A 57,671-nucleotide genomic window follows, 5' to 3' on the forward strand; every position below is an offset into this window, starting at 1 on the left:
CAACATATCTAAATGTTCATCCACCGTATTGATCGTATAGGGCCTTGTTGGGTTCGTCGAGGATGGTAATACAAACGATTCACCACAGGCCTTGATAATATCTGGCGCATGACCACCGCCAGCGCCTTCCGTATGGTACGTATGAATTGTGCGCCCCTTCATTGCACCTAAGGTATGTTCTACAAAACCGGACTCATTTAATGTGTCTGTATGAATTGCGACTTGTACATCCATTTTCTCAGCTACTGACAAGCACGTGTCAATTGAAGCCGGTGTCGTCCCCCAATCTTCATGTAATTTAAGGCCAATCGCACCGGCTGTTATTTGTTCCACTAGTGGCTCTTCACTACTGGCATTGCCTTTAGCTAAGTAACCGATATTCATCGGCAATTCTTCTGCTGCTTCCAGCATTCGATGCATATTCCAAATACCCGGTGTACACGTGGTGGCGTTAGTTCCAGTAGCTGGGCCGGTACCACCACCTAACATGGTGGTGATACCTGACATCAAAGCTTCTTCAACCTGTTGAGGACAAATAAAGTGAATATGCGAATCCACACCACCGGCCGTTAATATTTGGCCTTCTCCGGCAATTACCTCGGTACCTGGCCCAACGACTATATCAACACCGGGCTGTACATCAGGGTTACCGGCTTTACCAATACCAACAATACGTCCATGTTTAATACCAACATCCGCTTTAATAATACCCCAGTGATCTAGAATTAATGCATTGGTAATGACCACATCAACGACCTCCGCATCTACACGTTGGCTCTGCCCCATTCCATCACGAATAACTTTACCACCACCAAATTTTACTTCATCACCATAGATGGTTCGGTCATCTTCAACCTTAATCCAAAGCTCGGTATCACCTAATCGAACACGATCCCCTGTCGTGGGCCCGTACATCTCCATATAAGCTTGTCTACTAATACTGGTCATGAGTCCGTCTCCAAAGTACCCATTACTTCGGCATTAAAGCCGTACACTTTTCGATCTCCCGCATAGGCGACCAACTCCACTTCCCGCGTTTGCCCTGGTTCAAAACGCACCGCTGTACCGGCCGCTATATTTAATCTAAACCCATAGGTTTTTTTTCGATCGAATGTTAAAGCAGGGTTGTTTTCAAAAAAGTGATAGTGAGAACCAATTTGAATCGGACGGTCACCCGTATTAGCCACACTAACAAGGACTGTTTCACGCCCAACGTTAAGCTTAATCGAGCCCTCTAGAACCTTTACTTCACCTGGAATCATAAGGCACCTTCCTGTCGTACTTTATTAAACAATTGGATCATGGATAGTTACCAACTTTGTACCATCGGGAAATGTTGCCTCAACTTGTACCTCCTGAATCATTTCGGCAATGCCTGTCATTACATCATCTCGTGTTAATAGTGTGCGACCGAAATTCATTAATTCAGATACACTTTGTCCATCTCGCGCACCCTCTAGTATGGCCGAACTGATATAAGCAATGGCTTCAGGGTGATTTAACTTTACACCTCGCGCTTTGCGCCGCTCAGCTAGTAATCCTGCGGTAAAAATTAATAACTTATCTTTTTCTCTTGGGGTCAAATTCATAATTAATCCTACTAAGTAGCCCAGATGCGTGGTGAACAGGCTTTACGCTTGAGTACCAATGGCCTTAATTCACCCCATAGACGAGTGAATATTTTCCTACATTGCTCCGTAGAATCACCTAAATATCGCACCAATAAACAGTCTTCGACTAAGGTTGCGGCAATCAATACGTTATTATCATCTGTCAATAATGTTCGCACCATCTCTAGCATGCTGTTGTTTGCAGGCGTTGCCAAAAAAATAGCCATCACCGAATTATTACGTAAACCGGTTGGTGACTCCAATTTATTTGCTTCAACGTTCATTTTTTCTATTAATAGCGGTCTCTCATTACGACTAAGCATAAAATCCAACTGCAAGCGACCTTCGGTAAATTTTTGTTGATTAGCTGGTAAACCAAAACAATGCATTTCCCAGCCTATAAATTGTGCTGTTGGCGTAAGGTCGATATGAGTACTCAAATGAACTTTCGCGCCAGGAAAATAAATATTTTCCTGAGGAAACCACTCTAATGCTGCCCCTTCATCTACAGTTAGCCTTTGTTGTTGGTGTGCTGTATCGCCTTGGCTTTTGTAATACTTCGTTGCACCCGGCGTAGTTAATAGCGTATTAGCCTGCTGCCCCACATCCACATTTATATACAAGCGATCACCACCGACCACTCCACCCGGTGGATGTAATATATACAAATGACATACATCACCTTCAGGATAAAATGCACGCTGAACAGCTAAGGGCCCACGTTGTTGGCGTGCAGACAACACCGTTTTATTCACTTGCACTGCAAACTTTAAATCCAGCTGAGCCTCCCAACCAGACACTGTTTCTGTCTCTATTGTTGACGTTAATGCTGAACTCATACGGTTAAATATTCACTGACCAAATCATCCGTTAATTCAGCAATTTCACCCTTAGCTACTGCGCACCCGCGTTCCATAATGATAAATTGGTCAGCAACTTTTTTAGTTATCGGTAACTTTTGCTCAACAAGCAATACGGTTAACCCAGCTTCTTTGTTCAATTTATTAATAATATCGCCAATTTCTTGAACTATATTTGGCTGAATACCCTCTGTAGGCTCATCAAGAATTAACATAACAGGATCAAGCGCTAGGGCACGCCCAATAGCTAATTGTTGTTGCTGGCCACCCGACAAGTCTCCTCCACGGCGTTGTGACATTTCTTTTAATACCGGGAACATTTCATAAATAGACTCAGGAATTGTTCGCACCTTATCTCGGCGTGATGATAATCCAATTTTTAAATTTTCTTCTACCGTTAACAGTGGAAAAACTTGTCGCCCTTGAGGTACATAACCGATCCCTAAACTCGCTCGTTTTTCCGCAGATAATTTAGATAGCTCTTGACCATCAAACATCATGCTTCCAGATTTTGTTGGCAAAATTCCCATCACACTTTGGACTAGAGTGGTTTTTCCAACACCGTTGCGCCCCATCAAACAGGTACATTTCCCTTTAGGTATTTCTATATCTAAATCCCACAATGTATGACTTTGACCATAGTATTGATTTAATTTTTCAATTTTTAACATCGCTAAGCACCTAAATAGACTTCAATAACACGCTCATCATTCTGCACTTCATCCATGGTTCCTTCTGAAAGCACACGCCCTTGATGTAACACGGTCACTTTGCGTGCAATTGAACGAACAAAATCCATATCATGCTCTACAACTACAACAGAATGCTCTCCTGCCAGTGAGGTCAGTAGTTCCCCGGTTTTTTCCATTTCTTGATGTGTCATTCCTGCTACAGGTTCATCCACTAATAACAGCCTAGGCCGTTGCATTAATAACATACCAATCTCTAACCATTGTTTTTGACCATGAGACAATAAACCCGCAGGCAGTATTGCTTTTTCAAGTAAACCAATTCTCTCAAGTACTTGGTCAATAGTATCCCGTTGCTCGCCCGTTAATGTTGCAAATAGCGTCGCCCAAACACCTTTATCACCTTTCATCGATAGCTCAAGGTTTTCAAATACAGTATGGTTTTCAAATATTGTTGGTTTTTGGAACTTACGACCAATACCAGCATTCGATATTTCTGGCTCTGTCATTCTAAGCAGGTTCATCGTTTGGCCAAAATAAACAGTTCCACTATCCGGCTTAGTTCTGCCGGTAATAATATCCATCATCGTTGTTTTACCAGCACCATTTGGACCGATAATACAACGTAACTCTCCATCATTAATATATAAGTTAAGATCATTAATGGCTTTGAAGCCATCAAAGCTCACACTGACATCTTCCATATATAAAATAATGTCTTTACTAACCTCTAGGTTAGGGTTTATATCCGGCTTTAATAAATCAAACACCTCATCTCGGCGCAATACATCACGCACCATATCTAATGTACTCATACCGTAGCCTCTTTGCTTTTTTTGAATAAGCCGGCTACTCCTTGCGGTAGGTACATGGTTGCAAAGATAAATAACCCGCCTAGTGCATATAACCAAACCTCAGGAAATGCACCGGTAAAGTATGTTTTTGAAAAATTCACTAAAATCGCCCCTATTACCGCACCATATAGTGTTGACCGTCCACCAATCGCTACCCAAACGACCATTTCTATAGAGAGTAATGGTGAAAATTCACCTGGATTAATAATCGCAACCTGTGGTACATACAAGGCACCAGCAATGCCTGCAAGAATTGCAGAAAAAGTGAATATCCACAGTTTTACATTTTCAACTCGGTAACCAATAAAGCGAAGCCTATCTTCTGAGTCTCGTACCGCTATTGCAACGCGACCTAATTTAGATTGTACAATCGCTCGACAAGCTAAATAACCAAAAGCTAGCGCCACTGCCGAAGCAAAGAATAAACCCACTCTAGTTGCATCACTTTGCAGTGAAAAACCGAGAATATCTTTAAAATCCGTTAAACCATTATTCCCACCAAAACCAAGCTCGTTTCTAAAAAACGCTAACATTAGTGCATAAGTTAATGCTTGAGTCATGATTGATAAATAAACACCTGTTACACGAGAACGGAAAGCTAACCAGCCAAACAGATAGGCTAATAAACCCGGTACTAACATAACCATAATCGCTGCAAACCAAAACTGATCAAAGCCTTGCCAAAACCACGGTAATTCAGTCCAGTTAAGAAAAACCATAAAATCTGGTAACTCGGGGTTCCCATACACGCCTCTATCACCTATCTGACGCATAAGGTACATACCCATCGCATAACCACCCAGTGCGAAAAAAGCCCCGTGTCCTAAACTCAAAATGCCTAGCACTCCCCAAACCAAATCGACAGCTATCGCCAATAATGCATAAGTAAGATACTTGCCTAATAAAGTGACTGTATAGGTTTTTAAGTGAAAGGCACTTCCTTCTGGTACAACTAAATTTAATAGCGGCACCATAATACTAACGAGCAGTAAAATAGTAAGAAAAACTTGACCACCGACATCATCTTTTAAAATTTTCTTCATATACATTTTATTTATCCCCCACTTTTAAGTTGCTGCCCGACCTTTTTGTGGAAATAGCCCACTAGGTCGTTTCTGAATAAATAAAATGATAAATAGCAAGACGATAATTTTCGCTAACACTGCACCCGCCCAAGGTTCGAGTAATTTATTAGTGATACCTAGGCTTAGTCCAGCAACTAACGTACCCCATAAATTCCCTACCCCACCAAATACAACCACCATAAATGAGTCGATAATGTAGGCTTGCCCTAAGTTAGGGCCTACGTTTGTTAACTGACTAAGTGCTACCCCTGCAACACCTGCAATTCCAGAGCCTAAACCAAACGTCATTGCATCCACCCAGTTTGCTTTAACCCCCATTGCACAGGCCATAGTCCGGTTTTGGGAAACGGCCCTTACCTTTAAACCGAGTGTGGTTTTTTTTAAAATAAACAATAAAATGAAAAACACTAATACTGCAAAAACAATAATATAGAGCCGATTCCACGTTAGTGCTAAAGCATCATTAACCTGCCACACCCCACTCATCCATGTTGGTGATTCTACTGCTCGATTTAAGGGTCCAAAAATTGATCGTACAACTTGTTGTAAAACTAAGCTGACACCAAATGTAGCCAATAATGTTTCAAGCGGTCTGCCATATAAAAACCTAATAATACCTCGTTCAATTAGAATTCCCACCAATCCTGAAACAATAAAAGCCAGTGGAATAGCAATTAATACTGAATATTCAATTAGGTTTGGAAACCAAAGTTGCACAACATATGTTGTGTAAGCACCTAACATAATTAATTCGCCATGAGCCATATTGATAACACCCATCACACCAAAGGTTATAGCTAGGCCAATAGCGGCAAGTACTAACACTGATCCAAGACTTAAACCAAAAAACAGGGTTTCAACTTTGGCATACTGGCTAACTCGTTGATCAATCTTGGCTAATGTTTTCGTCGCAAGATTTTTCGTTTCTTTATCGTTTACATTGTCTATAACTTCTGCCAATACTTGACGCACACTCGGGTTAACACTGTCTTTCACATTTGCAATCAAGTTTCGTGTATCACCCTCATTCTTTTTAAGCTTTAGCGTTGAAATAGCTACATTTAATTTTTCTTTAACGTCATCATCCTGCTCTATCTTATAACGTTTTTCTAATGCCGCTAATTGCTTGACATCTATTTGACTTAACACCTGATCAACAGCTGTTTTCCTTATCGTTGCATTTTCATCATTAAGTTGAATCATCGCCAACGCATCACGTAACGTTGTACGCAAACGATTACTGATGATTATTTTTTTCCACTCTGATGAAATAGCAACACCCAGCGATTCACCTGTTAATACTGCACTTGCGTAGTCTTTACCTGTTTTTTCAGTTAATACAGCCACCAATTTATCTGCTTTTCGGTAATGAAGCTGACTATGTAGTAAGGCATCAATTACTAGTGGCAAGCGTTTGTCATTAATTTTGACGAGTTTTTCTATCGCTTGCGTCCTTTTTTTAAATTTAGATGATGTTAAATCTGCTAACATAATTTCAAAATCGGCTGATATCCCATCATCAGCAAAAGACGAAGAACTAATGGGTATTATTACCATTAGTATTAGTACGACCATCCTAGTTACGTATGTCATGAATCACACTCTTAAGTATTATTGTGTTTCTGAAAAGGTCTGCTGTTATTAAGTACAATTTAATCTCTTAATTTAAATACATGGCCAGACACAACATCAACTTACTTGTGCCTGGCCAAAAATTTTGCGATTACAACTGATTAGAAGTTTTGACCTGAACACTTTGCCGTTTTCACATTGTAATTGCCGCATGAAAGCGGTTTACGCCAATCTGAAATAAGGTCTTTCGATCCTTCTAAGTAATCTGACCATGCATCCCCTGCCACTAAACCAGATGTTTCCCAAACAGTACCAAACTGACCATCATCTTGGATTTCACCAATGACAACTGGCTTAGTAATGTGATGATTTGGCATCATCGACGAATAACCACCTGTAAGATTTGGAACTGAAATGCCAATAATGGCCTCTTGTACAGCCGCTGAATCAGTTGTGCCTGCTTTTTCTACGGCTTTAACCCACATATTGAAGCCGATATACGTCGCTTCCATTGGGTCATTCGTTACCCGTTTTTCATCTTTAGTAAAATCATGCCAGGCTGAAATAAACTTATCATTAGTCTCAGCTTCAATACTCATAAAGTAATTCCATGCCGCCAAATGGCCAACTAATGGTTTAGTATCCATACCTGATAGTTCTTCCTCACCAACTGAGAAGGCTACAACAGGAATATCTTCAGCTGAAATACCTTGGTTTCCAAGCTCTTTATAGAAAGGAACATTAGCATCACCGTTAATGGTAGAAACCACTGCTGTTTTCTTCCCTGCTGAACCAAATTTCTTTACATCAGAGACTATTGACTGCCAATCTGAATGACCAAAGGGAGTGTAATTGATCATAATGTCTTCTGCTGCAACACCCTTTGATTTCAGATACGCCTCAAGAATTTTGTTTGTTGTTCGTGGGTAGACATAATCAGTTCCGGCTAATACCCAACGCTCAACACCAATGTCATTCATCAGGTAATCTACCGCTGGAATAGCTTGTTGATTAGGTGCTGCCCCAGTATAGAAAACATTTTTAGATGACTCTTCGCCTTCGTACTGTACTGGATAAAAAAGTATACTGTCTGACTCTTCAAACACAGGCAATACTGATTTACGTGATACTGAAGTCCAACAACCAAATACCGCTGATACCTTATCTTTATCAATTAACTCCTTCGCTTTCTCAGCAAATAATGGCCAATTTGAAGCAGGATCAACCACAACGGGTTCTAGTTGCTTCCCTAGCAAACCACCTTTTTTATTTTGCTCTTCAATTAACATTAAAACCGTATCTTTTAATGTCGTTTCACTGATTGCCATGGTGCCTGATAATGAATGCAATACCCCTACCTTAATTGTATCTTCTGCCGCATAGACATTACTTGCTATTAAGGCACCTGCTGAAACTAATGATGTAACTAATTTTCGTTTTATATTCATTTTGATTTCCCTATTTAATAGTGTTGAGCTAATTATTAATACTGGAATTGATAACCGATAACAAAAGCATCCATATCATTTGTTCCGTTGTCTGTGCTTGAGTAAGCCACAGAAATTCGAGAGTTAAACCCATCGATAACATAATTAAAACCAGCATCAATTGTTTCAGAATCGCTGCCGTTATCTGGGTTTACTTCTGAGTAAGAAAAGTAAGGTTGAACCTTGCCTATACCTAACTTGTTTGGAAACAAGTAAAGTGTTGTTGCTTTCCATGAATCACCTTCAAATAAACCAAATGCATTTGTTTTTCCGTCTAAATCAAAGTCTTTATAGGCTGCTTCAATGGTAAGAACACCTTCGTTTTCCAACACGTTTTCATATAAAACATCTGTATATAAGGCTGTGAAATCACCTAAATCACCAACAATACCGGTAGCATCTTCCTCAAATTGAGCAGCCACTGAGACAGTAAAAATATCGCCCGCTGCACCGTATGATGTACTACCAGTGTAATAACCAGGTGCTTTTTCAACATTTAAGAAGTTATAACTGAACCTCGCTGCATATAAAAAGTTATCATCTGGGTCCGCATCACCCATCCCTGCACTTTCATAACCTTCAAAAACACCGACAGCATAGGTAAAACGCTCCTCAGCTCCTAAACGACCCCATACCGTTACACCTTCATCACGGCCATATAGACCTGCATTACCTTTTCCATGATCTTCTCCTTGATCAGCAGGGCCAAATGGGGTTTTAAAAGCATTCCATATATTGGCGTAGTATGGACCACTCATTTCTTCACGATCAGCAGGCACTAGCATGCGGCCAGCCCATATATTTAGTGCTGGGTTAATTTTAAACTTTGCAATAGCATCTAAAATTCCAAACTCCTCATCAAATGGTGCATTAGAACTACTCCAAAATGTCTCGGTATTTAATTCAAACCCGATATTTTCAGAAATTTGACCATTAATATAGATTCGCGCGCTATCCAAGTTAAAATCATTTGACCAATCATCCCCACTAGGCGACGCATCCTCTACTGCAGTGAAACTTGTTCTCACGCCCACACCGAAACTTATCCATTTACCATCTGAACCTTCAAATTTTGCACCAGCCAATACAGAACCAGTCATGACTTGAGCAGCAATTAATGCCGCAATCCCTGTCACTTTTCCTGAATATTTCATCATTCATTACCTTTTATCTTGTCAATGGAAGGTACTAAAATGCGAATATCATGCCAGAATATAACCCTTTGTTTTTAATGGATAATGACTATATATTTAGAATTATTGCACAAAAAAAGCTCATAAAAATGAGCCTAAAAAAAATTAATGAGTTAATTTGGTGCGATTTCCAGATATAAACTAATCGCTAAAATAAAAGAACCCTCTCTTAAACAAACCTAGATCTGATTTACTTTGTGATCTTGCATCATTCGATGAATAAATACAGGCTTATATTGGTAAAGCTAACCATTGCTTTTATTTCTTATAAGGAATCAAACTATCCAAACCTCTGCTAACAGATGTTTCGACAATTAATACATACCTTAAATATACCTATCTTGTAATTATTTAATTTGTTTCTCACACGGCTTCAATAATTTTTTTAAATCCAGGATAAATTAAACTCCTGAAAGCTTATTTAAGAAGCTTTTTCACATAAAGCAACCCATTTGTATGCGTTTTTTATTTTTAAGCTCTACAGCAAGGGATAAGGCCTTTAGTGAAATTCATTTCCGATTTTTCAAAAAAAAGCGGAAATTTAATTTCCGCCTTTGATACTTTTAAACGACTCATAACCCTTCTGGTTTATGTGTGTTACTTTTTCATAAAAAACTACACATCTAAGTTTGCTACTTCTAATGCGTTTTTTTCTATAAAGTTTCGCCTAGGTTCTACTTCATCTCCCATTAATGTTGTAAACACTCCATCAGCTGCAATGGCATCCTCTATTCTTACCTGCAATAAACGTCTTGAGTCTGCATCTAATGTTGTCTCCCATAGTTGATCTGGGTTCATTTCTCCTAGGCCTTTATAACGCTGGATTTGTTGACCTTTTCTTGCTTCTTTCATTAATAATTCAAAAACTTCTTTAAAACTAGTCACAGTATGTTTCTTATCAGCAATATTAAGGTGCGTGTCTTCCTCAAACATACCCACTAATGTTTTACCAAAACTGACTAAGCGTTTATATTCACCTGATTTAAAGAACAGACGTGGCATTTCAAAAGATTTCTCTACTCCATGAGACATGGTTATACAGTGAACCGACCAATTATCTTGTTGGTACTTTAATGACAAACTATATTGGGTTGGGCAACTTTCTATTCCGTTTAGGTTTTTTTCTAAGTCTTGCAACCAATCATTTAACTCATCTTCACTAACAGATTCTGTTATTTCAGTAGAAACCAATAGCTCGTTTAAAATCAACTCATCATAACGCCCCGCCAGTCTCGCAATCATTCCTTCAATTTGAATATGTTCTTTTGCAAGTTCTTCTAGCGCAAGCCCTGTAATAGCTGGTGTTGTCTCATTAATAACTAAACTTGCTTTTTGTAAAGCCAATTGTAGAAGGTAACTATTCAGCTCATTATCATCCTTAACATAATATTCTTGTTTACCTTTTTTAACCTTATATAAAGGCGGTTGTGCAATATAGACATTACCATTCTCAATCAACTCAGGCATTTGGCGATAGAAAAAAGTTAATAACAATGTTCGTATATGTGAGCCATCCACATCGGCATCTGTCATGATAATGATCTTATGATAACGAAGATTTTCTGGCTTATACTCTTCCTTACCAATACCACAACCCAATGCTGTTATTAAGGTTCCCACTTCATCCGACGATAACATTTTATCGAACCGAGCTTTTTCTACATTGAGTATTTTTCCTTTCAACGGCAATATCGCTTGAGTTCTTCGATCTCTGCCTTGCTTTGCTGAGCCTCCAGCCGAGTCCCCTTCCACTAGAAATATTTCTGATAATGCAGGGTCTTTTTCTTGGCAATCAGCTAATTTCCCAGGTAAACCAGCAATATCTAAAGCAGACTTACGTCGTGTCATCTCCCTTGCTTTTCTAGCCGCATCTCTCGCCCTGGCTGCTTCTAGCATTTTGCCAGCTATTTCTTTTGCTTCTGTTGGGTTTTCTAACAAAAACTCTTGTAGCGCTTCAGCTAAGGATGATTCAACAATGGATTTCACTTCCGAAGACACCAATTTGTCTTTCGTTTGTGATGAAAACTTAGGATCTGGTACTTTAACTGATAAGACTGCCGTCAGCCCTTCACGCGCATCATCACCCGATGTTGTCACCTTCTGTTTTTTTGCTAGACCGCTACCTTCTATATATTGATTTAATGTTCGAGTGAGACCTGCTCTAAAACCTGCTAAATGTGTGCCCCCGTCTCTCTGAGGAATGTTATTTGTATAACAAAAAATATTCTCTTGATAAGAATCATTCCATTGCAAAGCCACCTCCACATTCACATCATTCTTATCTACGTTGATATAAATAATATTTTCATGGATTTGAGATTTATTTTTATTTAGGTGATTAACAAACGCTTTAATCCCACCTTCATATTCAAAGATCTCTTCTTTTGCTGTGCGCTCATCCGATAACCTAATTCTTACACCAGAATTCAAAAACGATAATTCTCGTAGCCTTTTTGCCAATAAGTCAAAATGAAATTCAATATTACTGAAGGTACCGATACTTGGTTTAAACCTCAGACTTGTTCCTGTTTTTTCAGTTGGTCCTACAACTTTTAACGGCTCTACAGGTTCACCTTTTTTATAAAGCTGATAATGCTGACTACCTTCCCTGTTTATAGTTAACTCTAATTCGTCAGATAGCGCGTTAACAACAGACACACCCACACCATGCAATCCACCGGACACTTTGTAAGCGTTATCATTAAACTTACCGCCTGCGTGGAGCACCGTCATAATGACTTCAGCAGCTGATCTCCCCTCATCGGGATGGATATCAACAGGAATACCACGACCGTCATCTGTGATAGTAACCGAATTATCTTCATGAATAATTACACCAACCTCTGTGCAGTAGCCTGCTAAAGCCTCATCAATAGAATTATCAACCGCCTCAAACACCATATGATGTAAGCCTGAACCATCATCGGTATCACCTATATACATTCCTGGGCGCTTTCTAACCGCATCTAAGCCCTTTAGAACTTGTATATTTGATGAATCATAAGTCTCATTGTTTTTTTCTTCGCTCACTTAACTATCCTCTATCTGCATAACTCCACGTTTCACGTGAAACACCTTAGTTTCTTTCGCATCAATAAACTCTAAAAACAAATCTATATTTGTTGTCGTCACGAAAGTCTGTATATTTAGTTTCTGTAAAAAAAACATTACTTTTCTTACATTCTCCCTATCAAGCTCAGCACCTAAATCATCCAATAACACACAAACCGACTTAGATACTCGATCACGCATTAACTTAATTTGCGCTAAATACATCGCAATGACCAGCAGCTTCATCTGCCCTCTGGATAAATAATCCTGTGCTAACCTTCCATTAACCAGAACCTTAATATCTGCTTTATGCGCGCCTGCTGTGGTGAAGCCATACAAGATATCTCGGTCCTTTGCTTTATTAAGCGCATCCTCAAACGATAAGCTTTTATCCCAGCCTTTTAAGTAATTTAAAGTAACCTCTGCATCACCAATAAACTGACAGGCAATACCTTTAAGTTCTTTATTTAACAACTCAAGATACTTCTCTCTTTCATGACTGACTATTGTACCGTATTCAATCAGTTTATTATTCCAAACAGTTAATGTATCTAATTGTTTGGTTTTCAATAACTTATTCCTCTGTTTCAATAAGTGGTTATATTGCTTCGATATATTTAAAAATGAGTGTTTCACGTGGAACACACCGGTATCAATAAAAGCCCTTCTACCAACCCCACCATTTTCTAATAATGTTTGGGATTCGGGCCTGATAAGGTGTGCATGAAACAGACGGGATAATCCAGAAGATTTTTTTTCTGATCGAGCATTTATCCTGATAATGGTTTTATGTTTGTTTTTTTTGATCGCTATCTTATGAGAAACGTTCACATAAGCTAATTGGGCAAAAACAATAAGGCTATCTTTATTATGTGAGAGAACCTTAGTAATATTTTGCGTTCTAAAAGAGCGCGCCCTACTTAGTATGTAAAGCGACTCTAGAATTGATGTTTTTCCACTCCCGTTAGGCCCAACAATAATATTAAGCTTAGGAGATGGTTGGAATATTATATTTTCAATATTCCTAACATCTTTAATTTGAACATCGACTAAAGACAAGAAAAATAATTACAGTAAAAATGTTTATATACGCATTGGCATAATAATAAATTGACTGCTCTTATCTTCTGGATTTTCAAGTAAGCAACTACTGTTTGTATCAGTAAACGAAACTAACACATTATCCGATTCAATTACATTTAGGGCATCCATTAAATAACTTGAATTAAAGCCCATACTCATCTCATCACCATTGTAATCAACCACTACTTCTTCTTCGGCTTCATCCTGTTCAGGGTTATTGGCATTAATAGTCATTAATTGGTTTGATAAGTCTAAACGTATTCCTTTATATTTTTCATTGGATAAAATGGAAACACGAGATAAAGCAGATTTAAAAGATAACTTATTGATATTAAAGCTATGTTTACTTTGTTCAGGGACTACGTTATTAAAATCAGGGAAGCGTCCATCAATCAACTTTGCATTAAGTTCAACATCACCCAACGAGAATTTAATACTGTTTTTAGCGATCTTTATCTCAACGGCACCTTCAAATTTATCCATTAGTCTGAGTAGTTCTTGGGCTGCTTTTCTTGGAATGATAACCTGGTTAATGGATTGATTTTCATTATCAATTTTATTTTTAGATAGGGCTAGCCGATGACCGTCGGAGGCGACAGTTTGTAATTCACCATCAACAATTTCCATCATTAAACCATTTAGATAATAACGAACATCTTGTTGTGCCATACAAAAAATAGTTTTACTAAAGGCTTTTAATAAAACCTCTTGGTTAATGTTTATTTGATTTAGGTAACTTGATTCATCGAAAAGAGGGTATTCATCTGATGGCAGTGTCCTAAGTGTAAATCTGCTTTTGCCTGATTTAATAATAAGAACACCATCATTGAAAGATAAATTTAATTCACAGTGATCAGGTAAAGATCGACAGATGTCTAATAACTTTCTTGCAGGAATCGTTATATTAAAGCTTTCTTCCCCTATCAATATAGATTTAGCACTGACCTGTACTTCTAAATCGGTGCCTGTAAATTTGATCGTACCATTGTTAATCGATAAATAAACATTTGATAAAATAGGTAAGGTCTGTCTTCTTTCAATAACACCAAAAACTTTCTGTAATGGCTCTAATAGATCTTCTTTATTAATATTTAATTTCATATCTCTTAATACTTATTATGATTATAAGGAATTAAAAATCGGTTAGTATTTTTAATTATTCATTTTAAATCAATAACCTATGTTATTTTGAAAGGTGTTGTTAAATATAAAAACTATTGTGGATAACTTGTTTGTAAAAACATCTCAAATTTTATCCACAGCTTACACCTAATTAATGCGATAGGGTTCTTAACAGGTTAATATAATCTTCATCAATCAATTGATCAGAGTCTCTTAGCTCTTTTACTTTTCGTGTTGCGTGAAGAACGGTCGTATGGTCCCGGCCACCAAATTGATTCCCTATTTCTGGCAAGCTGTATTGAGTAAGTTCTTTTGCCAGAGCCATTGCTATTTGTCTTGGGCGAGCGATTGATCTTGTTCGTTTAGCAGACAATAAGTCAGATGTCCTTATTTTGTAGTACTCAGCAACCGTTTTTTGAATGTTATCAATGCTAATACGTTTGTTTTGTAGAGCAATCAAATCTCTGAGTGCTTCTTTAGTAAAATCTAAGGTAATAGGTTTACCGGTAAAGTTCGCATTTGCTAAAACTCTGCGTAAGGCCCCTTCTAGTTCTCTAACATTGGATTTAATTCTATTGCCCATAAAAAAAGCAACTTCATCAGCTAGGTCAACGCCACTTAACGCGGCTTTACTTTTTAAAATAGCCACGCGTGTTTCTAGGTCTGGCGGTTCGATGGGAATTGGTAAGCCCCAACCAAAACGAGATTTAAGCCGTTCTTCTAAACCATTGATCTCTTTTGGATAGCAATCACAGGTTAGGACGATTTGCTTATTGTTTTCAATGAGAGTGTTAAAGGTATGAAAGAATTCTTCTTGAGACCTTTCTTTCTTTGCAAAAAACTGGATATCGTCAATAAGTAATAGGTCTAATGAACGATAGTAGTTTTTAAAATCATTTATGGTGTTTTTCTGTAAAGATTGGACCATACCGGATACAAAGCGCTCGGATGATAAAAAAGACACACGTTTGTTTTTGTTCTTTTGAAGAATGGCATTGCCTATGGAGTGCATTAAATGCGTTTTACCGAGCCCTACTCCCCCATAGATAAAAAGCGGGTTGTATGAAACACCCGGGTTCTCCGATACCTGTATAGCCGCGGCTTTGGCTAACTCATTAGATTTACCCATAACGAAAGAGTCAAAAGTAAAGGCACTATTAAGATTATGGGAAACACTGGGTGTGTTATTAGCTTTAGTCGTCGTTTTTTTACTGACAGTAGCGGGCGAAGGTTGTACTTTTGAACTGCCTATTTTTAGATGAAGCTTAATTTTATTTTCAGTTAACTTATTGATTATATTAGTTATATTTTCAATATAGTTATCTGAAACCCAATCTAAAACAAATTTGTTTGGCGCAAATAAAAGCAATTCATCATTATTAGTTTGAGCTTGAAGAGGGCGAACCCAGGTATTTATTTGTTGAGGGGGAATTTCTTCCTCTAATCGTTGTAAACATTGCTCCCAGAGAGATGACACATTAATCCTTGATAAAATTGAAACGAATGGCTTATAAGAATACCCCTTAAAGGGAAAGTTATCCACAGTAAAAAAGATTCATTAGAGAGCGACACTACGGCGGGAATCTTTATTTAAACATTGACTTTTTAGAGAAATAAAACTAACCTTCCCAGTCTTTTTCTCGAAAGAAAATCAAGCTCCAAAAAGCTATCTTTCGTCATATTATTAATTAGTCATTCATAGGACATTTCAACATGAAAAGAACGTTTCAACCAAGCAACTTAAAAAGAGCGAGAACACACGGTTTTAGAGCAAGAATGGCAACTAAATCAGGCCGTAAAATTATCAATGCTAGACGTGCGAAAGGTCGAGCTCGTTTATCAGCGTAATAAAAGAAAAAAAGCACGCGTTTACAAAAACACACAAGCTGAACAGCCCGTCGGAATACGCTAACGTTTTTAAGGGAGCTGAAAGAAGCACGGATGACTTGCTGACTGTCTTAGCGCGAAAAAAAAACTTATCTGGAGCAAGGCTTGGCCTCGCAATCGCTAAGAAAAATGTTAAAAGAGCTGTAAAAAGAAACGCTATTAAACGAGTAGTTAGAGAGTCGTTTAGACAGCAAAAAGAACACTTATCTGGCTACGACTTTGTTATTTTATGTCGCCACAAGGCTGCTTCGGCAAGTAAAAAAGAATTGGCAACATCCATTAATAGACATTGGATTAGGTTTATGAAAAGTGAATAAACTCTTTATTTATTTGATTAAATTTTATCGATATTTTGTTAGCCCAGTGCTAGGTAGTCGTTGCCGTTTCTACCCTACATGCTCACAGTACGCGCTTGAAGCTTTTCAACAATACAGAACAATAAAAGCAATAAGCCTTACACTAAAAAGGCTTTTACGTTGCCAGCCTTTTTGTAAGGGTGGTGTAGACCCGTTACCAACGTCAGATAAAACTCATGGATAATCAAAGAACATTACTTTTTGCAGCGCTAGCATTTATAGCGGTGCTTATTTGGCAAGCTTGGCAAAAAGACTATGTCTTACCACAACAAATACAACAGCAAGTGCAAAGTGAGGGCGTTAATTCATCAGCGGATGTACCTAATGTTGCTAAAAGTGAGCCGTTACCAACCGGTGTTAATCAAGAGACAGAACCAAAGGATTTGGCGCTTAACGGCGGTGTTATAGAGGTTATTACAGACGTATATGAGCTGAAAATTGATAAAGTTGGTGGCAATATAGTTAACCTTTATTTAACTCAGTATCCGGATACGAAAGGTTTAGAAGAAACAGTTCAACTGTTAAATAACACACCGTCCAAAACATTCGTTGTTGAGTCTGGCTTAATTGTCCAAAATGGTGAAAGCCCTAATCATCACGCGCTTTGGAGTGCATCTGACAGTCAATATGTAATGACAGGTGATGAGTTGCGGGTGCCATTAACTTGGAAAAATGAAAGCGGTATAGAAGTTACTAAAACCTATGTGTTTAGCAAAGGTAGCTATAAAGTTGATGTTGAAACAAGTATAGAAAATAACGGCTCTAATAGCTGGTCTGCTAGAGAGTATTTGCAAATAAAGCGTAATGATTATGCTGATAAGAAAGCAAACTCAATGATCTATACGTATACTGGTGGTGTTTTGTATACAGATGAGGACAAGTATCAAAAAATTGATTTTGATGATATGGAGGATGAAAACCTTAGCCAAGAAGCCACAGGTGGCTGGGCAGGGATGATTCAACATTACTTCGGCGTTGCTTGGGTGCCGGAAAAAGAGAATAACTACACATACTATACAAAAGCATTAAGTGCTGGAAAGTATGTAATTGGCGCTTATTCACCGATGACTGTTGTCGAGCCAGGACAGAGAAAAACAATTAATTCGGTATTATTTGCAGGGCCAAAATTACAAGAGCAGCTTAAGGAAATTGCACCGGGCCTAGAGTTAATGGTTGATTACGGTAAGCTTACGATTATTGCAGAACCGATTTTTTGGCTGTTAAGTTTCTTCTATGATTTTGTAGGAAACTGGGGTGTTGCTATCATTATGGTAACGTTTACCATCAAAGCACTGTTCTTTAAGCTATCTGAAAAAAGCTATAAATCAATGGCGCATATGAAATTGGTGCAGCCAAGAATCGTTGCATTAAAAGAACGGTATGGGGACGATAAACAGCAGCTGAATAAAGCGATGATGGAGCTGTATAAAACAGAAAAAATAAACCCATTGAGTGGTTGTTTACCGATTCTGATTCAAATTCCTGTTTTTATCGCTTTGTATTGGACCTTACTAGAAAGTGTTGAGCTAAGACAGGCTCCTTTTGCACTGTGGATTGATAACTTATCTGCTGCCGACCCGTACTTTATTTTACCGGTTATTTATGGGATCACTATGTTCTTCCAGCAGCGTTTAAACCCTGCTCCGGTCGATCCTATGCAAAAGAAAGTGATGCAAATGCTACCGATTATGTTTACTGGTTTTTTTGCCTTTTTCCCAGCAGGCTTAGTGCTGTACTGGATTGTAAATAATCTACTAACGATTGCTCAACAGACAGTAATTATGAAACGTATAGAGTCAGGAAAAGAAAAGTAATTTATTGATGGCTAATAACGACACTATTGCTGCTGTTGCCACAGCCAGTGGTCGTGGTGGAATTGGCATTATTAGGATTAGCGGTACAAACACAAAACAAATTAGCCAGCAGCTACTGGGCAGTGAAATACCCGCCAGACAAGCTTGCTTCAAGTTATTTAAAGCAAACGATAATAGCACTATTGATAGTGGGCTTGCGTTGTACTTTAAGTCTCCAGCCTCTTATACAGGTGAAGATACTTTAGAGCTTCAAGGGCATGGTGGCCCAGTTGTTTTAGATATGCTTTTAAAAAGAGTGTTAGCCCTAGGTGCACGCCTTGCTGAACCGGGTGAATTCACCCAAAGGGCATTTTTAAATAATAAATTAGACCTAGCTCAAGCTGAGGCAGTTGCTGATATTATTGATGCAGGGACAGCGGCAGCAGCCTCATCAGCGCAACGATCGTTGCAAGGGGCTTTTTCAGAGCGAATTAATGATCTACAAAGGCAATTAACACACTTGCGTTTATATGTAGAGTCGGCGATTGACTTTAGTGATGAAGATATTGATTTTTTAGCTGGTGAAGAGCTACAAAAAATAATCTCAAACCTACAACAAGCCTTTAAAACGATTACAGAAACGGCAAAGCAAGGAAGTTTATTGCGTGATGGGATGACCGTGGTATTGGCTGGTAAACCGAATGCTGGTAAATCAAGTTTATTAAATGCACTTTCACAACGTGATACGGCGATTGTGACAGCAGTCGCTGGAACGACTCGTGACGTGCTCAAAGAGCAAATTCAATTAGATGGTATGCCAGTACATATTATTGATACGGCAGGTCTACGTGAAACCAGCGATATTATTGAACAAGAAGGCGTTAAAAGAGCAAAACATGCCATTTCACAAGCAGATCAAGTGTTGTTAGTGGTGGATGATCAAGAATCAAGCGCTGATGATTATTTGTCTTTATTAAATGATATACCCGCCTCAGTTCCAGTAACGATAGTTTTTAATAAAGTGGATATTACCGGTACGCAGGTAGGAGAAACAACGTCGAAAGATGGGCGAACGATAATAAGGCTTTCAGCAAAACATAAAGATGGGTTAAATCTTTTAACTCAACACCTGAAAGAAAGAATGGGGTTTAATTCAGAAGAAAAAAATGTATTTTTAGCTCGTCGTAGGCATTTAGATGCATTGACTCGATCTCATGCTTTTTTAAATGATGGTATTGTCCAGTTACTTCATTATCAAGCTGGGGAGATGTTTGCAGAAGACTTGCGATTGGCACAAAATGCGTTATCTGAAATTACTGGAAAAATGACACCGGATGATCTTTTAGGGGAGATTTTCTCTTCATTCTGTATAGGAAAATAAAGAAATCTGGGTGAGTTAACTATCGACGTAGTTAGTCTACTTTATACGTTTTATTTAGGGGTAAATATAGACTCTTTAGAGCATACGCATAAAGCTAATACCAAAGTCATAACAACGGTGGTCAACACCATACCCAGTGCCGCCCCACATAGTACCCACTAAGACGTCGACTTTCCAGGTGTCGTATTGAAATCCCATCCCTACGTTAGCGATTTGTATATCACCTAGGGTAATGGTTGCAGGGTTCTCAAACTCAGAAGGAACACCTGAAGACTCATTGGTATAACCAGCTCGTAAAGTTATCTTGTTATTTAGAAGGTACTCGGTACCAACACTATAACCATGGGCACGATTCCAGCCAGGGTCACCATCAACATTTTGTAAGAATTTTCCGGGTTCATCAAAGGTAGCATTAGAGCCAGGCCAGTTGAAATCACTCCAGTCATTTTCTCGATAATCATAAGTAAAGGTAAGTTTTTTTGTAGGTTTATATGCAACACCTACACCCCATGAAGCACCGTATTCAAAATCAGTATGCCCATCACTTTTTTCATTGGTTTTAAATGGGTCAATGTTGCTGCCGCCTTTAAGCCTAATCTTTGTATCACCTTCTAGTTTTATGTCACTGCCAGTGCGATATATTGCGCCTACACTCCACTGCTCATTAAACTTATAAAGCACACCAATGTTTCCTTGAAAACCATAACCCCATTTACGTATTTTTGCATCGTAGTTATAGTTCCAGTCGGAGCCAGAGGCAGAGATATAATCTTTCTTAACATCGCCACGCCAAACATTAATAAGCATATCAACGCCAAAACCGACACTTAACTTCTGCGTTACTTGATAACCGATAGAGCCGTTGATACTCATCAAGCCAAGAACGGCAAAAACATCGGCTTCGATTTCTGCATCATTAGCAGGATCAAATATTTTATCGTTGTAACTTGAATATGCCCCGCCTACACCAAAGGCACCACCGGCCAGTGTATAGCGACCAAAATTTTTAAATATAAGAAACGATGGCATGGTAGCAGCACCTAACCAAAGCTCTTCATCATCATCAAAGTTAGTCGGTTCGGATGGGTAAAAGCCAGGAAATAAATCGCCCTTATTGGGGTCGTAATCACCACCAGGGAGTGAGTTATTTGAAACACCGTTTTTAGCATCAACGTCAGCTGTCATTGAGTACACGCCAAAAGTATAACCAGCACCTTTTAATTGACTTAAACCAGCAGGGTTCCAAAAGACAGCAGAAGCATCATCTGCCAAACCAATAAATGCGCTACCCATGCTCATGGCACGAATGCCTAGGCCTTCCATATTTACGCCACTAGCGTAAGTTTTTGTTGCTGGAACTGAGGACAGTGAGATTAATGCGAGGCTGAGAAAAATACTGCTAAACCAGGTTTTTTTTGAAAGAGGCTCTTCCGTTGAGAGAGTGAATTCATTATAGTAACCGTTTCCCTTAATTTTATTTTTTATAATCAACGCATTATATCAGAGAATATTAGTATTAGATGATATCGGTGAAACAAATGATATAACGCGAAGGCGTGAATGAAGGGCGTTTAAACAGGACTCTGTTTTAGATAAAACCAAATCAAAGGCACTTTGTTCATTCATACTTTGGTATATTGATGGTTTGCCCTAAAAGGGAAAAGAAATTTATTCTAATAATGGTATAAGTAAAAAGATGACCCACCCAATAATTGAAAGCCTGTTGTGGAGGCATACCACTAAAAAGTACGATGCTTCAAAAAAAATACCCGAAGAGGAATTAAAGGTGCTTTTTGAAGCAATGCGCTTATCACCCTCCTCTATTAATTCACAGCCTTGGCGGTTTGTTGTTATTGAGAGCGATGAAGCAAGACAACGTATGAGTCGGACATTTGCTCATAAATATCAGTTTAACCAAGCGCATGTTTTCGATAGCTCTCAAATTATTCTGTTTGCTCACAAACCACGTTACACTCGTGATGATTTTGCAAAAGTGGTTGATAGAGGGATTGCAGATAAGCGTATAAAGCAAGAAGACCGCGACAAAGCCTTTGCTATTTTTGGATTTGCTGAAAGCAATACGGATGAAACAGGGGATACTAGCAACTGGACAAAAGCACAGACCTACCTTGCTTTAGGGAATACTTTACATACATTGGCCCGGCTTAAGATTGACTCTACGGCTTTGGAAGGTATTGATGCGGATTTGGTAAACGAAGAATTTAAAAAAGAGTTGGGCGACTACCGTTGTGAAGTGGCGCTAGCGATTGGTTACCATCACCCTGATGAAGACTATAATGCAAAACTTCCAAAATCACGACACAGCTTAAACAGTGTTTTAGTGCGCATATAAGACGATAAGTACAGGTTTAAAACAACATTAAATAGGCGAATTTTTAGTTTCTATTTTAAATAGTGTGTTGATCGATCTTTGCTTTTGGGGCATAACGAAATAATCAGTACGGTGATGAAAAGGCTGAGCAAGTTAAAAGTGAAAGTGTTTTACCTGTTGAATAAAAGAATGTTCGGCTTCTTTTCCATAACGAGTGTTTAGATACAGTGTTTTTAATGTCGTTAGGTCACCTGCCCTTTGTGGGTATTGTTTAATGGCCCGGTTAAAGTAGTCAGTTGTGGTTTCGTGTGGTTGGCGCTGCCCTATTCTTTTTGCTAATGACTTACACAGTACTAAATATGCGGTTTGAACGGCATCATGAGATTTTTTTTGCAGTAATAGCACAGCACCAATTGAGCCAATGAGCACTAGCCCGCTTAGCACCGCTAACCACTTCACCATGCCTCTCCAGTCAAAAATACCAAGATTAGAGAGAAAATTGAGTTGTTTTTCTGGACCATAGGCGAGAACAGCGTTTTGCCAATAATAATCTAAACTATTGAGAGCCCATTTAAGCTGTTGAGCCCATTGCTGGAAGCCCTCTGGGGGCGTTATAAGAAAATTAATATCGCTATTAGCTTGTTGTGATGAAGGATCAATGCTGTGTTCAATACGGTTAGGTGCGATGGCGGCAGTAGGGTCAATTCGAACCCAGCCCGCTTCTTCTAACCAAACCTCAACCCAGACATGGGCATCTGCTTGGCGGATGTTATAAAAGTCTCCAACTTTGTTATAAACGCCACCTTGATAACCGGCAACAAGCCGAGAAGGAATACCTGCTGCGCGCATTAAGGTGGCAAAACTGGTGGCAAAGTGGCCACAAAAACCGCGTTTAGTATCAAATAAAAACTCTGAAACAGGGTCTTGGCCTAATGAAGGCGGTTTAAGTGTGTAATAAAACTCTTTATTATAAAATTCAAGCGCTTGCTTAATAACGCCTTGATTATCAGCATTGGCTTTAAGCCATTTATTTGCCAAGTCGAAGACCCTCGGGTCTGTGTTATCGGGTATGTGGAGTGCTCGATTCAGGTCGTTGTCAGACGGCTTTGCCTGGATTTTTTGCGAGGTTGAACGAATATTGAACGAAATATTTCGACTGAGTTTTTTATTTAATATTAATTGGTGGTCATGCGTTAAGCGGGCGTTTTTTGGTGCTGCTGCAGGGATATCAAGTGCAAAAAGCCAATATTGATGATGAGGTTCCATCATCAAGGTGTATTGAATATCTAAACCTTCATTATTGATAGCTTTTGCACGTTTAAATGAGTCTGATTTAGGTGGCGTTAGTGTCCAAGAACGTCCATCGGTTTCCCAAAAAACAGGGCCACGCCAATATAAGTCTTTTTGTTTGGGTGCTGTACCATCAAAACGTACCCTAAAAGCTGTTTTATCAGAGAGGGCTAAGTTTGAAACATTGCCAGGGTTAATCGTGTCGCTTAAACCACTAATTGCAGACTGTTGATTTGGCATGGCCCAAAGAGGCCCAATCATACGAGGGAAAAAAATGAAAAATATAAGCATTAACGGAACGGATAAAAAAAGGATGGTAGCCGAGATGCGTAATAACCCTGGGTTTTTTAAACGATGACATTGAGTATTGTTGATGGTCAGTGAAAATAAAAGCAAGAAAAACACACAGAAGGCATATGTAGCAATTTCAATGTATTGTTCGAATAAAAAAGGAGTAATGAGTATAAAAAAATTCAAATAAATCACTGCTTGCGTGTCCCTGCTAGAGCGGCTTTCGAGAAGTTTTAATCCCATCAGTATAATTAATAAAGAACTACTGGCATCGCGACCTAGAGACATGCCGTATGTTTTTAATACAAAAAAAGCTAGGCCGATTGAAAGCGGTAATAACAACCATTTACTCGGTAAAGTATTAGGAAACCAGAGAGTTAGTGCTCGCCACCCTAGCAGACTAAAACCGATCACTATAAAGGGGAGAGGAAGTTCACCAATATGTGGAATGATTAGCAGTACACCAATGCTGATGAGTAGTTTGATAATGGTGGGCTGAAGGGGCATGGTTATTTATGAATGTCCGTATAAGGCTAGCGCTTTTAAACATGTATGCAGGTGTGCATGGCCATGGTTTGGCGGCTGCTCAACACCGGGTAGGCGTAAACCATACTCAAGGCCTTGGGCTTCGCAGTCTAATAGCCAGAAGCACAGCTGAGATAGTTTTGCTTCGGTGTCTAATGGCTGGCAAAAATGCCAATCTAGCCAGACAGAAATGGACTCTTCAGCACTAAATTGATTACTGTAAAAACCCTTTTCAGCGGCAAAGGCTTTCCAGTTTACTTGTCGATAACTTTGCCCTTGTTGATAGGGTTTTAAGCCAATAAATTCATCGGTACCAACTTGGTTGCTGGCAGCTTTGTTTTGTTCGTCGCTGGGTTGGTTAATTTCTAGCGATAAGCCACTATCAATTGGTTGGGGGTAAACTAAGATGGCTTGGTTAAAAAGTAGTGGTGACCAAGCTCGAAAAAACCCAAAAGGGAAAGTAGTAGACAGTGTAATGGTATCGAGTGTGTGCCATCCGCGTTGCTTAAACTTGATCGGTAAGGTAATTAATAAAGTTTGATTTTTTTGAACATCAAAAAAAGTTTGTTGGTGCAAATAAGAAGCTTTAATGGCCCAACGTTCAACCCCTTTTGTTTCCTTAATAAGCACTTTCATTTGGCCGCTAGAGCCAGCATAATAAGGGGGAGTTTTGCTCGGTGAAATAATCAACCCATATAGATTTTTAACGCTATAAAACGTAGACATTTGTGCACTAGCAGCCAATAGAAAGCTAAAGACAAATCCCATACTATTATTGTAATTAATCGAGGCGATCAGCATTAATAAAATAACGACGAGCAGTGATAAGCCGCCTTTATTCGGTAGGATGAAGATACGCCGGTAATTTAATTGAATAGAAGAGTGCTGAGGGGCTTCGCCTTTGGTGAAGCGTCTTAAAGACATGCGTTTTGAAAGAGTAAGGGCCATACGAAGTACGATGCTTAAGTCACTTAACTGTAACACGTGTTTGTGCTGTATAAAGATGAAAAAAGCCGCTATTGCGGCTTTTTATTGTTAGCTTAAAACGTGTCTTAAAGTGTAGGAGCGGATTCTTTTACGCTTGATTTTTCTTCCATGCGAGTCATCCATGCGCTTACTCCTGAGTAATCTGCTAATAAAGAGCCCTCAGGTATCATGCCAAAAAAAGCTAAAATAGGATAAAGAAAATAATCGGCTAAAGAAGCTTGAGAGCCGGCGAGGTAATTGTTGGTGGAAAGCGTTTTATCCAATAGAGCTAGATGTGCCTTCGCCTTAGGGATTGCAGCATCAAGAACGGACTGGTCTAAAGGAATAATTTCAAATCTAAATAAGGCAATTTCATGAATTAGTTCCTGAAAAACATAAGCGTTAATGTAACTAGTCCATTGGTTCATGATTGCGCGCTCTTTAGCATCAGCAGGTTGAAGTGCTGGGCCATCAAAGGCCTGATCAATGTATTTGGTGATCGCTAATGTTTCATATAAAACAAAGTCCTCGTGTTTAAAAGCAGGCACTTTGCCTGTCGGGTTAACAGCGATCATTTCTTCAGTATTGGGTTCAAAAGGTAATAGTTCATAAGCAACACCTTTCTCAGCTAAGGCAATGCGGGCTGTTCTTACGTATGTACTGATTGGAAAGCCATATAAAGTAATGTCGCTCATTTCATTTGTCCTATTATTTTGATTAAATGGAAAGTCAATAGTAAGTAATTGTCGTTAGACTGTAAATATATAGGGGAGAAAAATGAGCCAACGCTTCGAAAATAAAGTTGTTGTGGTAACCGGTGCGGCCCAAGGTATAGGTAAAGCCTGTGCTTTACGGTTTGCACGTGAAGGTGGTCAGGTAATGATTGCCGACCGTGTGGAAGATCAAGCTTTGTTAGTGCAGCAACAAATACAACAGGAAGGGGGTATTGCTGAAATATGTATGGCAGACCTAGAGACCAGTGAAGGTGCCAAGCACGTTATGCAAACAACCATAGAAAAGTTTGGTCGTATTGATGTGTCTGTTCACAATGTTGGTGGCACTATTTGGGCAAAGCCATTTTGGGAGTACCCAGATGATCAAATTGAAAAAGAAATTAATCGATCACTATGGCCTACTCTATGGTGTTGCCGTGCGGTTATTCCTTTTATGATGGAGCAGCAGTCAGGCGCTATTGTTAATATTGGTTCTGTAGCAACGCGTGGGATTAACCGAGTACCCTACTCCGCAGCAAAAGGCGGTGTTCAAGCAGCGACCATTTGTATGGCAATGGAGTTGGCAGAGCACAATATTCGCGTTAATTGTGTAAACCCGGGTGGAATTGATCAAGGAGAGCGAGCTATTCCAAGAAATACCGATGCGCTAACCGAGTTAGATAAAGCCGGTATGCAAGGCGTTTATGATCAAACGATTAGAGACACCCCAATGAAGCGTTTTGGAACGCCCGAAGAAGAAGCAGCAGCGATTTGCTTTTTAGCGGCTGATGAGGCGTCGTATATAACAGGGGAAGTGATGAATGTAGCGGGTGGTGGAATTGGTTAGCAATTGACCCCAAAAGTAAATGTAAAAAAACCTTTTTCAAGGTAATTTTGATTTAAATCAAATTTTAATTGCCATTGTATTGCTGTATCATTGTGATCTGATGAGTCAAAGACCATTTTGAATAAGGCGTTTTAATGGGGTTAGTTAGAGAAATAAAAGGTGTGTAGCACCCTTTAGCTGGCCTTCAAATAACGATAAAAATGTGTGTAAGTTAGTGAGGAGATATAGGTATGAGCAATAGAAGACTTGAGAGTGATTACAGCCGCTATATGGATTTAAAGGAAGGCTGGGTTGATCGTCGTATTTTTTGGGAGCAAGAGATTTATGAGCAAGAGTTAGAGCAAATATTTGCTAAGGCTTGGCAGTTTATTGCGCATGACTCGATGATGCCGAATCCTAATGATTTTTATACCACCTATATGGGTGAAGATGGTGTTATTGCTGCCCGTCAAAAGGATGGCAGTGTGAAAGTGTTTCTTAACTCCTGTACACATAGAGGTAATAAAATTTGTTATGCCGATGATGGAAACACTCGAAACTTCACGTGTAACTACCATGGTTGGGCGTTTGGAACCGATGGTGAATTAAAAGGCCTATCAAATGAGCACGTGTACGATGAAGGTGACATCGATAAAAGTAAATGGGGCTTAAAACAAGCTCGGGTAGATAGCTACAAAGGTCTAATCTTTGCTACATTTGATGAAGAAGCTCCTTCACTTGAAGAGTTCTTAGGTGACTTTAGATGGTATTTGGACATCATGCTTGACCAAGATGATGGCGGCACAGAGTTTATCGGTGGTGGTATCAAAAACTACATTAATGCTAACTGGAAATTCGGTGTTGAGAATTTCGTAGGGGATGCCTATCACGCCCTATGGACGCATGACTCAGGCTTTAAGGCGATGAATAACAATGAAGGCTTTCCACCAGCTGATCCAACAGGTAGCTACCACGCCAGTATGAATGGTCATGGTTGGGAATTTGGCACCGAAGGGCTGGCCGATATTGCGATTTTAGGTCAACCTAAAGTGCTTGAATATTATGAAAAAATGCGCCCAAAAATGGCAGAGCGCTTGGGTGAGATGAGATCAAAAATATTCGGTTCCTTGGCATCGGTATCGCTATTTCCTAACTGTTCATTTTTACCAGGTATTCAAACATTCCGTGTGTGGTTACCAAGAGGCCCACATAAGTTTGAAATGCGGATGTGGACTATCGTTAATAAAAATATGCCGGATGAAATTAAACAAGCCATTAATATTGGTTGTATGCAAACGTTTAACCCAGCTGGTGTGCTGGAAATGGACGACGGTGAAAACTGGGAAGGTAATACATCCGTTAATAAAGGTGTGGTAACACGAAGAGGAAAGCTGCATTACGGTTGCGGAATAAACCGTAGAATTGAACATGAAGAACTGCCAGGTATTGTTTATGCTAGTCAATTTAATGATGCTAACCAACGTCAATTTTATGAGCGTTGGGCTGACTTGATGAACGCGAAAAGTTGGGATCAAGTGCCTACCCGCTACACGCCGCGCTATGCAGGCAAGAAAACAGTCTAGGGGAGCTGAAGATGACAAACGAAACAACAAGTAATAACAAGGTCGCTTCTTTAGAGTTGATTAATGAAGTACAGCAGTTTTTGTACCGTGAAGCACGACATCATGATAATGAAGAGTTCAGAGAGTGGTTAACAATGTTAACTGAAGATATTCATTATTGGATGCCATATCGTTATCAACGTTATCGTAAAAATGAGAAAGAGCCGACGATTTACGACACGGCTTATTACAACGATGATATGGAATGTTTGGTAAAACGCATCATACGTACCGAAACAGGTACGTGTTGGTCCGAAGACCCAGCAACTCGAAGTGCCCATGTGGTGACGAATATCGAAGTTGAGTTAACGGATAATCCAGATGAATTTAGGGTTTATTCGTTGGTAACTGTGCACAGAAATATTAATGAAGATGAAGAGCACACGATGTTAGGCCACCGAACAGATTTAATTAGACGCGTAGACGGTGTGTTGAAGTTAGCTAAACGTAAAATTATTCTCGATCAAAATATCTTCAAAAATAAAAGTCTGAACGTTTACCTTTAAAAATAAATAGATTAATAAAGCACCGTTAGTGCTCTATTAATACCGTATATTAGACCCTGCGAGAGCAGGGTTTTTTAATGGAGTTAAATCAGTGAAAAATGAAACACTTAAAGCCGTGGTGCTGTTAAATATTGCGGGATTGCTATGGGGCGGGAATATGATTTTGGGTCGGTATTTGGCCGATTTTTTAGGCCCCTGGTCGATTGTTAGTACACGCTTGGTGATTGGGGGCTTTATTTTTATATTATTGCTGATGCAAACAGGGGAGCTTAAAAAAATTAAGCATATTACAAACTGGTGGACGTTTATCGCGTTAGCAATTTTCGGCGTTATATTTTTTCAGTCCCTGCTCTACTATGGCTTAAGGCTGACAACTTCAACCAATGCCGGCTTGATTAACTCCTTAACACCACTGCTGACTGCATTTATGGCGGCGGCTTTCTTAAAAGAAAAATTAAATTATCATCATTGGGTTGCAGCGGCCGTCACTATTTTTGGCTTGTTGTTTATACTGGGCGAAGGGGATTTAACCAATTTATTGCTGCTTAATTTTAATGTTGGTGATTTATTAGTATTAGGTGCTGTCATCAGTTGGGTGATTTATAGTCTTATTGCTAAAAACGCGATGATAGGCATGTCTCCCCTACTCCTGACGGCTTTAGGTGTGCTGCTCTCTCTTGTTGTGGTGATCCCATTAGGAATATATGAGGCAAAGGTCATACAAACACCTCATTTAACAGTTAATGCATTCTGGGCCTTAATGTTTATTAGTGTAGGGCCAACGGTGTTGTCATTGTTATTTTGGAATAAGGGTATGAAGGTTATCGGCCCATCGCGGGCTTCATTGTTTTTAAATACGGTGCCTGTTTATATTATTATTATCAATGCCGTGTTTTTGGAAGAAATGCCTTATCAATACCAAATAATTGGGATGGTTTTAATTTTTATGGGCAGTTTTTATGCGGGTTTAAAAGCGCATAAACCAAAGCTAAGGGATTAACACAGGGCTGCCAATTCTATTGCGTTGAACTAGATAGTCGTGAGCCTTGGCCACATCAGACAAGGCAAAGCTCTCCCCTACTTGAATATTGATGTGGCCTTTTTCAAGCATTGCTAAATAGCGGGCCGCACTGTCAAGTATCTCTTGTCGGTTTCTAGTGTAATGATATAAAGTTGGGCGAGTTAAATAAAGCGAGCCTTTTTTTGAAAGCTCTAGGACATCAAATGGGTCGGGCTTACCTGATGCATTTCCAAAACTAACCATCAGTCCTCGCACACGCAAACAATCAAGTGATTGGGTAAAGGTGTCTTTACCGACGCCATCATAAACAACATCTACTTTTTGACCGTTGGTAATTTCATCCACAGCCTTAACGAAATCCTGCTCAGTATAATTAATAACAAAATCACAACCATTACGTTTCGCTATACGAGCTTTTTCCGTAGAACTAACAGTGCCAATAACGGTTGCTCCAATAGCTCGGGCCCATTGACAAGCAATTTGGCCAACACCGCCCGCGGCGGCATGAATGAGGATGACATCGCTCGGTTTTAAATCATGTAGTCTGCAAAATAAGTATTCAACCGTCATACCACGTAGCAAGCTGGTGGCGACCGATTTATCATCAATATTATCGGGGATAGGAACCAGTTCATTAATATCAATGACCCTATATTGTGTGTAGGCACCCTTAGCGGCAGAATAAGCCACACGTTGACCAACTGAAAACTCGGTAACGCCCTCGCCCACTTGTTCAATGACCCCAACGGCTTCATCGCCTAAGGTGGCGGGTAAATCAATTGGGTAGAGACCAGAGCGGAAATAGGTGTCTATATAATTAACGCCAATTGCAGTTTGTTTAAGCAGTACTTGCTGTGCTTTAGGCTCTTCGATAAGGCTCGTGTCGAGTTTGAAAACACTGGAATCACCAGTTTGATAAATATTGGCAGACAAGTTTGTATGCATATAAGTTCCAAGAGGTTAATGGTTTGCAGAAATTAGCAAAGTATAGTTTGCAAGTAAAATCGAAATTTAAAAACTTTGTTTAATGAAAAAAGTTGATGCAAACATGAGTAAAGCAACTATATACTGTATAGAAATAAGCGAAATATGGCTAATGTAAAAATTGGCGCGGCTTTTATTAGCCTAATTCTAGTTAAAAATCATTGACAAATATATCTGGATTATTATAGTTTTGAACGCTTGTTTGATTGGTAGTGAAGTTAAATAATTAATAGATTCAGCTGATGAGGGGAAATAGTGAAATCGATAAATCTTAAAAGAATAAAAGGCGCACGCCTTTTGTGTGTGCTTGCCTTGGCATTTCTGGTGACAGGAATTGCAACGGCAGAAAACGGAACGTCAAGTGAACAAGGTGAGTTTCAACGATTTTGGCCGGATAACCTTTATGCGGTTGAGTTTGTAAACGAGAATATTGGTTTTATAGCGGGATATTCGGGTTCTGTCTTTAAAACAGAAGACGGTGGTGAAACATGGTCTGCTATTTATATCGGTGTCAATGAGTTAATTCGTCACTTATCTTTTGTAGATGCTAACAATGGATGGGCGGTAGGCCATCGAGGCTCCATTCTACACACAGCAGATGGTGGCTTTACATGGGTTGTTCAGAAACAAGACGAAGGAAATTATTTAAGAGATATTTCATTTGCAGACGTAAATAATGGCTGGGCTGTTGGACATGGCGCGGCTATTTGGCATACCTCAGATGGCGGTAAAAACTGGGAAAAGCAAACTTTAACAGGCTTTGATGGTAGAGACTTACCAAGGTTACATGGTGTTGTGGCTAAAGATGCAGATAGTGCCATTTTAGTTGGTGAGTTTGGCATGATTGCCCATACTGAAAATAAAGGTGATCTATGGTTGGTTAGCTATAACCCAAGTAGAGCTACATTGCTTTCAGTAGCATCACATGGTGATGGGGCAATTGCAGTAGGTCTAGATGGGGGTGTGGTTAGTATTGCTTTGGCAACAGATGAACAATGGGCTGAAGTAGAAGCGATTGAGCAAGCGCTGCAAGCAAAAAAAGAAGAAAAAGCAAGAAAGAAAGCAGCCCGTAAAAAAAGAGAGTATGTACCTGAGCATGTAGAGCCATTACCAAAAGTGGATACCAACTACTACATAACAAAAATAGACAGTGGTCTTACCAATCATTTATATGATGTATCAGCAACAGCGAGCAATGAAGTTGTTGTGGTAGGTGCTTCGGTTATGTTTAAAGTCTCAGAAGCTGAAAAGGAAGTCGCAGCTGCAATAGAAAGCGATGATGCTACGGTAGAAGTCGTTACAGAGCCTACATATACAGTAACAAACTTGATGCCTGAGGAAGGCTTCCCACTGCCTTATACTTGGATTGGCGGTGTGGATGTGACTGAGTCGGGCACAATCTGGGCTGCGGGTTTACGTGGAATGATCGTAAAAGGTAATTTGAATGATATGTCCTTTGGACAAAAACTAAATATAGCTGAGTCAGAGAACGTAAAGCTGATATCTAGTCGTTGGGGAGAAAAATAATGATTAATAAGTTGTCTAGCTTTATCGCAAGAAGGCCGGTGCTAGTTGCATCAATATTGACGGTGCTAACTATTATTCCTGGCTATTATGCGTATAAGGGTTTGTCACTTAATGTGATCCTTGAAGAAATGCTACCCGCAAACTCTAATAATGTAGAATTATTTTTACGGTTTGGTGAACAGTTTGGTGGTGCAAATACAACCTTAATTGAAGTAAAAAATAAAAAAGGGAATATTTATAACCTGGATTATTTAACTAAGTACAAACAAATAGCCGAAGACGTTTATTACAATAAACATACTTACCGTCACTTAAGTCAGTCTTTAGTATTAAGGAAAACCAAAGCCATTTCTGGTGGTGGGGGTCGTGTGGGCGTGGATGCGCTTCTATGGCCAGACTTACCTAAAACTGAACAAGAAATGACGAGGATGCGTCAGTTTGTTAATAAGCAATATCGTGGCCTTCAAGTATCTAACGATGAGACTTCGGCGATAGTTATTGCAGACTTTAGAGACGAAGCTGATAAGTTAGAGATTTTGAACTTTTTCCTAGATTTGCGCGAGCAGTATGAAGGGGAAGACTTAGAAATCAACTTTGTTGGTCGTCCAATTCTTCTTGGGTATATTTATCAGTCACTTGACTCAGTTTTCAATATTTTGGCAGCATCACTATTGATTATTGCAGTAATTTTGTTCATGTATTTTAGAACGTGGGTTGGGGTGTTTATTCCAATGTTTACTGCAACAGTTGCTACCATCTGGGGGTTAGGTGCAATGGGTGCGGTTTCTTATAATTTAGATCCGTTGCTTATCCTACTTCCTGCATTTATTTTCGCTATTGTATTGTCGCATGGGGTACAGTTTACAACGCGTATTTTAGACAATATTGCTGCTTGTGAAGAGCGTCCTTCACATTGTCGCGAGGTTACTAGAGACGGCTTGGCATTGTTATTGGTACCAAGTACCGCTGCCATTATTACAGATGCAGCAGGTTTTGGTGTGTTGGCCCTTGTTGCTATTCCAAGTATTGAGTCGCTAGCCGTTATATGTAGTCTTTGGTTGCTGTCAGTTGTGCCTGCGCTTATCTTCGCAGCCTCAGTGATGTGTTTAATTAAACCGCCAAAGTCACATAAAACAGGCTCTGTTATTCTGAATAAAATTTGGAGTACAGTCATCAATATGGAAGACCATGCCTGGACGATGGTTGGTGCTACTGCTTTATTGTTAGTAATGGGTGGTTGGTACTCACAAAATCTAACTGTAGGTGATACAAAAGGTAGTGCAATTCTGTGGCCTGAAGCTCGTTTTAATAAAGATGTAGAGTCAATTAATACAAGGTTTTCCTTCTTAGGTACCGATATTATGCAGGTGTATGTAGAGGGTGAAAAAGACACCATGCTTGACCCATCTGTTTATCATCAAACAGAAGCGTTAGATCGTTATGTGTATGAGCATATGTCAGAAGTACGTCCTGCTATTAGCTTGGTACCAATCATTAAATTGATTAACTCTGTTCTTTTTGAAGGGGATCCTTCATACGCGATCATACCGGACACGGCAGAAGAAGTTGGTTTTGATATTTATATGTTCCGTTCAAGAGGTGAGCCTGGAGACTTTGCGGCTTATACAAATAAAGAGTGGGAAATAGGTAACATCTCCTTTTTCTTAGAAGACCATAGTCGTCCAACAATCCAAAAGTTAAGAGATAATCTGGATGCTTTCTTTGCTAATGAGAAAGAAGTTGTTAGTGATGCAAAGTTCCTTTATATGGGTGGACAAGTTGGTATTGTTGAGGCACTCAATGAAGAAATTGTTAATTCAAATGTGAAGACGATGGTTGCAATTGCATTTGTAATTTTCTTTTGTATTGTCTTGTACTATCGTTCTGTAACAACGGGTTTAATTCTATTGTTTAGTTTGGCTACTGCTAACTCATTGACATACGCTTTTATGGCTTGGAAAGAAGTGGGCTTAAACGTTAGTACTTTACCACTTGCTGCACTTGGTGTAGGTTTAGGTGTGGACTACGGTATTTATATGATTGATAGAATTAAAGAAGAATATAAAAACCTAGGGATAAAAGATGTCCATGAAGCAATACATCAGGCTTTCTTAACATCGGGTAACGCGATATTTATTACAGCGGTTACCATGATTGCGCCATTAATTCCTTGGGCTGTTGCATCACCATTAAGGTTCCAGGCAGAAATGGGTATGTTGCTAGCACTTGTATTATTTATGAACATGTTAGGTTCGTTACTATTCGTACCCGCAGCCATTGCCGCTTTTCATCCTAAGGCATTGTTTAAAATAAAAGAAAATGCTGCGTAGCAATAAAACAACGTTGTTGTAAAAATGACAAAAAACGTTGTTTATCTGTGTGAAATGACGTATAAAATAAGTGTTAGAAATGTATTACTGTAAATAATAAAGGGGAAAAGATGAAGAAAATAACAAAAATAAGTCTAGCGGCTATACTGGGTGTCTCCATGGTGGCACCTGCTATGGCGATAGATACAGGCATTAAAGGCCTAACTCAAAGTGGTCGAATTAAGTTGGGAGCGTCTGTACTATACGATCTACCAGATCAAGGCAATAAAGCAGGGCCAGCAAACTGGATTATAGAATCTAAAACAACGTACCGCCCGAATAGACAGTGGAGTTTCATTGGGAATTTCTGGCTACGTGGTGATTTGTCTTCACAGTTCACCAGCTATGACTCACCAAATGGTGGTTTACCCGATCAAGTCAATGGTGCAATCGTGCCAGGTACTGGCGCTTTTACGCAAAATGCTAACTTCAATCTAAACTCAAGTAATTGCTCAGGCAACGCATATTGTGCTGAGATGGACGATGAATTAGAAGTATTAAAAGATTGGGAAGATATTGTTCGTGAATTATCCGTTAAGTACCGAGACAGAAAAGGCCGTTTTTCAGTAAAAGCAGGTCGTTTCCAACGTGGCTGGGGTCAATCAGATGGTTTACGATTAATGGATGTATTGCATGCTCAAGACTTGCGTCAACGTTTTGCATTTACAGACTCTGATGAGCTTCGCTTACCAGCTTTAATGGTGTCAGCTGATTTTAACTTCAGAAAGCTTGGTATAGACGGGCCGTTTAAAGCCATTGGTATGAAAAACCCATCTTTGGAAATTAACTTTGTACCAGAAGTTCAAACATCTAACTTTATCATTAACAACCCAACACCAGGCGATGAGACATCGGGCGGTATTTTTGGTTTAGATTGGGCTGATGTGAATGACACAACAGAAAATGGACCAGGCTTAGTTGGACTAGGTTTTAATTTATATGACAATAAACCAAATCGTCTCAGCTTAACGGATGCAGAATGGTCTATGCGCTTAAAGTTCGGAGCACTAGGTGGCTCAGCAACCATTAATGCGTTTTACGGACAACAAGACTTACCTGTTTCAAAACTGTTAGGGTCTACACTACTTATAGGTGACGGCACAAATAATCCAAACGGAGCAATTGCTACTGCGTCATTTGATGCGGCAACAACCGAAGCAATTGTGCATGGACAAGGTGGTTATCTTGATTGGTTAAGATCAGCAGACAATTTTGCTAAAACCGGTGCAGCTCCGTTAGGCAGCCCTTTAACATTGCTTGCCGGATGTGATGATCCATTAACACCTGGAGTGGAGGGTCCTGCTTGTTCTATCAATGGTGAAGTTGAGCTGGACTATGATTATCGCCAATTGATGGTTGGATTTACCTTTGCTCGTGATTTAAGTGACTTTATCAGAATTGGACGCAAAAGCTCTGCACCAACTGTACGTTTAGAAATGTCACATGAGTTTGATCGTCCATTTAATCGTTCTAGAGTTAATCCAGGCGCAACATTCGGACCATTTGATGGTAGTTTTGCGGGTGAAGTAACTGGTTCAGGTGTACTAGCTGTAGAAGCTAGCCGTAATATTGTGAAAGAAGATATTACTTCAACCATGATCGGCTTCGATTTCCCATTATGGGTACCGGGTTGGGAATCACAAGCTAAATCTATCTTCACTAGCTTACAATTATTTGATATCTACACTAATAATTCAGATCAAGGCCTATTGCAACAATCGCCCTATGCCTTTACTGAAATACAAGATCATCAAAACTTTGTAACATTTGCTTGGAATGCACCATTAGATAACCAACGTTTAGTACTAGATGGTTTATATATACGTGATTTTCAAGGCTCAGGTGATTACTACCGTCAACGTATTGATTTTAACTACTTTGGCGATTCATGGCGTCCACGTGTAGAAATCGCTCATTTCTCTGGCAACAAAGAAAGCGCACCAATTGGTACTTTTAATAATTCAGATTATGTTGAAGTATCTTTAACGTACCAGTTCTAAGTAATTAGAATAACTACCTATCACTTATTGAAAAGTGGTAGGTAGTTATTAATAATGTAAGTGAATTAAATTAAGAAATAAGGGTAATGGAGATATAAATGAAAAATAAAAGATTACAAATAAAACTGGCAGCTGCCGGCATAGCGCTTGGGCTTGGCATGTCAACTGCACCTGCAATGGCAGAAACCAATCGTGCATTAGAAGCTTGGAAAGCTTTTGCATCAGAACAAAATAATGCTGATTATAATAAATGGGTTGAATTAATCTCAGACCCTAAAGCAATTAAACTAGCAAAAGAATGGAAAGACTTACGTGGTTATGATGCATATGACCTAATGGATAAAGAAACATTTCCAGAAGATTTAAAGCCAGGACTAGTAATTACAGGCGAAAATAAGGCTGATTACCCTTGGCTAGCTAAATACTTAACTAAAGAGCTTTATGATGCTATTGGCGGATCATGGGGCGGCATTAAGAAAATGAAAATCGTGCCAACAAATACCTATTATATGCATAATGGATATTTACAAAATACTAAAGCACTTAAAGAACAAAACATAAACATTAAATTTGATGAAGATGGTCAAATGGTTTATGACGATGGGTCTTATGCTTTATTGTCTGGCCCAGGTGCTTCAGCAATCCCATTTATTAATCCTAAAAATGGTTTAGAACTAAACTGGAATTTAGTTGCAAATTCTGTGGGTATTGAAACACTGGAGTTTAGTCCTGTTTATTTATATTCATGTACGGCTGAAGGTGAGCCTGATAGAGAATATAAGGCAGATCTTTGGTGGTGGCATTTTCATAACAGAACAGAAATCGAGCCTTTAGGAGACATTCCAGGTAAAGAAGAAATGGTTGAAGGTGGTGCAATATTTTTCTTTGAACCAAATGATGTACGTGGTTTAGCAGGTGTACGCCAACGTTATGCTTCAGGCAGTAAAGAAGATGACTTTAAAGTATTCATTCCTACCTTACGTAGAACTCGTTTGTTAACAGGTTCAGATTCAGAAGATCCTTTAGCATCAGGTCTAGAATTATCTTGGGATGATTGGCGTTCTTATTGGGTAAAAACTGATATTAAGAAATTTGATTATAACCTTATCGGTGAAGAGTTTGTACTAACCCCAGTTTCGACTGTACATGCATACAACTCAATGGTTCTAACAGAAGATAAATGTGCTATTGAATACATGGAAGTTGAACTTCGTCCTACATGGAAACTTGAAATTATTGATAAATCAGGTAAATATCAATACTCTAAACGCCATGCATGGGTTGATAAAGAGTTTTACAACACACGTCGACACATCACATGGGATCCACGTGGCAATATATTCAAAAGTTATGATGAAAAACGTGACTGGAAACCTTCTACAGGAGAAGGCAACTGGGGCGGTATTATAATTAGAAATAATGTTACTCATCGTGTAACGACTATGAATATGACTGCAACATGGGAAGACCTAGATGTGGTTGTAGATGAGTCAATGTTTGATGTAGACCAATTAAGAGATTATCAGTAATAGAATCACTTAATATTAAGCATTAATAATCAAAGCAGTGGAACGAAAGTTTCACTGCTTTTTTTATGCCTTATGTCATTAAGACATGAAATATAACTAGGCGATAAGATGCGAATTAAATAGTATATTTAAAAAAAAGGGGGAGAGGAATGAATACAATAATTAAAAATTTACTGTTCTGTTTTATGTTATTGATTTTAAGTGCTTGTGATGAACAAAATAAAACGACCAATAAAGAAGAAGAATTAGTTCCAAAAAGCGCTATTGAACAAATAAACAGACAAATAAGTGAAGTACCAGAAGATGTCGGTGTTCACTATTATGGTCTTGAACAAAATTTACAGCGTTATTCACCTCTAACACAAATTAATGATGGCAATGTGCATCAATTGAAACCATCTTGGGTGTTATCCCTTGGTGATAATAGAGGACAGCAAACACAACCGTTAGTTATTAATGGGGTTATGTATATTACAAGCCACAACGCGACATATGCAGTCGATGCAAGATCTGGTCGTCAAATATGGAAAAGTACCATTCAATACCCTGCAGAAACGCTAACTTGCTGTGGTGTTACGAACAGAGGAGCAACGTGGTACAACGATGTGCTGTATCGCGCCACGCCGGATAATAGGTTGCTAGCCCTTAATCCAAAAAATGGAAAAACCATTTGGGAAAAACGAACAGCAGAGATTGAGTTTGGTTATTCAATGACCAGTGCCCCGCTTGTTGCTAATAATGTAGTGATTACTGGTGTAGCAGGTGGAGAATTTGGCGCTAGGGGGTTCTTAGATGGCTGGGATCCAAAAACAGGTGAACATTTATGGCGCTTCCATACTATACCCAAGCCGGGAGAAAAGGGGAGTGAGAGTTGGCAAGGTGATGAGTGGGAGCATGGTGGAGGGCCGACATGGTTGATAGGCTCGTATGATAAAGAACTAGACCTTGTGTATTGGGGGGTTGGTAATAAGTCGCCTTGGAATATGAGAGAAGGAGCAAAAGATAATTTATATACGCAAAGTATGTTGGCTATTAGACCTAAAACGGGTGAGTTGATCTGGCATTATCAATTTACCCCAAATGATGGCTTTGATTATGACGCTGTTAATGACCCAATACTTACTGAGATTGAGGTTGATGGAAAACAACGGAAGGTCTTGATACAAGCCAATAGGAATGGGTTTTTTTATGTACTTGACCGTAGCACTGGTAAGTTATTAAGGGCCAATAAATTTGTCGATAAAGTGACATGGGCTGATGGAATTGATATGGAGACAGGGCGACCAATCATATCTGAGCGCGTTAAAAACATGATTAAGACAGGAGAAACAACCGAGATATGGCCCTCGGCTTTTGGTGGTAAAAACTTAGCGCCGATGTCTTATAGCCCAACAACAGGGTTAGCATATGCTAATACCTTTAATATCGGCTGGAAATATACCCCCGTTGAGCAGCCCTATAAAAAAGGTGTTTTTTATATTGGAGCACGGTTTGAATGGGCTTTTCCAGAAGGGCCCAAGGGGTATTTAAGGGCGATTGATCCATTAACGGGTAAAGCAAAATGGCAATTCCCAACAGCTATTCCTATGAATGGTGGGACCTTAGTCACGGAAGGTAACCTTGTTTTTTCGGGTGCACAAACTGGAGAATTATATGCATTAAATGCACAGACTGGAGAAAAACTGTGGGAGTTCCGTACAGGGTCTGGGATTATCGCACCGCCAATTACTTATCAATTAGAAGGTAAGCAATATATTGCTATTGCCAGTGGTATTGGTGGCGTTTACAACAGCTTATCAAATGATATAAACCTAAAAAACATTAACCCAGGTGGATCTGTTTGGGTCTTTGAATTAGGAAATGGTGGGGATACGAGTACAGTCCATGCTGAAACGATTCAGCCACCCAAAGCCCCTGATGCACAGGCAGTAAGTAAAAAGCTAAAGTCATGGTCAAGCACGGTTAAAAAAGGCGCTGAGCTATACGAGCAAGCCTGTTCTCATTGTCATGGTGTGGAAATGAAAACGTCGGGAACGACATTTGACCTTCGTACATTTCCGAAGAATGATAAGGCAAGGTTTATTAATTCAGTGATTAATGGCAAGGGTTCTATGCCAGCCTGGGGCAATAAGCTATCAAAGGAAGAAATTGAGGCAATACACGAATATGTTATTAATTAATGTGAATATTGCATGAACTCAGTAGGATCTAAGAGTTAGGCCGCACAGTAAAAAACAATTGTTGGTTAAGATCTTAGGTGTATGTGTTGATATATTGCTAGTAAGATAGAAGTAGTCGGTCGACTATAAATAAGTATCGTTAAGGTTGGAGTGGGTTTAACCTCACAATTTGATTCCTTCTCGATTTTGTAGATAAAAGCATTTTACTGTTAGGTATAAAGTTATTTAGGTAAAATTAAAAAAGGCGATCGAGAGCTTGAGTGCTTAATGACGAACGGTAGTCGTGTTGTACTCGATGATAATATGAATTTCTTTAATTTTAATAAAAAGGTATAAGCAATGGGATGGTTAGATAATAAAGTAGTATTGATTACAGGGGGAGCCTCAGGCATAGGTTTGGCAATAGTTGAACGATTTGTTGAAGAAGGTGCAAAATTATGTGTGATGGATCGATCACAGGAAGGTATTGATGCACTAGAAAAAACATACGCTGGTTCTGTTGTGGGTATAGTCGGAGATGTCCGGTCATTAGCGTCAAACAAAGTAGCGGTTGAAAAAGCAGTTTCTACTTTCGGAAAGCTGGATGTATTTGTTGGTAATGCAGGCATTTGGGATTATATGGTGCCCCTAGAAGCACAACCTGAAGATAAGGTTGAAGAAATTGCCGATGAAATTTTTTCGGTTAACGTTAAGGGATATTTATTAGGTGCAAAAGCGGCGTTACCTGAGCTTAGAAAAACAAAAGGTAATATGATCTTTACAGCATCCACATCAAGCTATTATACCGGTGGTGGCGGACCAATCTATGTTGCCTCTAAACATGCTGTTATTGGCTTGATAAAGCAACTTGCCTATGAAGTGGCACCAGATATTAGAGTTAATGGTGTTGCGCCAGGTGGTACGGTAACAAACTTAGGTGGTAGTAATGCAGCAGGTCAGGCAGAGAATAAGCTAAACGAAGTACCGGGCATTGATAAAATCATTGCTGATATGACGCCGATGGGTTTCATAGCTGAACCCGAGGATCATGTAGGGGCTTATTTATTATTAGCATCAGAGCAATCTAAATATATTACCGCAACGGTCATTAATTCTGATGGCGGTGTTGGTGTTGGGAAACGACCAGAGTAAAAAGCAGAAAAAAAAGCCTCAATATTTAAAATATTGAGGCTTTTTTTGTGCTCGTTATATTTTAGATAGGGTAAGGAACATAACGAGGTAATACGTTAGTATCAACAACGGCTTTACGTTGAATAAAGCTGGCGCCATTTTCAACTAATACGATATCTTCATATCGGCCAACACATAAAAGTTCACTTTTCTCAACAAGATTCTGGGTGTAGAAAATAGAAAAATTATAGTTAGCTTGGTAACGATTATTGCCTAAATCTTTAATAGAAGTCAGCTGAGTCATGTGTCTCATTTGATAATGTTCAGTTGAATCATTTTGAATGACCGTGACCTGTGTGACTCTGTCTTGCAGACGTTCATATTTATCATCGAGCATAAAGGCAATAGGAAAACCCTTAGATTCATTTTCATTTGAAATCAAAGTATAGCTGCCTTGTTTATTAAAACAGGCTAACCATTTTTCCATATCTAAATTGTCGAGCGCACAAATATAGTCTCTATTTAAGTTCTCAATACTAAAAATTACGTTAGGTTCAATCTCGCTCATGCTTCTGCCCTCTTAAAGCCCATTAATTTTCTATAGTGTTCCCAACGTGGTAGGTTTCCAGATTCATCATTTTGCCCAACCTGAAGTTCAAGTTGGTATTCGTCTTTAACACCTTTCTGGAATATTGCCATGCCAGGTGTTTTATTACCCTTATCAATGCGGGAAAAAACAGAGGCATCTTCCATGCTGATTAAACCACTAGGGCCAAGCAAGTTACTAGATTGGCGAATTCTATGCGCAATCATTTCATCGTCATCATCTTCATGAGTGAAATATGCGTAATGGACTTCAATGCCTTTAGGGCCTTTAGGAAAAGCATAACGAATATTTAGCATATCCATATGTTTGGAATAAACAGTAAGAGGGAATTGCATTTGTACAATGGAGCCTGTACTGGTTTCGGTGCCTTTAAAATCTAATATAGAGGCGTCTTTTAGGGCTGTAATGTCATCAGGGATTTTAAGTTCAGATTCAAAGGATAAATGACCATTTTCAGATACATTTTGAACACCTTTGCCACCCTGCCAGTTAAGCATTTTAAAAGCTAGGTGAAGGAGTGGAGCGTGATAACCATCGTTATCGCAGTATGCTTTCCAGTTACAGTCATAATGAACTTTTTGATAGCCAATGAACTTTAAACGCCCGTCACCACCAAGGATTCGACTAAGAGGTTCGTAGAAGTTTTCACCGAGATATTCCTTAAGAGGAGCAACTGTCTCGCTCATAGTAATAAAATATAAGCCACAGAATTCTTCTGTTCGGAAGGTGGGTAAACTAAAGTTTTTCTTGTCAAAATCGGGTGTAAATTCACGGCTATTTGGGCAACCGACTAACTCACCTTCAGGGCTGAATAGCCAACGATGGTAAGGGCATTCAAATTCTGTTTTGTTGCCTAAACTTTCGGTAACAAGGGTTGTGCCTCGATGAGTACAGGCGTTTTGAAAGATACGAATCTTATTGTCTTCACCGCGCACAGCGAAAACAGGGATTTCACCCAAATCAGCAGCCTTATAATCGCCGATATTTGGGATTTCACTTTGATGAACGATTGGGTGCCATTCGGCACCATAAAAGATATTTTCAAGTTCTTTTGGCCATAAATCAGCCCGTTCGAAAACCTCTTTAGGTACTTCATTATATTTAGCCGGCCATTCTAGTGTGGCACTGTTATTAGGTATTTGCGACATGTTCTCTCCTATTGGTTAATCGTAAAAAGAATATATATAGTTTTTTAAAAGTGACCTATTGTTTTTGTCTTTGAATTTGATATATGTCACTAAGGCCTCTTAGCGGGCAGATGAGTTTGCAAGTTGCTCCAATTTTTTAAGTTCTAAAATTTGAATTTTACGTCCATCCTTATTAATGCAGCCGGTATCAATGAGTTTGGAAAAAGACCGGCTGACTGTCTCAACAGCCAGTCCAAGGTGGCTGGCAATATCTTGGCGAGTCATCGGTAGTTGAAATGAGGATGACTGTAAATTAGAGGATGAAATACGACTATGATATAAAATCAAAAAGGCTGCTAATCGAGACGAGGCGGACTGTAGGGATATGATGTTTTGCACGCGACTCATGGAAGCTAAGGCGGTGCTATACAGCTTCACTGAGAAGTCAGACAAGGTTGGAAACTCCTTACGCAACATGCGCAGCGAGGGGTAGTCTATTTTACAAGCTAAACTGGCTTCAAGGGCATCAGCACTGTTTAGTGTCATTCCAAGCCCTACACTGTCCAGACCGATGACTTCACCGGGCAGAAAAAAGTTGTGTACATGTTCGGTGCCATGAGGTGAAATCATTTTTGTTTTAAATGAACCTGTCTTAACAACATATAAAAAGCTTGTTTCAGTGTGCTGTTGAAATAATGCCTCGCCCATTTTGTATGGGATATTAGTTTGGACTATATTTTCAAAGCGAAATAGCTTGTTGGCCGGCATTCCAGAAGGGACGCATTGTTTTGCGAGCACACATTCGACACAGTTGGAAGCGGCTTTGTTTTTTTGCATAGCAGGCAACGCCGTTTTTATTATAAGCCCTACTGTAAACTATAATTAGATAGATTCAAAACTTTTTAAAGCGATGAAAAAAAGCCCCTAATGCAAGGCACTAGAGGCTTTTGTTTTACTGCGAGAGTAGGGTTTAGAAGTCCATTATTTCTCGGTAACCTTTCCATAAGCCCCGGATCAAACCTTCAGTAACAAGGTGGTCGTCTCCCTTCGCTTCATCACCAGCCATACGGATAACGTTTGTAAACTCACCATCCCTGATAATGGCATTTTGGCACAATTCTGTTGACTCGCCATCTTCCATTGAGATAAGTCCAGCAGGTCCAATAAGGTTAAATTGCTTTAAACGAATATTTCTAAGTTCTTCGGTGTCGTCTTTATAACCAAAGTAAGTCCAAACTAACTCAAATTCATCCTTACCTTTCGGTAAGATCTGCCGAAAAGCGAGGGTATTTTGAATTTGCTGTACAACTAATGAAGGAAAAAGTGACAAGATAACTAACGTCACGCCATCTTCGAATTCTTGTTTGCCAGCTAATATAGAGGCATCTTTAAGTTCGTATTCGCCAGTTTGAAGCGTTCTAAGCTTATCTTTCTTCATGTCATCAAGAGCGGTCTCATCTTCAGTGCCACCACTTGCCCATAGGACCGAGTGATAGTCGTTGTTGGCGATGGACTCACCTTTTTGTGAAGATCTATATAGCCCAAAGGTTGCATGGAAGAGATGTAACAAGCTTGCATGGTAAGGGTCTTTGGTGTTTTCTGAGTAGAACTTCCAGTTCCCTTTAATATACTGTCTAGTTGTGCCTAGTATTTCTATCGGCTTATTTAAAAGTCGACGCATATGGTAGCTAACATCATCGCCCATATATTCTTCAATATCCGGCGTATCATCACTAAAGGTACCAAAAATCGCACCATGGTAATTAACCACACGGACCTTACGTAGACCGTGCTTTTTCTTATCAAAGTCTTTTGGCATGCCACCTTTGCCAGCGAGTCCACGCTGGAAGGGGACCCCATGAAGGTCACCCTTCGCATCATAAGCCCATTGGTGATATACACATGTGTAAGCACCATCTTCAGACTTACCGTGACGCTCTCGACAAATCTCAGCGCCACGGTGAGCACAACGGTTAACCCAAGCATAGATTTCATCATCTTGACCACGGGTAACGACAACAGGGGTATCACCAATATAGGTTGATTTGAAGCTACCTTTTTCTGGCAGTTCTGCATCAGCGGCTAAAAAATTCCACGTTGGGCCATTGTAGATTCTGGCTTGCTCCAGATCGTAGACTTCCTGATCATTAAAAACGGAATACGGTACTGAAGTGTGGCTTTCGTCAGCAGACCATTTTAAATGTGGAGGTGTTATTGCATTCATTTTTTTTCTCCTTAAACAGGGATCACCAATAGGGTAGTGATTCGATGAGTGTCGTAAATAGCGCTTCGTTTTTTAAATTTAAGAACGCCTTTATCGCGGACAATCTCATCAACATAACGACCCACGTTATAAACTGTACTTTCTCCGTCATTACAGGTTTTAAATACAGCATAATTTGATTGTACGTGAAATGTTTCACCGTCATCAGTTGTAATAACAGGGTTGCTAATAATATGACGATACCATTGAACTTGGTAGACATTAGCATGACGTAACGCGGTAATGCGGTCCTCTAGCATGCCGCGGCTATCACACCACATCACAGCAGTTGGTAAGCCTATTTCATGGTTTTCTCTTGGAATGATTTGATATAAGCACTGGTCAGTAAAAAAATTTGGCCAGTTTTCTAAATCATCATCATCGATGCATTGAACATAGCTGTTAAGTAGGTCTTCTATTTCGCTTTTTAGTTCAAGGGTTATAGCATTGTTTGGCATATGGCCTCCTCTTTTTGTTTTTTTTTGGATAAATTTAACCGTTGAGTATACGGGGGTCTTTTTATAAGAAAATGACTATGATCAAAAAAAGCCTCTTTATCAGCTAAAGAGGCTTTTTGGCATGATAATAGTTAATGAGTTTTTAAGAGTTATCTATTAAATTCATTTTAGCAATAAGTTTTTGGATATCGACGTTAACATCATTATCAATTAACGCAGCCACGCGATTAATGGTACAGACAACTGACCCTCGCATGCTATGTACATAATAAGAATCTAATGGGTAAACAACGGAAGGGTCGTGTGATGCGCGTAGGTGACTAAGTTGGCTGATGCCCATAATAGCAAGGCCAGCTGCTTCAGCGTGAGCCATAAGTCGTTCAGCGCGATCTTCGGTAATGTTGCCGATATACTCTGTTAAAAAAGGAGGAGTGATGGCGCCTTTCCCTGCAACAGTTTCACGCCAGCGCACAGCGCCAACAATGCCTTCAATATCTAATAGGGACTCAAAAGGAACGGGTGTAGACATAAAATTCTCCTAAGGTTTTTCTATATTGATTATCTGTTTTTTATAGTAATGTTGCTATAGAGGTTAGCGCAGGAGTTAGGAGAATGGCAACTTATTATTCTGTTTTTATTACATAATTTATAATGGGGTTGAAATGGAATTGATGTAGATCAATCACAACATATGTTTTTTAAAAAATAATGTTATGCTAATATTTACTAAATTTTTTATAAAAATAATTATTAGCGTTAATGTTTTAACTAGGAGAGCCTAAATAATGAACAAAAAGCCAATTGTAGCAACAATGATAGGCGATCCAGCGGGTATAGGACCAGAGGTCGTTGCTAAGGCATGGGCCAGCGGTGAAATTCATCAATACTGTGAACCTGTTTTAGTGGGTAGTGCAGGCGTGATGCAAGATGTTGTTGATGAGAATCAATTGTCATTAACGATTAATATGATTCAATCGGTTGATGAGAAGACAAATGATCCTGCTGTTATAGATATTTTGGATTCAGGGAAATTTGACATGGGAAGTTACACCAAGGGGCAAGATAACGTGTCTTGTGGTCAAATTAGCGCTGATTGGCTTGAAGAAATGGATCAGCTAGCGTTGTCTGGAGCAGTAGATGCAACGGTTATGGCGCCAATTAGCTCAGTATCAATGAAAATGGCCAATGTGCTTGATAAGATTATTGAAATTGAGCCAGGACATAGTTATTTATTTCTAATTAGCGGCCCCTTAAGAGTGATGCATTTAACGGACCATATTCCTTTGCGTGATGTATGTGAACTGATTAGTAAAGACCTTGTGGCGGGTGCTATTGAAAAACTCAATGACTCGCTAATAGAGTGGGGTATTAGTGATCCGCGAATAGTTGTGGCAGGACTTAATCCGCATGCGAGTGGTGCAGAAGAAGACAATGAAATTAGACCAGGTGTTGAGCAAGCAAAAGCATTGGGTATCAACGTCGAAGGGCCGATGCCACCAGACTCCGTTTTCAGACAATGTATAGAAGATAAATATGATGTTGTGTTGGCAATGTTTCATGACCAAGGGCACATTGCAATTAAAACATGGGGGTTTTCAGGTAATTGCGCCTTGATCATGGGGCCTCCATACCTTCATATGTCTGTGGCACATGGTACGGCTTATGACCTCGTTGGAACAGGTAAGGCAGACCATACAATGATGCTAGAAGCGATTAAGTTGACGGGTAATTTAGCTGCAGGTAACGGCTTTTTTAGCGAATAAAGTTGTAGGGTTGCTGGAACAGTATGCTCTGTCTATTGTCTTATGTAGACATGCTCGATAGATAGGTATTTTAAAGCAACTAATCTTAAGGCTACTCCTAAATTGAAGGGTATATTCAATGGGAGGGCTTCTTGAATTAATAATAGGAGAACAGTTATATGAATGCGCAAGAAATAATCAATAAAATCGATGTTAATGGTAATCATTCCCCTTTCGCAACTTATTTAGATGAAGATGTCTTTAAGTTGGAACAAGAAAATTTATACCGTGGAAAGGTTTGGTCATATATAGGTCTAGATGTTGAGGTGCCTCAACCAGGCGATTACAAAACAACTTTTGTGGGCGATACACCCATCGTGTTGACGAGAGGCGAAGACGGTAGTCTTAATGCGTGGGTTAATCGTTGTGCGCATAAAGGTGCGGTTATTTGTCGTGAACGCCATGGGCATTCTGATGATGGTGCTTTTACCTGTGTTTATCATCAGTGGGCATATGATGCCAAAGGTGATTTAAAAGGAGTACCTTTTAGGCGGGGTATGAAAGGGCAAGGCGGTTATGCAAAAGACTTTGATATGAAAAATCATGGTCTAGAAACATTACGTGTTCAGACGGTAGCACAAATGATTTTTGCAACCTTTGACCCAGAAACACCTGATTTAGAAGAGTTTCTTGGCGAAAAAATGTGTGAAAACATTAGGCGTATTATGCATAAGCCGCTTAAGTTAATTGGGCATACTCGCCAGTTTATGAAAGGCAATTGGAAGGCCTATGCTGAAAACAGTCGAGACAGCTACCATGGTGCCTTATTGCATTTATTTTACCCAACATTTGGTATTTATCGTCAGGGGCAAATTAGTGAAGGGATAACCGATAAAGTGGGTTGTCATAACTATTTTAATGTTTCAGCGCCGCCTAAAGAGGATCTTGATTATAAAGATTATGCGGACGAGGCGAATAGAGAAATGCAAGGCCCACATCAGTTACAGGACACACGGGTTTTAAACTTTATTCCTGAGCGGGATGATAATGTTGCCTTAAGTATTCAGTCGCTTTTTCCAAGTGTCGTCCTGCAGCAAATTCAAAATACATTAGCAGCTCGTCAAGTGCTGCCTAAAAGTACAAATGAAACAGAACTAGTTTGGACATTTTTTGGTTATGAGGATGATGATGCGGCTATGGATGAGCATCGGTTGCGTAATATCAATCTAGTTGGGCCTGCTGGTTTAATATCAATGGAAGATGGCGAGGCTGTCGAATTGGTTCAAAACGGCGTCCACCGTGATGGAGAATTGCGTTCATTTATTGAAATGGGTGGTAATGATGTTGAAGATTACACCAGCCCAATGGGCATGGATGAAAATGCTGTGCGAGGGTTTTGGAAAGGTTATCGAGCAGTAATGGCTAGAGACTAAATTTAAGTAAGGGGGTATGAAATGGTAGATATTAATAAACTGGTTGATACGAAGGCATCGACACAGTCAAAAGAAGTTTTTTGGGATCAAGAGGTTTATGATCGGGAAATAAAAAATATTTTTGGGCGGAGTTGGTTGTTCCTAACGCATGAATGTATGCTGGAAAAGAAGGGTGACTTTATTACCACCAAAATGGCTGAAGATTCAGTGATCGTTACTCGCCATACTGATGGTTCATTAAAGGCATTTGTTAACTCATGTACGCATAGAGGTAATAGCATTTGTTCGGCAGACAGTGGTAATACCAAGTCATTTGTATGTAACTATCATGGCTGGGTGTTTTCGACCGATGGAAAGTTGGTGGATGTGCCATTAAGAGAAAAATGCTACCACGATGAGTTGGATAGAGATTCGTTAAGCTTAAAAACCATCAGAGTTGAGAGCTATCGAGGTTTTGTTTTTGGCTGTTTTGATGAAACAGCACCTAGCTTAGAAGACTTTTTAGGCGACTGGGGTTGGTACTTAGATACATGGATGGTAGGTGCTGGCGAAGGGGCTGAATTGGTTGGTCCGCCGATGAAATCTATTCTCAAATGTAACTGGAAAGTACCAACTGAAAACTTTGTGGGTGATGGCTACCATGTTGGGTGGACACATGCATCTGCTCTACATGTATTGGGTGGAGAGTTGGGTGGACTAGCTGGAAACCAAGCTGAGATGCCATTTGATGAGTTAGGGATTCAAGTCACAACGCGCCATGGGCATGGTTTTGGTGTTATTGATAATGCAGCCATCGCTATTCATGCGAAAAGAGATGAGTATGCTAAATATATGGAAGAGACCATACCCAAGGTGGCAGAGAACCTTGGAGAGCCAAGAGCAAAGTTATTTAATGGCCATTGGAACTGCTCAACCTTCCCAAATTGTTCTTTTTTATATGGAACCAATATCTTTAAGGTATGGCACCCACGTGGGCCACATGAAATTGAAGTATGGTCTTGGGTCATTGTGCACAAAGATATGAGTGACGAAGGCAAAAGAGAAGTTGTTAAACAAGCAGTTAGAAGTTTCGGTACGGCGGGTACATTGGAAAGTGATGACGGTGATAATATGGTGCAATCAACGCACGTTAATAGAGGCAATTATACGCGTGAGGGTACGATGAACTCAACGATGGGGCAAGGGTATGAAGGTGAGCACCCAGATTACCCGGGTATTGTGGGTTCAAGTTTTATTGGAGAAACATCGTATCGAGGGTTTTATCGCTTTTATCAAGAAATGATGTCGGCTGATAGCTGGGATGATATACGTGCAAACGATGAGCATTGGGCTGATTGTTTCCCAAATAAAAATTATTGGAAAGACCGAATAGCGGCTAAGGCGGCAGAGGCAGAGGGCGAATAAGATGCATAATACTGAAGCGAAAGAACGTGTATCTTCAGAGCTACATTACGAGTTATCTCAACATTATTATCAAGAAGCGACGTTGCTTCAAAATGGAGAGTTTAATACATGGATTGAGACCTTTGTTGCCAAAGATTTGCATTACTGGATGCCAGTGACAGAGCGCCGTTACTCTAAAGATAAGCGCCCTGAACCTACGCCATATGACATGGCAATATATAATGACGATTATGATGAAGTAAAGGATCGAGTGGCGCGGTTGCTGACAGGGGCGGTGTGGATGGAAGATCCACGCTCAACGGTTCGTTATCTTATTACCAATATTGAGGCGTTTCATACTGATAAAGACGATGAGTTTGTTGTGCGCAGTAATTTTGTCGTGTATCGTCATAGAGGACAGTTAGAACACTCCGAGCATGTAGGCTGCCGTCAAGATTTAATACGAAAAGTGGGTAATGGCTTTCAGTTAGCACGGCGTAAGGTGTCTCTAGATGCTAGAGTAACGGAAGATAAAAATTTATATATATTCTTCTGATCGATAAGCGGTAAGTTTTAAAACTAAAATAAGAGGATTTAACAAATGGTAAAAGTAATAGAGTTAGGCTATATGGGGTTTAACGTCACAGATATGGACGCATGGCGTGAGTACGCAACGAAATGTGTTGGTTTGGAAATTGAAGAAGGTGATCGCGATGATCGCTTTTACCTAAGAATGGATGGTCAGCATCACCGCTTTACAGTTCATCAATCAGATGAAGACGATTTGGCATATGCAGGTTGGAGAGTAAAAGGCTTTGAAGAATTCAAAGCGATGCAGCAACACTTAACAGCTAATGGCGTTGATTTTCGTGTAGCGTCTGAAGAAGAATGTGAAGAGCGTTTCGTTTTAGGCCTGCTTAAATTAGAGGACCCATCAGGCAACCCGACAGAAATTTTTTACAGCCCTCAAATGGATGTAATGAAGCCTTTTCACCCGGGTCGACCAATGTATGGCAAGTTTCTAACTGGTAACCAAGGTATTGGGCATTTCATTATTCGTTCACTAGATGATGATGCCACATATGCGTTTTATTCAATGTTAGGCCTTGAAGGATCTGTTGAATATAAAATTAAGTTGCCTAATGGCATGATTGCAAAACCTGTTTTTATGCACTGTAACGATCGTCAGCACTCATTGGCATTTGGACTTGGCCCGATGGAAAAAAGAATCAATCATTTAATGTTAGAGTACACAGAGCTGGATGATTTGGGCATAGCCCACGATACAGCGCGTAGAGAAGGTATTGATGTGGCGATGCAGCTTGGAAAGCATTCGAATGACCAAGCCTATACGTTCTACTTTGCTACACCATCTGGATGGTTGTTAGAATTAGGCCATGGCGCACGTGAAGCAGTGAGAGAGCAAGAGCATTACACTGGTGATATTTTTGGTCACAAGCCAGAAGCTACCGGTTATGGAATGAATGTTGATATTTAAGTAATATTTAGTATCAAAAAAAGGGCGCCTTTGGCGCCCTTTTTATTGTGCAGATAGCAATCAATGACATGATTAGCTAGAGCAAGATGATTGAGTGTTAATGATGATTCATTAGGGTATCGCAGATGCGCTGAAAAGCAGGTGTTAACATGTCACGATATTTTTTATCAATATCAACATCTTTCATGGCTTGTTGCATGCAGTGCATCCAAGCATTGGATGCTTGCTGATCAATCTTAAAGGGCTTATGTTGTTTAGTAATGCAGGGGCTGCCATGTTTCGCAACATATAGCGGTGGGCCACCTAACCAACCAGAAAGGTACTCAAATAGACCATCTCGAATATTGGTTAAGTCATCTTTATGCATGGCTCGAATAGTTTTTGCCTCTTCGTCCGAGTCCATAATGTCGTAAAACCGATTAACTAGCTTACGGACGCCTTCTTCGCCGCCAATCCAGTCATACATTGTTGTTTGTTGTTCGCTTGTTTGGTTTGCTTCGCTCATGGTCTATCCTGCATTAATTTTAGCGTAAATGTTTACTGTCGCATGATGCAGAAATATCAACCATGATCCAAATCAAATTACAGTAATTTTTCAAGTCCGCTGAGCGTATTGTCAAGTAAGGTGATTAATACTAAAGTAGCTTAGATATCAACCTTAATAAAAGGAACAGCGCTTGAAGCATAATACAATTCCCATGCCGGACGAGAAGGGTTACTTTGGTGAGTACGGTGGACAGGTTATACCGCCTGATCTTGTTGCCATCATGAATGACATTAACAGAGCTTACCAAGAAATTTCAAAGACACCGTCTTTTAAAGATGAGTTAAATGATTTGTACACCCATTATGTGGGACGTCCAAGTCCTATTTTTTATGCGAAACGATTAACGGAAAAGTTAGGTGGTGCTAAAATTTTTCTAAAAAGAGAGGATCTAAACCATACGGGTGCGCATAAGATAAATCATTGCCTTGGCGAGGCATTATTAGCACGACACATGGGTAAAACTAAGGTGATCGCTGAAACAGGAGCGGGTCAGCATGGGGTGGCGTTAGCAACGGCTTGTGCCTTAGTGGGTATCGATTGCGAAATTCACATGGGTGAGGTGGATATTGAAAAAGAACGCCCTAATGTGACGAAGATGAAAATATTGGGTTGTACTTTAGTACCGGTCAGTCGTGGGACGAGAACATTGAAGGACGCTGTAGATAGTGCGTTTGAAGAATACTTAAAAGACCCAGTTAATTTTATTTATGCGATTGGCTCGGTTGTTGGGCCGCACCCTTTCCCCATGATGGTAAGAGACTTCCAAAGCATTATAGGTAAAGAAGCGCGCGCGCAGTTTCTTGAGGAGCAGGGGCGTTTGCCTGATGTTATTACTGCATGTGTTGGTGGTGGTTCAAATGCAATAGGACTATTTACAGCTTTTTTGGACGACGAATTGGTTGATATTGTTGGGGTGGAGCCAGCAGGGAGAGGCTTAGAAACAGGTGAGCATGCGGCAACCATGAGTAAAGGGGTTAAAGGAGCTTTGCATGGATTTGAGTGCTACAACTTACAAGATCAATCAGGTGAGCCGCTACCTGTCTATTCGATTGCATCAGGGTTGGATTATCCAGGGGTTGGACCTCAGCACTGTTTGTTAAAAGATTTGGGTCGAGCGAAATATGTTGCTATAGATGATGAAGAGTGTATTGATGCCTTTATGACCTTATCAAGGGTAGAGGGCATTATCCCAGCACTAGAAAGCGCACATGCTGTGGCGTACGCGATGAAAATAGCAAAAAAAATGAGCTCAAATGAGACGATTTTAGTCAATCTATCTGGTCGTGGTGATAAGGATGCTTACTTTATAGCAGATAAGTTAGGGTTGTAGGCGGCCCGTTGTCTGGAGAAAAGCAGCGCAATTGTTAAGGCCTCGACGAGCTTAAACTAGTTAATCAACTTAGAGTCTTTGATGGGTTATTGAAAAGAAGATAATTGGCACGACCTTAGCAACAAAAAAGACTGGGCAGGTTAAATTTAGTAGGGCAGTTCCAGCGCATTGCACAGGTAGTCCATCAAATCGCTGGCGACTTTAAAGCGGTGATGGATTGTTTTAGTTACATTAGGGCTTAAAATTTCTTCATGAGTTAAAGGGTGGATAGCAATAAAGTCCTTACGTTTTAAATCATTAATCATAGGGTGATCTTTTGCGTAACCTCGCGGGTAGGTTTTTAATGAGTCACCTGACAATGTATAATATCGTTTGAAAGTATTGTGGCGTGTAATGTTTTTCCAAGCATTAGGGCTGTCACTAATCATCTCTCTAATATTGCTTAACGCTTTACTGTTGGGCCGCCAAATACCGGCACCAACAAAGCAAGTGTCAGGTGAGATATGTAGATAGAACCCAGGGGCGTGGACATCCTTGCCAGCAGTATGTCTAAACTGGATGCCTATATTTGTTTTATACGGTGTTTTATCGTTACTGAAACGCGCATCTCGATAAATGCGCATTAATGAGCCACCTGTTTTTTTGGCCACTGCAGTAAAATTAGGAGAGAGTGATTTTATACTAGGCTCCATGGCCTCAATAAAAGCTAAAGACGGTTCACGGACACTTTGTTCATAAAGCGATTTTCTTTCATTAAACCAAGGGCGATTATTGTTATTTGATAATTGTTGAAGGAAAGAAAGTGTTTGATGGTTGAAAAAGGAAGTATTCATTGGATTAGTCGATCTAAAGTTGATTTAAAACACGGCTTGTTTGTTTAGTGTGAATATAATATTCTTTATAGGTTAACAATGTTTGAATTAAGAGGAGAGGCATGACAAGTTATAACGTAAAAATCAGCGGACAGGAACTGGAGTTTGCTTGTGAGGAAGGAGATACTATTTTGCGTGCAGCACTACGCGCAGGTGTAGGCATGCCTTACGAATGTAATTCAGGTGGTTGTGGTGCCTGTAAAGTTGAAGTGTTAAACGGTGAAGTGGAGAATATTTGGGAAGATGCGCCGGGCCTGTCACCTCGTGATATTAAAAAAGGTCGCAAATTGAGCTGTCAATGTATTCCAACTGAAGACCTTGAGATTAAGGTTCGCTTAAACCCCGAAGCGATGCCGTTACATAAGCCAATTAAGGGTAAGGCCGTTTTATTTGAAATAAATAAACTAACAGAAGATATGGCAGAGTTTTGCTTTAAAACGGAGCATCCTGCTCATTTTAAAGCAGGGCAATTTGCCTTATTAGATTTCCCGGGCATTACAGGCTCACGTGGTTATTCAATGTGTAACCTGCCAAATGAGGAAGGTGAGTGGCGTTTTATTATTAAGAAAATGCCAGACGGTAGTGCCACCACAACTTTATTTGAAGATTATGAAGTGGGTGCGGAGATTGTAATCGACGGGCCTTATGGTTTGGCATATTTGAAACCAGAAATTCCAAGAGATATCGTTTGTGTGGGTGGTGGTTCAGGCTTGTCACCCGAGATGTCGATCATTAAGGCAGCTGCCAGAGATCCTCAGCTAAGTGATAGAAATATTTATTTGTTCTACGGAGGTCGTACACCAAGTGATATTTGTCCGCCTAAGCTTATTGAAGCAGATGATGATTTACGTGGCCGAGTGAAGAATTTCAATGCCGTATCAGACGTTGAAGCAGCCGAAGCAGCAGGATGGAATGGTGATGTTGGGTTTATCCATGAGTTGTTAGGAAAAACATTGGGAGAAAAACTTCCAGAGCACGAATTTTATTTCTGTGGCCCTCCTCCTATGACAGATGCTTTAACACGTATGCTGATGACTGAATACAAAGTGCCATTTGATCAAATTCATTACGATCGTTTTTATTAAAATAATATTAAAGGGTCTGCGAATTTCTACTGGTATTCGGTATGATAGCCAGAAATTGTAAGAAAAACTAATAACACTAACAAAGAGCTAAAATTATGAGCAATATAGTATTATGTAAAACAGATGAGGTTAAAGACGAAGCGCCTGTTGCTGTAACGCCTGAAGGTTTTCCAGCATTAGCAGTCTATGTATTTGAAGGTGAATACTATGTTACGGACAATTTGTGTACGCATGGAATGGCGATGCTGACAGATGGTTATCAAGACGGTGATGAAGTTGAATGCCCATTCCATGGCGGCGCGTTCTCCATTAAGACAGGTGATCCAACTTCATTCCCTTGCCAGATACCGATTAAAACGTACCCTGTTACAGTTGAAGATGGCAATATTTGTATTCCAGCCGCTGAATAAGGTTAGCTAAGATTATGCAAGAATCAATAGACTTTTATTTTGACATGATGAGCCCATTTAGTTATTTGGCTCATACTCAGTTACCCGATTTGGCGAGAAAGTATGGTTTAACCGTTAAGTATTTGCCGATGAGTATCCCAGTAGCAAAAATTGCTGCGGGTAATTACGGGCCTTCAAATAGAGAGGTGCCTGCCAAAATTAAAGTGATGTTGCAAGACATTAAACGCTGGGCAGCACATTATGATGTGCCGTTTACGTTTCCTAAAAACCTTGAAATAGAGCCTTGGAATATTGGTGTTTTATATGCCAATGATAAAGATCAAGCAGAAGCCTATGTCAATGCAGCTTATGCAAAGATCTGGGCAGATGGTTGTGACCCAACAGACATGGCCGAGCTATCGCAAGTAGCAGATCAACTGGGTTGGAATGCGGATGAGTTTATTGCCTATGTGCAGTCAAATGAAGGGCAGACTCGTTTTCGTAAAGCTTGTGTAGAGGCACATAAAGAGGGTGTCTTTGGTGCCCCTATTATGATGTTAGATGACCAAGCCTGGTGGGGTAATGATCGCTTCATGTTTATGGAAGAGTATCTTAAAGATCGGAAAAATTAAGTTAAGCTCTTCAGCATTTTAATATGTGTGAACCTAGCTTCTTGAAATGGCTTCCCTGTAATATGGAAGCCATTTTTTTTATAAAAACCAACAGCGCTTTGTTGTGCGTGGCAAGTTAATTGTTGGAGTCCTTGAAGTCTTGCTTGCTTAGTGATCTGCTTTAGTAATTGATTGCCCAGTCCTTGTGTGCGGTAACTCTTTAGAACGGCCATTCTTCCAAACTGACCATTATCAGCAAGTCGAGCTGTGGCGATAGGTGTATTGTCGCCATTAAAAATAACAACATGTAAAAAGTGATTATCTTGTTTATCTAGTTCTAGTTGCTGGGGAATCCCTTGTTCTTCAACAAATACAGATAACCGAACAGTCCGACAATAGGGTTCTAAATCAGACCAAGAGCCTGTTCTAATAAGCATGCTCAATATTAAGGTATAGCTACTTCTGTGAGCAGTGCTGTAGAGGCGGCCTTGCTTGAGGTGCTGTTATCTTGA

At 39.7% G+C, this 57,671-nt stretch carries 54 protein-coding genes (2 of these 54 cut by a window edge); 25 read left to right on the top strand and 29 right to left on the bottom strand.

From position 1 onward, the window contains the following. The 14 genes from ureC to dnaA all read right to left on the bottom strand — a co-directional run. Positions 1–948, bottom strand: the 5' portion of a protein-coding gene (gene ureC / locus KUG63_RS00635) for an urease subunit alpha (protein ID WP_015004827.1). The gene continues 756 nt to the left of window position 1, outside the view; 948 of the gene's 1,704 nt are visible here — the first part of the coding sequence; it begins with the start codon at positions 946–948; its stop codon lies beyond the left edge, outside the window. Next, positions 945–1,262 (bottom strand): urease subunit beta, encoded by a 318-nt coding sequence (locus KUG63_RS00640; protein WP_287553633.1) that lies wholly within the window; start codon positions 1,260–1,262, stop codon positions 945–947. Before KUG63_RS00640 ends, ureC begins: the two co-directional genes overlap by 4 nt. 24 nt (positions 1,263–1,286) lie before the next feature. Further along, positions 1,287–1,589, bottom strand: coding sequence for an urease subunit gamma (ureA, locus tag KUG63_RS00645; RefSeq protein ID WP_015004825.1), 303 nt, complete (start codon positions 1,587–1,589; stop codon positions 1,287–1,289). Positions 1,590–1,600: 11 nt separating this feature from the next. Next, positions 1,601–2,449 (bottom strand): urease accessory protein UreD, encoded by an 849-nt coding sequence (locus tag KUG63_RS00650; protein ID WP_041932844.1) that lies wholly within the window; start codon positions 2,447–2,449, stop codon positions 1,601–1,603. Next, complete coding sequence (gene urtE, locus KUG63_RS00655; RefSeq protein ID WP_020931753.1) at positions 2,446–3,141, bottom strand: urea ABC transporter ATP-binding subunit UrtE; 696 nt, start codon at positions 3,139–3,141, stop codon at positions 2,446–2,448. Before urtE ends, KUG63_RS00650 begins: the two co-directional genes overlap by 4 nt. A 2-nt stretch (positions 3,142–3,143) precedes the next feature. Continuing rightward, entirely contained in the window at positions 3,144–3,974 is an 831-nt protein-coding gene (urtD, locus tag KUG63_RS00660) for an urea ABC transporter ATP-binding protein UrtD (RefSeq protein ID WP_015004822.1), read from the bottom strand. After that, entirely contained in the window at positions 3,971–5,062 is a 1,092-nt protein-coding gene (gene urtC, locus KUG63_RS00665; RefSeq protein ID WP_287553636.1) for an urea ABC transporter permease subunit UrtC, read from the bottom strand. Before urtC ends, urtD begins: the two co-directional genes overlap by 4 nt. Positions 5,063–5,080: 18 nt before the next feature. After that, on the bottom strand, positions 5,081–6,691 hold the full coding sequence (gene urtB / locus KUG63_RS00670) for an urea ABC transporter permease subunit UrtB (RefSeq protein ID WP_020931752.1): 1,611 nt from the start codon (positions 6,689–6,691) through the stop codon (positions 5,081–5,083). A gap of 140 nt (positions 6,692–6,831) precedes the next feature. Next, complete coding sequence (gene urtA, locus KUG63_RS00675; protein ID WP_015004819.1) at positions 6,832–8,118, bottom strand: urea ABC transporter substrate-binding protein; 1,287 nt, start codon at positions 8,116–8,118, stop codon at positions 6,832–6,834. 35 nt (positions 8,119–8,153) lie between these two features. Then, positions 8,154–9,314, bottom strand: a complete 1,161-nt coding sequence (locus tag KUG63_RS00680; protein ID WP_015004818.1) for a hypothetical protein — start codon at positions 9,312–9,314, stop codon at positions 8,154–8,156. Between the two features lie 651 nt (positions 9,315–9,965). Continuing rightward, the gene (gyrB, locus tag KUG63_RS00685) at positions 9,966–12,380 is read right to left on the bottom strand and encodes a DNA topoisomerase (ATP-hydrolyzing) subunit B (RefSeq protein ID WP_015004817.1); all 2,415 of its coding nucleotides are present in this window, start codon (positions 12,378–12,380) and stop codon (positions 9,966–9,968) included. After that, the gene (gene recF / locus KUG63_RS00690; RefSeq protein ID WP_287017754.1) at positions 12,381–13,460 is read right to left on the bottom strand and encodes a DNA replication/repair protein RecF; all 1,080 of its coding nucleotides are present in this window, start codon (positions 13,458–13,460) and stop codon (positions 12,381–12,383) included. It abuts the gene before it with no gap. A gap of 24 nt (positions 13,461–13,484) precedes the next feature. Further along, entirely contained in the window at positions 13,485–14,585 is a 1,101-nt protein-coding gene (dnaN, locus tag KUG63_RS00695) for a DNA polymerase III subunit beta (RefSeq protein WP_073024181.1), read from the bottom strand. Between the two features lie 172 nt (positions 14,586–14,757). Next, positions 14,758–16,083, bottom strand: coding sequence for a chromosomal replication initiator protein DnaA (gene dnaA, locus KUG63_RS00700; protein ID WP_015004814.1), 1,326 nt, complete (start codon positions 16,081–16,083; stop codon positions 14,758–14,760). A gap of 236 nt (positions 16,084–16,319) precedes the next feature. Here dnaA and rpmH point away from each other — a divergent pair, with 236 nt between their 5' ends. The 5 genes from rpmH to mnmE are packed head-to-tail and all read left to right on the top strand — an operon-like array spanning position 16,320 to position 20,023. Next, positions 16,320–16,454: a 50S ribosomal protein L34 gene (gene rpmH / locus KUG63_RS00705; protein WP_015007058.1), complete on the top strand. Its 135-nt coding sequence runs from the start codon at positions 16,320–16,322 to the stop codon at positions 16,452–16,454. Beyond that, positions 16,454–16,810, top strand: a complete 357-nt coding sequence (rnpA, locus tag KUG63_RS00710) for a ribonuclease P protein component (RefSeq protein ID WP_033422308.1) — start codon at positions 16,454–16,456, stop codon at positions 16,808–16,810. Before rpmH ends, rnpA begins: the two co-directional genes overlap by 1 nt. Next, positions 16,803–17,033, top strand: a complete 231-nt coding sequence (yidD, locus tag KUG63_RS00715) for a membrane protein insertion efficiency factor YidD (protein ID WP_073024183.1) — start codon at positions 16,803–16,805, stop codon at positions 17,031–17,033. Before rnpA ends, yidD begins: the two co-directional genes overlap by 8 nt. Next, positions 17,026–18,663 carry a membrane protein insertase YidC gene (yidC, locus tag KUG63_RS00720; RefSeq protein ID WP_287553640.1) on the top strand — a complete coding sequence of 546 codons (1,638 nt, stop codon included), beginning with the start codon at positions 17,026–17,028 and terminating at the stop codon, positions 18,661–18,663. Before yidD ends, yidC begins: the two co-directional genes overlap by 8 nt. A 7-nt stretch (positions 18,664–18,670) precedes the next feature. After that, positions 18,671–20,023, top strand: a complete 1,353-nt coding sequence (gene mnmE, locus KUG63_RS00725) for a tRNA uridine-5-carboxymethylaminomethyl(34) synthesis GTPase MnmE (RefSeq protein ID WP_287553642.1) — start codon at positions 18,671–18,673, stop codon at positions 20,021–20,023. 75 nt (positions 20,024–20,098) lie between these two features. Here mnmE and KUG63_RS00730 read toward each other — a convergent pair whose 3' ends face one another. Next, the gene (locus tag KUG63_RS00730; protein ID WP_020933231.1) at positions 20,099–21,514 is read right to left on the bottom strand and encodes an OmpP1/FadL family transporter; all 1,416 of its coding nucleotides are present in this window, start codon (positions 21,512–21,514) and stop codon (positions 20,099–20,101) included. Positions 21,515–21,719: 205 nt separating this feature from the next. Here KUG63_RS00730 and KUG63_RS00735 point away from each other — a divergent pair, with 205 nt between their 5' ends. Next, entirely contained in the window at positions 21,720–22,376 is a 657-nt protein-coding gene (locus KUG63_RS00735) for a nitroreductase family protein (protein ID WP_015007051.1), read from the top strand. A 132-nt stretch (positions 22,377–22,508) separates the two neighbouring features. Here the strand turns inward: KUG63_RS00735 and KUG63_RS00740 are convergent, their stop codons facing one another. From KUG63_RS00740 to KUG63_RS00750, 3 genes are all read right to left on the bottom strand, one after another. Next, positions 22,509–24,443, bottom strand: a complete 1,935-nt coding sequence (locus tag KUG63_RS00740; RefSeq protein ID WP_015007050.1) for a DUF3488 and DUF4129 domain-containing transglutaminase family protein — start codon at positions 24,441–24,443, stop codon at positions 22,509–22,511. A gap of 6 nt (positions 24,444–24,449) precedes the next feature. After that, the gene (locus KUG63_RS00745) at positions 24,450–25,445 is read right to left on the bottom strand and encodes a DUF58 domain-containing protein (RefSeq protein ID WP_287553645.1); all 996 of its coding nucleotides are present in this window, start codon (positions 25,443–25,445) and stop codon (positions 24,450–24,452) included. A gap of 68 nt (positions 25,446–25,513) precedes the next feature. Next, positions 25,514–26,122 (bottom strand): glutathione S-transferase family protein, encoded by a 609-nt coding sequence (locus KUG63_RS00750; RefSeq protein ID WP_287553647.1) that lies wholly within the window; start codon positions 26,120–26,122, stop codon positions 25,514–25,516. Between the two features lie 82 nt (positions 26,123–26,204). Here KUG63_RS00750 and KUG63_RS00755 point away from each other — a divergent pair, with 82 nt between their 5' ends. The 4 genes from KUG63_RS00755 to KUG63_RS00770 all read left to right on the top strand — a co-directional run bounded on the left by KUG63_RS00755 (position 26,205) and on the right by KUG63_RS00770 (position 30,094). After that, positions 26,205–26,987 carry a 1,6-dihydroxycyclohexa-2,4-diene-1-carboxylate dehydrogenase gene (locus KUG63_RS00755; protein ID WP_020933227.1) on the top strand — a complete coding sequence of 261 codons (783 nt, stop codon included), beginning with the start codon at positions 26,205–26,207 and terminating at the stop codon, positions 26,985–26,987. A gap of 230 nt (positions 26,988–27,217) precedes the next feature. Further along, positions 27,218–28,549: an aromatic ring-hydroxylating oxygenase subunit alpha gene (locus KUG63_RS00760; protein ID WP_287553649.1), complete on the top strand. Its 1,332-nt coding sequence runs from the start codon at positions 27,218–27,220 to the stop codon at positions 28,547–28,549. A gap of 11 nt (positions 28,550–28,560) precedes the next feature. After that, positions 28,561–29,094, top strand: coding sequence for a 3-phenylpropionate/cinnamic acid dioxygenase subunit beta (locus tag KUG63_RS00765; protein WP_015007045.1), 534 nt, complete (start codon positions 28,561–28,563; stop codon positions 29,092–29,094). 91 nt (positions 29,095–29,185) lie between these two features. Further along, a complete protein-coding gene (locus KUG63_RS00770; RefSeq protein ID WP_016390232.1) occupies positions 29,186–30,094 on the top strand; it encodes a DMT family transporter in 909 nt (302 codons plus the stop codon). On the opposite strand, the gene KUG63_RS00775 is transcribed toward KUG63_RS00770, so the two are convergent. Then, positions 30,083–31,060, bottom strand: coding sequence for a quinone oxidoreductase family protein (locus KUG63_RS00775; protein WP_287553651.1), 978 nt, complete (start codon positions 31,058–31,060; stop codon positions 30,083–30,085). The two genes, KUG63_RS00770 and KUG63_RS00775, sit on opposite strands and share 12 nt — an antisense overlap. Before the next feature lie 294 nt (positions 31,061–31,354). On the opposite strand from KUG63_RS00775, the gene KUG63_RS00780 reads away from it, so the two are divergent. The 6 genes from KUG63_RS00780 (at position 31,355) to hcaB (ending at position 41,835) form a co-directional block, all read left to right on the top strand. Continuing rightward, positions 31,355–32,626: a WD40/YVTN/BNR-like repeat-containing protein gene (locus KUG63_RS00780; RefSeq protein WP_287553653.1), complete on the top strand. Its 1,272-nt coding sequence runs from the start codon at positions 31,355–31,357 to the stop codon at positions 32,624–32,626. Then, positions 32,626–34,956, top strand: a complete 2,331-nt coding sequence (locus KUG63_RS00785) for an efflux RND transporter permease subunit (protein WP_287017750.1) — start codon at positions 32,626–32,628, stop codon at positions 34,954–34,956. The genes KUG63_RS00780 and KUG63_RS00785 overlap by 1 nt, the downstream gene beginning before the upstream one ends. Positions 34,957–35,066: 110 nt before the next feature. After that, positions 35,067–36,995, top strand: coding sequence for a hypothetical protein (locus KUG63_RS00790; protein ID WP_287553655.1), 1,929 nt, complete (start codon positions 35,067–35,069; stop codon positions 36,993–36,995). A 98-nt stretch (positions 36,996–37,093) separates the two neighbouring features. Then, positions 37,094–38,524 (top strand): outer membrane lipoprotein-sorting protein, encoded by a 1,431-nt coding sequence (locus KUG63_RS00795; protein ID WP_287553657.1) that lies wholly within the window; start codon positions 37,094–37,096, stop codon positions 38,522–38,524. 149 nt (positions 38,525–38,673) lie between these two features. Next, positions 38,674–40,704, top strand: a complete 2,031-nt coding sequence (locus KUG63_RS00800) for a PQQ-dependent dehydrogenase, methanol/ethanol family (protein WP_287553658.1) — start codon at positions 38,674–38,676, stop codon at positions 40,702–40,704. Positions 40,705–41,043: 339 nt separating this feature from the next. Continuing rightward, positions 41,044–41,835: a 3-(cis-5,6-dihydroxycyclohexa-1,3-dien-1-yl)propanoate dehydrogenase gene (gene hcaB / locus KUG63_RS00805; RefSeq protein WP_020162779.1), complete on the top strand. Its 792-nt coding sequence runs from the start codon at positions 41,044–41,046 to the stop codon at positions 41,833–41,835. Between the two features lie 61 nt (positions 41,836–41,896). On the opposite strand, the gene KUG63_RS00810 is transcribed toward hcaB, so the two are convergent. The 6 genes from KUG63_RS00810 to KUG63_RS00835 form a co-directional block, all read right to left on the bottom strand. Further along, positions 41,897–42,382, bottom strand: a complete 486-nt coding sequence (locus KUG63_RS00810; protein WP_015007036.1) for an aromatic-ring-hydroxylating dioxygenase subunit beta — start codon at positions 42,380–42,382, stop codon at positions 41,897–41,899. Continuing rightward, the gene (locus KUG63_RS00815) at positions 42,379–43,569 is read right to left on the bottom strand and encodes an aromatic ring-hydroxylating oxygenase subunit alpha (RefSeq protein ID WP_020933217.1); all 1,191 of its coding nucleotides are present in this window, start codon (positions 43,567–43,569) and stop codon (positions 42,379–42,381) included. Before KUG63_RS00815 ends, KUG63_RS00810 begins: the two co-directional genes overlap by 4 nt. Before the next feature lie 99 nt (positions 43,570–43,668). Continuing rightward, positions 43,669–44,385, bottom strand: a complete 717-nt coding sequence (locus KUG63_RS00820; RefSeq protein WP_016390223.1) for a Crp/Fnr family transcriptional regulator — start codon at positions 44,383–44,385, stop codon at positions 43,669–43,671. A 133-nt stretch (positions 44,386–44,518) separates the two neighbouring features. Further along, entirely contained in the window at positions 44,519–45,772 is a 1,254-nt protein-coding gene (locus tag KUG63_RS00825) for an aromatic ring-hydroxylating dioxygenase subunit alpha (protein ID WP_020933215.1), read from the bottom strand. 11 nt (positions 45,773–45,783) lie between these two features. After that, a complete protein-coding gene (locus KUG63_RS00830; protein ID WP_015007032.1) occupies positions 45,784–46,269 on the bottom strand; it encodes an aromatic-ring-hydroxylating dioxygenase subunit beta in 486 nt (161 codons plus the stop codon). Between the two features lie 142 nt (positions 46,270–46,411). After that, positions 46,412–46,798, bottom strand: coding sequence for a hypothetical protein (locus KUG63_RS00835; RefSeq protein WP_015007031.1), 387 nt, complete (start codon positions 46,796–46,798; stop codon positions 46,412–46,414). A gap of 256 nt (positions 46,799–47,054) precedes the next feature. On the opposite strand from KUG63_RS00835, the gene KUG63_RS00840 reads away from it, so the two are divergent. The 5 genes from KUG63_RS00840 to bphC all read left to right on the top strand — a co-directional run bounded on the left by KUG63_RS00840 (position 47,055) and on the right by bphC (position 52,325). Then, the gene (locus KUG63_RS00840) at positions 47,055–48,032 is read left to right on the top strand and encodes a PdxA family protein (RefSeq protein ID WP_020933214.1); all 978 of its coding nucleotides are present in this window, start codon (positions 47,055–47,057) and stop codon (positions 48,030–48,032) included. A 158-nt stretch (positions 48,033–48,190) separates the two neighbouring features. Further along, positions 48,191–49,444 (top strand): aromatic ring-hydroxylating dioxygenase subunit alpha, encoded by a 1,254-nt coding sequence (locus KUG63_RS00845; RefSeq protein WP_016391027.1) that lies wholly within the window; start codon positions 48,191–48,193, stop codon positions 49,442–49,444. A 21-nt stretch (positions 49,445–49,465) separates the two neighbouring features. Continuing rightward, the gene (locus KUG63_RS00850; RefSeq protein WP_016391028.1) at positions 49,466–50,848 is read left to right on the top strand and encodes an SRPBCC family protein; all 1,383 of its coding nucleotides are present in this window, start codon (positions 49,466–49,468) and stop codon (positions 50,846–50,848) included. Between the two features lies 1 nt (position 50,849). Continuing rightward, positions 50,850–51,383, top strand: coding sequence for a 3-phenylpropionate/cinnamic acid dioxygenase subunit beta (locus KUG63_RS00855; RefSeq protein ID WP_020933213.1), 534 nt, complete (start codon positions 50,850–50,852; stop codon positions 51,381–51,383). A 45-nt stretch (positions 51,384–51,428) separates the two neighbouring features. Further along, complete coding sequence (gene bphC, locus KUG63_RS00860; RefSeq protein ID WP_015007026.1) at positions 51,429–52,325, top strand: biphenyl-2,3-diol 1,2-dioxygenase; 897 nt, start codon at positions 51,429–51,431, stop codon at positions 52,323–52,325. A 97-nt stretch (positions 52,326–52,422) separates the two neighbouring features. Here the strand turns inward: bphC and KUG63_RS00865 are convergent, their stop codons facing one another. Continuing rightward, positions 52,423–52,830 (bottom strand): group II truncated hemoglobin, encoded by a 408-nt coding sequence (locus KUG63_RS00865; protein ID WP_015007025.1) that lies wholly within the window; start codon positions 52,828–52,830, stop codon positions 52,423–52,425. A gap of 193 nt (positions 52,831–53,023) precedes the next feature. Between KUG63_RS00865 and trpB the strand changes: the two genes are divergently transcribed. Beyond that, positions 53,024–54,202, top strand: a complete 1,179-nt coding sequence (trpB, locus tag KUG63_RS00870) for a tryptophan synthase subunit beta (RefSeq protein WP_020933211.1) — start codon at positions 53,024–53,026, stop codon at positions 54,200–54,202. A gap of 146 nt (positions 54,203–54,348) precedes the next feature. Here trpB and KUG63_RS00875 read toward each other — a convergent pair whose 3' ends face one another. Further along, positions 54,349–55,035, bottom strand: a complete 687-nt coding sequence (locus KUG63_RS00875) for a DUF2461 domain-containing protein (RefSeq protein WP_015007023.1) — start codon at positions 55,033–55,035, stop codon at positions 54,349–54,351. 101 nt (positions 55,036–55,136) lie between these two features. On the opposite strand from KUG63_RS00875, the gene KUG63_RS00880 reads away from it, so the two are divergent. The 3 genes from KUG63_RS00880 (at position 55,137) to KUG63_RS00890 (ending at position 57,180) form a co-directional block, all read left to right on the top strand. Further along, positions 55,137–56,159, top strand: a complete 1,023-nt coding sequence (locus KUG63_RS00880) for a 2Fe-2S iron-sulfur cluster-binding protein (protein WP_015007022.1) — start codon at positions 55,137–55,139, stop codon at positions 56,157–56,159. Positions 56,160–56,254: 95 nt separating this feature from the next. Then, complete coding sequence (locus tag KUG63_RS00885) at positions 56,255–56,569, top strand: non-heme iron oxygenase ferredoxin subunit (RefSeq protein WP_015007021.1); 315 nt, start codon at positions 56,255–56,257, stop codon at positions 56,567–56,569. A 14-nt stretch (positions 56,570–56,583) separates the two neighbouring features. After that, positions 56,584–57,180 carry a 2-hydroxychromene-2-carboxylate isomerase gene (locus tag KUG63_RS00890; RefSeq protein WP_015007020.1) on the top strand — a complete coding sequence of 199 codons (597 nt, stop codon included), beginning with the start codon at positions 56,584–56,586 and terminating at the stop codon, positions 57,178–57,180. Here KUG63_RS00890 and KUG63_RS00895 read toward each other — a convergent pair. Then, complete coding sequence (locus KUG63_RS00895) at positions 57,177–57,596, bottom strand: GNAT family N-acetyltransferase (protein WP_015007019.1); 420 nt, start codon at positions 57,594–57,596, stop codon at positions 57,177–57,179. The two genes, KUG63_RS00890 and KUG63_RS00895, sit on opposite strands and share 4 nt — an antisense overlap. Before the next feature lie 8 nt (positions 57,597–57,604). Next, positions 57,605–57,671, bottom strand: the 3' end of a protein-coding gene (locus KUG63_RS00900) for an AAA family ATPase (RefSeq protein ID WP_015007018.1). Its footprint extends 845 nt past the window's final position; only the last 67 of its 912 coding nucleotides appear in the window; its start codon lies off the right edge, out of view; the stop codon is at positions 57,605–57,607.

Source organism: Cycloclasticus sp. (assembly GCF_019090545.1).
Lineage (GTDB): Bacteria > Pseudomonadota > Gammaproteobacteria > Methylococcales > Cycloclasticaceae > Cycloclasticus > Cycloclasticus pugetii.

Coding starts and splice junctions, on each gene's coding strand:
- KUG63_RS00640 (WP_287553633.1), bottom strand. CDS start 1,262: ATGATTCCAGGTGAAGTAAAGGTTCTAGAGGGCTCGATTAAGCTTAAC.
- ureA (WP_015004825.1), bottom strand. CDS start 1,589: ATGAATTTGACCCCAAGAGAAAAAGATAAGTTATTAATTTTTACCGCA.
- KUG63_RS00650 (WP_041932844.1), bottom strand. CDS start 2,449: ATGAGTTCAGCATTAACGTCAACAATAGAGACAGAAACAGTGTCTGGT.
- urtE (WP_020931753.1), bottom strand. CDS start 3,141: ATGTTAAAAATTGAAAAATTAAATCAATACTATGGTCAAAGTCATACA.
- urtD (WP_015004822.1), bottom strand. CDS start 3,974: ATGAGTACATTAGATATGGTGCGTGATGTATTGCGCCGAGATGAGGTG.
- urtC (WP_287553636.1), bottom strand. CDS start 5,062: ATGTATATGAAGAAAATTTTAAAAGATGATGTCGGTGGTCAAGTTTTT.
- urtB (WP_020931752.1), bottom strand. CDS start 6,691: ATGACATACGTAACTAGGATGGTCGTACTAATACTAATGGTAATAATA.
- urtA (WP_015004819.1), bottom strand. CDS start 8,118: ATGAATATAAAACGAAAATTAGTTACATCATTAGTTTCAGCAGGTGCC.
- KUG63_RS00680 (WP_015004818.1), bottom strand. CDS start 9,314: ATGATGAAATATTCAGGAAAAGTGACAGGGATTGCGGCATTAATTGCT.
- dnaN (WP_073024181.1), bottom strand. CDS start 14,585: ATGAAATTAAATATTAATAAAGAAGATCTATTAGAGCCATTACAGAAA.
- rpmH (WP_015007058.1), top strand. CDS start 16,320: ATGAAAAGAACGTTTCAACCAAGCAACTTAAAAAGAGCGAGAACACAC.
- yidC (WP_287553640.1), top strand. CDS start 17,026: ATGGATAATCAAAGAACATTACTTTTTGCAGCGCTAGCATTTATAGCG.
- mnmE (WP_287553642.1), top strand. CDS start 18,671: ATGGCTAATAACGACACTATTGCTGCTGTTGCCACAGCCAGTGGTCGT.
- KUG63_RS00735 (WP_015007051.1), top strand. CDS start 21,720: ATGACCCACCCAATAATTGAAAGCCTGTTGTGGAGGCATACCACTAAA.
- KUG63_RS00740 (WP_015007050.1), bottom strand. CDS start 24,443: ATGCCCCTTCAGCCCACCATTATCAAACTACTCATCAGCATTGGTGTA.
- KUG63_RS00750 (WP_287553647.1), bottom strand. CDS start 26,122: ATGAGCGACATTACTTTATATGGCTTTCCAATCAGTACATACGTAAGA.
- KUG63_RS00755 (WP_020933227.1), top strand. CDS start 26,205: ATGAGCCAACGCTTCGAAAATAAAGTTGTTGTGGTAACCGGTGCGGCC.
- KUG63_RS00760 (WP_287553649.1), top strand. CDS start 27,218: ATGAGCAATAGAAGACTTGAGAGTGATTACAGCCGCTATATGGATTTA.
- KUG63_RS00765 (WP_015007045.1), top strand. CDS start 28,561: ATGACAAACGAAACAACAAGTAATAACAAGGTCGCTTCTTTAGAGTTG.
- KUG63_RS00775 (WP_287553651.1), bottom strand. CDS start 31,060: ATGCATACAAACTTGTCTGCCAATATTTATCAAACTGGTGATTCCAGT.
- KUG63_RS00785 (WP_287017750.1), top strand. CDS start 32,626: ATGATTAATAAGTTGTCTAGCTTTATCGCAAGAAGGCCGGTGCTAGTT.
- KUG63_RS00790 (WP_287553655.1), top strand. CDS start 35,067: ATGAAGAAAATAACAAAAATAAGTCTAGCGGCTATACTGGGTGTCTCC.
- KUG63_RS00795 (WP_287553657.1), top strand. CDS start 37,094: ATGAAAAATAAAAGATTACAAATAAAACTGGCAGCTGCCGGCATAGCG.
- KUG63_RS00800 (WP_287553658.1), top strand. CDS start 38,674: ATGAATACAATAATTAAAAATTTACTGTTCTGTTTTATGTTATTGATT.
- hcaB (WP_020162779.1), top strand. CDS start 41,044: ATGGGATGGTTAGATAATAAAGTAGTATTGATTACAGGGGGAGCCTCA.
- KUG63_RS00810 (WP_015007036.1), bottom strand. CDS start 42,382: ATGAGCGAGATTGAACCTAACGTAATTTTTAGTATTGAGAACTTAAAT.
- KUG63_RS00815 (WP_020933217.1), bottom strand. CDS start 43,569: ATGTCGCAAATACCTAATAACAGTGCCACACTAGAATGGCCGGCTAAA.
- KUG63_RS00820 (WP_016390223.1), bottom strand. CDS start 44,385: ATGCAAAAAAACAAAGCCGCTTCCAACTGTGTCGAATGTGTGCTCGCA.
- KUG63_RS00825 (WP_020933215.1), bottom strand. CDS start 45,772: ATGAATGCAATAACACCTCCACATTTAAAATGGTCTGCTGACGAAAGC.
- KUG63_RS00830 (WP_015007032.1), bottom strand. CDS start 46,269: ATGCCAAACAATGCTATAACCCTTGAACTAAAAAGCGAAATAGAAGAC.
- KUG63_RS00835 (WP_015007031.1), bottom strand. CDS start 46,798: ATGTCTACACCCGTTCCTTTTGAGTCCCTATTAGATATTGAAGGCATT.
- KUG63_RS00840 (WP_020933214.1), top strand. CDS start 47,055: ATGAACAAAAAGCCAATTGTAGCAACAATGATAGGCGATCCAGCGGGT.
- KUG63_RS00845 (WP_016391027.1), top strand. CDS start 48,191: ATGAATGCGCAAGAAATAATCAATAAAATCGATGTTAATGGTAATCAT.
- KUG63_RS00850 (WP_016391028.1), top strand. CDS start 49,466: ATGGTAGATATTAATAAACTGGTTGATACGAAGGCATCGACACAGTCA.
- KUG63_RS00855 (WP_020933213.1), top strand. CDS start 50,850: ATGCATAATACTGAAGCGAAAGAACGTGTATCTTCAGAGCTACATTAC.
- bphC (WP_015007026.1), top strand. CDS start 51,429: ATGGTAAAAGTAATAGAGTTAGGCTATATGGGGTTTAACGTCACAGAT.
- KUG63_RS00865 (WP_015007025.1), bottom strand. CDS start 52,830: ATGAGCGAAGCAAACCAAACAAGCGAACAACAAACAACAATGTATGAC.
- trpB (WP_020933211.1), top strand. CDS start 53,024: ATGCCGGACGAGAAGGGTTACTTTGGTGAGTACGGTGGACAGGTTATA.
- KUG63_RS00875 (WP_015007023.1), bottom strand. CDS start 55,035: ATGAATACTTCCTTTTTCAACCATCAAACACTTTCTTTCCTTCAACAA.
- KUG63_RS00880 (WP_015007022.1), top strand. CDS start 55,137: ATGACAAGTTATAACGTAAAAATCAGCGGACAGGAACTGGAGTTTGCT.
- KUG63_RS00885 (WP_015007021.1), top strand. CDS start 56,255: ATGAGCAATATAGTATTATGTAAAACAGATGAGGTTAAAGACGAAGCG.
- KUG63_RS00890 (WP_015007020.1), top strand. CDS start 56,584: ATGCAAGAATCAATAGACTTTTATTTTGACATGATGAGCCCATTTAGT.
- KUG63_RS00895 (WP_015007019.1), bottom strand. CDS start 57,596: ATGCTTATTAGAACAGGCTCTTGGTCTGATTTAGAACCCTATTGTCGG.